The sequence below is a fragment of the Fibrobacter sp. UWB15 genome, from assembly GCF_900177705.1.
GTDB lineage: Bacteria > Fibrobacterota > Fibrobacteria > Fibrobacterales > Fibrobacteraceae > Fibrobacter.
In genome coordinates this window covers 230685-288237 of the sequence record NZ_FXBA01000003.1, presented here as the reverse complement: position 1 = coordinate 288237, position 57553 = coordinate 230685, and the positions used below count along the sequence as shown (strand labels likewise).

49 protein-coding genes and 1 tRNA gene (1 of these 50 running past the window's edge) are annotated in these 57553 nt (G+C 50.7%); 31 read left to right on the top strand and 19 right to left on the bottom strand.

The genetic code is table 11. From position 1 onward, the window contains the following. Positions 1 to 56 precede the first annotated feature (56 nt). The gene (locus B9Y58_RS07450; RefSeq protein WP_073054839.1) at positions 57 to 1550 is read left to right on the top strand and encodes a glycoside hydrolase; all 1494 of its coding nucleotides are present in this window, start codon (positions 57 to 59) and stop codon (positions 1548 to 1550) included. A 113-nt stretch (positions 1551 to 1663) separates the two neighbouring features. On the opposite strand, the gene B9Y58_RS07445 is transcribed toward B9Y58_RS07450, so the two are convergent. Beyond that, a complete protein-coding gene (locus B9Y58_RS07445; RefSeq protein ID WP_073054840.1) occupies positions 1664 to 2479 on the bottom strand; it encodes an Rpn family recombination-promoting nuclease/putative transposase in 816 nt (271 codons plus the stop codon). Between the two features lie 220 nt (positions 2480 to 2699). Here B9Y58_RS07445 and B9Y58_RS14760 point away from each other — a divergent pair, with 220 nt between their 5' ends. Together B9Y58_RS14760 and B9Y58_RS07435 are read left to right on the top strand one after the other, a co-directional pair. After that, complete coding sequence (locus B9Y58_RS14760; protein ID WP_199220962.1) at positions 2700 to 3107, top strand: hypothetical protein; 408 nt, start codon at positions 2700 to 2702, stop codon at positions 3105 to 3107. Positions 3108 to 3317: 210 nt separating this feature from the next. Continuing rightward, entirely contained in the window at positions 3318 to 4049 is a 732-nt protein-coding gene (locus B9Y58_RS07435) for a homing endonuclease associated repeat-containing protein (protein ID WP_199220959.1), read from the top strand. A 242-nt stretch (positions 4050 to 4291) separates the two neighbouring features. Here B9Y58_RS07435 and carB read toward each other — a convergent pair whose 3' ends face one another. The 6 genes from carB to groES all read right to left on the bottom strand — a co-directional run bounded on the left by carB (position 4292) and on the right by groES (position 13538). Continuing rightward, positions 4292 to 7555, bottom strand: a complete 3264-nt coding sequence (gene carB / locus B9Y58_RS07430) for a carbamoyl-phosphate synthase large subunit (protein ID WP_073054842.1) — start codon at positions 7553 to 7555, stop codon at positions 4292 to 4294. Next, positions 7548 to 9245 carry a CTP synthase gene (locus tag B9Y58_RS07425; protein ID WP_073054844.1) on the bottom strand — a complete coding sequence of 566 codons (1698 nt, stop codon included), beginning with the start codon at positions 9243 to 9245 and terminating at the stop codon, positions 7548 to 7550. Before B9Y58_RS07425 ends, carB begins: the two co-directional genes overlap by 8 nt. Further along, positions 9232 to 10410: a glutamine-hydrolyzing carbamoyl-phosphate synthase small subunit gene (carA, locus tag B9Y58_RS07420; RefSeq protein ID WP_073054846.1), complete on the bottom strand. Its 1179-nt coding sequence runs from the start codon at positions 10408 to 10410 to the stop codon at positions 9232 to 9234. Before carA ends, B9Y58_RS07425 begins: the two co-directional genes overlap by 14 nt. An 857-nt stretch (positions 10411 to 11267) precedes the next feature. Beyond that, positions 11268 to 11341 (bottom strand) — tRNA-Arg (locus B9Y58_RS07410). 143 nt (positions 11342 to 11484) lie between these two features. After that, positions 11485 to 13116, bottom strand: coding sequence for a chaperonin GroEL (gene groL / locus B9Y58_RS07405; protein ID WP_073054848.1), 1632 nt, complete (start codon positions 13114 to 13116; stop codon positions 11485 to 11487). Between the two features lie 140 nt (positions 13117 to 13256). Continuing rightward, on the bottom strand, positions 13257 to 13538 hold the full coding sequence (gene groES, locus B9Y58_RS07400) for a co-chaperone GroES (protein WP_072797286.1): 282 nt from the start codon (positions 13536 to 13538) through the stop codon (positions 13257 to 13259). 510 nt (positions 13539 to 14048) lie between these two features. Here groES and B9Y58_RS07395 point away from each other — a divergent pair. The 14 genes from B9Y58_RS07395 (at position 14049) to B9Y58_RS07330 (ending at position 31462) form a co-directional block, all read left to right on the top strand. Beyond that, positions 14049 to 16682, top strand: a complete 2634-nt coding sequence (locus B9Y58_RS07395) for a rhamnogalacturonan lyase family protein (protein ID WP_085534890.1) — start codon at positions 14049 to 14051, stop codon at positions 16680 to 16682. A 67-nt stretch (positions 16683 to 16749) separates the two neighbouring features. After that, complete coding sequence (locus B9Y58_RS07390) at positions 16750 to 18612, top strand: GDSL-type esterase/lipase family protein (protein WP_073054852.1); 1863 nt, start codon at positions 16750 to 16752, stop codon at positions 18610 to 18612. Between the two features lie 23 nt (positions 18613 to 18635). Next, positions 18636 to 20504 (top strand): GDSL-type esterase/lipase family protein, encoded by a 1869-nt coding sequence (locus B9Y58_RS07385; RefSeq protein WP_083532226.1) that lies wholly within the window; start codon positions 18636 to 18638, stop codon positions 20502 to 20504. 31 nt (positions 20505 to 20535) lie between these two features. Further along, on the top strand, positions 20536 to 21036 hold the full coding sequence (locus B9Y58_RS07380) for a hypothetical protein (RefSeq protein WP_085534889.1): 501 nt from the start codon (positions 20536 to 20538) through the stop codon (positions 21034 to 21036). 2 nt (positions 21037 to 21038) lie between these two features. Continuing rightward, a complete protein-coding gene (locus B9Y58_RS07375; RefSeq protein ID WP_073054856.1) occupies positions 21039 to 22082 on the top strand; it encodes an NAD-dependent epimerase/dehydratase family protein in 1044 nt (347 codons plus the stop codon). Then, positions 22072 to 22815, top strand: a complete 744-nt coding sequence (locus B9Y58_RS07370; protein ID WP_073054858.1) for a glycosyltransferase family 2 protein — start codon at positions 22072 to 22074, stop codon at positions 22813 to 22815. Before B9Y58_RS07375 ends, B9Y58_RS07370 begins: the two co-directional genes overlap by 11 nt. Positions 22816 to 22838: 23 nt before the next feature. Then, a complete protein-coding gene (locus B9Y58_RS07365; RefSeq protein ID WP_234989105.1) occupies positions 22839 to 23669 on the top strand; it encodes a deoxyribonuclease IV in 831 nt (276 codons plus the stop codon). Between the two features lie 65 nt (positions 23670 to 23734). Beyond that, the gene (locus B9Y58_RS07360; RefSeq protein WP_085534888.1) at positions 23735 to 24646 is read left to right on the top strand and encodes an AAA family ATPase; all 912 of its coding nucleotides are present in this window, start codon (positions 23735 to 23737) and stop codon (positions 24644 to 24646) included. A 140-nt stretch (positions 24647 to 24786) separates the two neighbouring features. Further along, positions 24787 to 25920 carry a DUF58 domain-containing protein gene (locus tag B9Y58_RS07355; RefSeq protein WP_159450068.1) on the top strand — a complete coding sequence of 378 codons (1134 nt, stop codon included), beginning with the start codon at positions 24787 to 24789 and terminating at the stop codon, positions 25918 to 25920. After that, positions 25917 to 27947 carry a transglutaminase-like domain-containing protein gene (locus tag B9Y58_RS07350; protein ID WP_234989104.1) on the top strand — a complete coding sequence of 677 codons (2031 nt, stop codon included), beginning with the start codon at positions 25917 to 25919 and terminating at the stop codon, positions 27945 to 27947. Before B9Y58_RS07355 ends, B9Y58_RS07350 begins: the two co-directional genes overlap by 4 nt. A 70-nt stretch (positions 27948 to 28017) precedes the next feature. Further along, entirely contained in the window at positions 28018 to 28848 is an 831-nt protein-coding gene (gene dapB / locus B9Y58_RS07345; RefSeq protein ID WP_085534885.1) for a dihydrodipicolinate reductase, read from the top strand. Between the two features lie 70 nt (positions 28849 to 28918). After that, positions 28919 to 29935 carry an ABC transporter permease subunit gene (locus tag B9Y58_RS07340; RefSeq protein ID WP_072797323.1) on the top strand — a complete coding sequence of 339 codons (1017 nt, stop codon included), beginning with the start codon at positions 28919 to 28921 and terminating at the stop codon, positions 29933 to 29935. Between the two features lie 84 nt (positions 29936 to 30019). Next, positions 30020 to 31033 (top strand): aminoglycoside phosphotransferase family protein, encoded by a 1014-nt coding sequence (locus B9Y58_RS07335; protein ID WP_073054874.1) that lies wholly within the window; start codon positions 30020 to 30022, stop codon positions 31031 to 31033. Further along, on the top strand, positions 31034 to 31462 hold the full coding sequence (locus tag B9Y58_RS07330) for a PTS sugar transporter subunit IIA (RefSeq protein ID WP_085534884.1): 429 nt from the start codon (positions 31034 to 31036) through the stop codon (positions 31460 to 31462). A 15-nt stretch (positions 31463 to 31477) separates the two neighbouring features. On the opposite strand, the gene B9Y58_RS07325 is transcribed toward B9Y58_RS07330, so the two are convergent. The 4 genes from B9Y58_RS07325 to B9Y58_RS07310 are packed head-to-tail and all read right to left on the bottom strand — an operon-like array spanning position 31478 to position 35938. Beyond that, the gene (locus tag B9Y58_RS07325) at positions 31478 to 32911 is read right to left on the bottom strand and encodes a capsule assembly Wzi family protein (RefSeq protein ID WP_073055193.1); all 1434 of its coding nucleotides are present in this window, start codon (positions 32909 to 32911) and stop codon (positions 31478 to 31480) included. A 5-nt stretch (positions 32912 to 32916) separates the two neighbouring features. Next, positions 32917 to 33882: a glycosyltransferase family 2 protein gene (locus tag B9Y58_RS07320; protein WP_073054878.1), complete on the bottom strand. Its 966-nt coding sequence runs from the start codon at positions 33880 to 33882 to the stop codon at positions 32917 to 32919. Next, positions 33879 to 34997: a glycosyltransferase family 4 protein gene (locus B9Y58_RS07315; RefSeq protein ID WP_085534883.1), complete on the bottom strand. Its 1119-nt coding sequence runs from the start codon at positions 34995 to 34997 to the stop codon at positions 33879 to 33881. Before B9Y58_RS07315 ends, B9Y58_RS07320 begins: the two co-directional genes overlap by 4 nt. Next, positions 34997 to 35938 carry a glycosyltransferase gene (locus B9Y58_RS07310; protein ID WP_085534882.1) on the bottom strand — a complete coding sequence of 314 codons (942 nt, stop codon included), beginning with the start codon at positions 35936 to 35938 and terminating at the stop codon, positions 34997 to 34999. Before B9Y58_RS07310 ends, B9Y58_RS07315 begins: the two co-directional genes overlap by 1 nt. A 423-nt stretch (positions 35939 to 36361) precedes the next feature. On the opposite strand from B9Y58_RS07310, the gene B9Y58_RS07305 reads away from it, so the two are divergent. The 6 genes from B9Y58_RS07305 (at position 36362) to B9Y58_RS07280 (ending at position 41715) form a co-directional block, all read left to right on the top strand. Then, positions 36362 to 37258 carry a hypothetical protein gene (locus B9Y58_RS07305; protein ID WP_073054883.1) on the top strand — a complete coding sequence of 299 codons (897 nt, stop codon included), beginning with the start codon at positions 36362 to 36364 and terminating at the stop codon, positions 37256 to 37258. 162 nt (positions 37259 to 37420) lie between these two features. After that, complete coding sequence (locus tag B9Y58_RS07300; RefSeq protein WP_073054885.1) at positions 37421 to 37648, top strand: hypothetical protein; 228 nt, start codon at positions 37421 to 37423, stop codon at positions 37646 to 37648. Positions 37649 to 37751: 103 nt separating this feature from the next. Further along, on the top strand, positions 37752 to 39194 hold the full coding sequence (locus B9Y58_RS07295) for an ATP-binding protein (protein ID WP_073054887.1): 1443 nt from the start codon (positions 37752 to 37754) through the stop codon (positions 39192 to 39194). A gap of 45 nt (positions 39195 to 39239) precedes the next feature. Then, the gene (locus B9Y58_RS07290) at positions 39240 to 39704 is read left to right on the top strand and encodes an RHS repeat-associated core domain-containing protein (RefSeq protein ID WP_083532228.1); all 465 of its coding nucleotides are present in this window, start codon (positions 39240 to 39242) and stop codon (positions 39702 to 39704) included. Positions 39705 to 39893: 189 nt separating this feature from the next. Then, entirely contained in the window at positions 39894 to 40271 is a 378-nt protein-coding gene (locus tag B9Y58_RS07285; protein WP_144066151.1) for a hypothetical protein, read from the top strand. Positions 40272 to 40572: 301 nt separating this feature from the next. After that, positions 40573 to 41715 carry a glycosyltransferase gene (locus tag B9Y58_RS07280; RefSeq protein WP_085534880.1) on the top strand — a complete coding sequence of 381 codons (1143 nt, stop codon included), beginning with the start codon at positions 40573 to 40575 and terminating at the stop codon, positions 41713 to 41715. Here the strand turns inward: B9Y58_RS07280 and B9Y58_RS07275 are convergent. The 4 genes from B9Y58_RS07275 to rpsD all read right to left on the bottom strand — a co-directional run bounded on the left by B9Y58_RS07275 (position 41693) and on the right by rpsD (position 44978). Further along, positions 41693 to 42379 carry a MauE/DoxX family redox-associated membrane protein gene (locus B9Y58_RS07275; RefSeq protein ID WP_085534879.1) on the bottom strand — a complete coding sequence of 229 codons (687 nt, stop codon included), beginning with the start codon at positions 42377 to 42379 and terminating at the stop codon, positions 41693 to 41695. The two genes, B9Y58_RS07280 and B9Y58_RS07275, sit on opposite strands and share 23 nt — an antisense overlap. Beyond that, positions 42379 to 42573, bottom strand: coding sequence for a hypothetical protein (locus B9Y58_RS07270; RefSeq protein ID WP_139261054.1), 195 nt, complete (start codon positions 42571 to 42573; stop codon positions 42379 to 42381). Before B9Y58_RS07270 ends, B9Y58_RS07275 begins: the two co-directional genes overlap by 1 nt. 26 nt (positions 42574 to 42599) lie before the next feature. After that, the gene (locus B9Y58_RS07265; protein ID WP_159450067.1) at positions 42600 to 44258 is read right to left on the bottom strand and encodes a two-component system response regulator; all 1659 of its coding nucleotides are present in this window, start codon (positions 44256 to 44258) and stop codon (positions 42600 to 42602) included. A 114-nt stretch (positions 44259 to 44372) separates the two neighbouring features. Further along, positions 44373 to 44978 (bottom strand): 30S ribosomal protein S4, encoded by a 606-nt coding sequence (rpsD, locus tag B9Y58_RS07260; protein WP_085534877.1) that lies wholly within the window; start codon positions 44976 to 44978, stop codon positions 44373 to 44375. Between the two features lie 172 nt (positions 44979 to 45150). On the opposite strand from rpsD, the gene B9Y58_RS07255 reads away from it, so the two are divergent. After that, entirely contained in the window at positions 45151 to 45576 is a 426-nt protein-coding gene (locus tag B9Y58_RS07255) for a sugar 3,4-ketoisomerase (RefSeq protein ID WP_085534876.1), read from the top strand. A gap of 7 nt (positions 45577 to 45583) precedes the next feature. Here the strand turns inward: B9Y58_RS07255 and B9Y58_RS07250 are convergent, their stop codons facing one another. Beyond that, positions 45584 to 46546 carry a GNAT family N-acetyltransferase gene (locus tag B9Y58_RS07250; RefSeq protein ID WP_085534875.1) on the bottom strand — a complete coding sequence of 321 codons (963 nt, stop codon included), beginning with the start codon at positions 46544 to 46546 and terminating at the stop codon, positions 45584 to 45586. Between the two features lie 86 nt (positions 46547 to 46632). Between B9Y58_RS07250 and B9Y58_RS07245 the strand changes: the two genes are divergently transcribed. Genes B9Y58_RS07245 through B9Y58_RS07235 form a run of 3 tightly spaced genes read left to right on the top strand, consistent with a single transcriptional unit; the run spans position 46633 to position 49979 of the window. Continuing rightward, positions 46633 to 47754, top strand: a complete 1122-nt coding sequence (locus B9Y58_RS07245; RefSeq protein ID WP_085534874.1) for a DegT/DnrJ/EryC1/StrS family aminotransferase — start codon at positions 46633 to 46635, stop codon at positions 47752 to 47754. Between the two features lie 6 nt (positions 47755 to 47760). After that, positions 47761 to 49029 (top strand): O-antigen translocase, encoded by a 1269-nt coding sequence (locus B9Y58_RS07240; protein WP_234989103.1) that lies wholly within the window; start codon positions 47761 to 47763, stop codon positions 49027 to 49029. Then, positions 49014 to 49979: a glycosyltransferase family 2 protein gene (locus tag B9Y58_RS07235; RefSeq protein WP_233247883.1), complete on the top strand. Its 966-nt coding sequence runs from the start codon at positions 49014 to 49016 to the stop codon at positions 49977 to 49979. Before B9Y58_RS07240 ends, B9Y58_RS07235 begins: the two co-directional genes overlap by 16 nt. Here B9Y58_RS07235 and B9Y58_RS07230 read toward each other — a convergent pair. From B9Y58_RS07230 to B9Y58_RS07220, 3 genes are read right to left on the bottom strand one after another with little or no spacing between them, the layout of a single operon-like run. Beyond that, complete coding sequence (locus B9Y58_RS07230) at positions 49969 to 50721, bottom strand: glycosyltransferase family 32 protein (protein ID WP_073054904.1); 753 nt, start codon at positions 50719 to 50721, stop codon at positions 49969 to 49971. The genes B9Y58_RS07235 and B9Y58_RS07230 overlap by 11 nt on opposite strands. Further along, positions 50718 to 51677 carry a glycosyltransferase family 2 protein gene (locus B9Y58_RS07225; protein ID WP_073054906.1) on the bottom strand — a complete coding sequence of 320 codons (960 nt, stop codon included), beginning with the start codon at positions 51675 to 51677 and terminating at the stop codon, positions 50718 to 50720. The genes B9Y58_RS07230 and B9Y58_RS07225 overlap by 4 nt, the downstream gene beginning before the upstream one ends. A 3-nt stretch (positions 51678 to 51680) precedes the next feature. Next, positions 51681 to 52187, bottom strand: coding sequence for a hypothetical protein (locus B9Y58_RS07220; RefSeq protein WP_073054908.1), 507 nt, complete (start codon positions 52185 to 52187; stop codon positions 51681 to 51683). A 124-nt stretch (positions 52188 to 52311) separates the two neighbouring features. Between B9Y58_RS07220 and B9Y58_RS07215 the strand changes: the two genes are divergently transcribed. The 4 genes from B9Y58_RS07215 to B9Y58_RS07200 all read left to right on the top strand — a co-directional run. Next, the gene (locus B9Y58_RS07215; RefSeq protein ID WP_073054910.1) at positions 52312 to 52869 is read left to right on the top strand and encodes a hypothetical protein; all 558 of its coding nucleotides are present in this window, start codon (positions 52312 to 52314) and stop codon (positions 52867 to 52869) included. Positions 52870 to 52881: 12 nt separating this feature from the next. Next, entirely contained in the window at positions 52882 to 53457 is a 576-nt protein-coding gene (locus B9Y58_RS07210) for a hypothetical protein (protein WP_073054912.1), read from the top strand. A gap of 149 nt (positions 53458 to 53606) precedes the next feature. After that, the gene (gene purL, locus B9Y58_RS07205) at positions 53607 to 57482 is read left to right on the top strand and encodes a phosphoribosylformylglycinamidine synthase (RefSeq protein WP_073054914.1); all 3876 of its coding nucleotides are present in this window, start codon (positions 53607 to 53609) and stop codon (positions 57480 to 57482) included. 54 nt (positions 57483 to 57536) lie between these two features. Further along, a protein-coding gene (locus B9Y58_RS07200) for a peptidyl-prolyl cis-trans isomerase (RefSeq protein WP_073054916.1) crosses the window boundary here: on the top strand, positions 57537 to 57553 show its beginning. Its footprint extends 2059 nt past the window's final position; only the first 17 of its 2076 coding nucleotides appear in the window; the start codon lies at positions 57537 to 57539; the stop codon falls past the right edge of the window.

Sequence of the window (57553 nt, the reverse complement as noted above, 5' to 3'; positions counted from 1 at the left end):
ATAAAGTGAATTTTTCAACATATTTTATAGTAAGTAAAGTTCAATTGGGAGGTTTTATGACGGTTTCAATAAAGGGATTTTCTCTTTTTGCGGGGTCCATCGCATTTTGGGGCACTCTTGCCAGTGCTGCAACGATAAACGTTGACATGGACAAAGAATACCAGCGCATCAGTGGCTTTGGAGCCGCTTCGGCATGGGCTGGCTCCATCACCGACAAGAACGCCGCCTTCCTTTGGGACTCTACCAGTGGCGCAGGGCTTACGCTGCACCGCATCCGCATCGCTCCGGACGGCACCACCTCCGAAACAAGTATCGCAAAAAAGGCAAGTGAATACGGCGTCAAAGTCTGGGCAGCCCCGTGGACTTCCAGATACACTGTAAATTACGACGGTGACAAAAAGCACCTGGATTTCAATCACGCTCAGGACTGGGCCAACACCATCTTGAAGTTTACGCAAGACATGCGGAAGGCTGGCGTTAATCTATATGCAATTTCGTCGCAAAACGAGCCCGACGGCACCGGTGACAACCACTACGAACCCGATGAATTGGCACGTTGGGTCGGCGACTACCTTGGCCCCACCCTCGATACCACGGGCATCAAAATCATTGGCACCGAAGCTATCAACTGGTACGGATTTCCCAATTACAAAAAAGCCTTCTTCAATAATTCCGCCGCCTTGAAATACACGGACATTTTTGGGACGCACGAATACGGCGGAGACCCGGCCGCTTACCCCGAAATTCACGAAGCCGGCAAGGAATTCTGGGAAACCGAAGTCTATGATCTTGGAAGTAACAAGGAAGACGTGGGCATGGGAAGTGCTCTCCGCGTTGCAGGTGTAATCCATGACGCCCTGACTATTGCGAACATGAACGCCTGGCATTTCTGGTGGATTTATTCCTGCAGCGAAGCCAGCTGCGGCAACGGAGCGCTTTGGCCGCAAGGACAAGGCAACCCCGACAACGTGGAGCCCACCAAGCGACTCTGGATTATGGGGAACTTCAGCCGTTTCGCTCGCCCCGGCTCCTGGAGAATCGACGCCACCAAGAATCCGGAAGCAAACGTAAAGGTCACCGCCTACCGCGACTCCCTCAAGACGAAAATTGCAGTCGTCATTCTCAATTCCAAGAATGAGAAATTCAAGGCGGACTTTGACTTCGGAAACACGAAAATTGGAAGTTTCAAGCCCTACGTTACCGACGACAACAATAACCTCAAGGAAGGTGACGAAGTTCAGGTTGACGATACAAAGTGCAGTTACAGCGTTCCGGCCCGCAGTGCAACGACAGTCGAATTCATTCTGTGGCAGGAACCAAAGGTGGAACCGCCCGCAGATTCTACAGAGGCTATCGCCTTCGGATTTTCTGCCCCCAAAAGCCTCCAAATCATATATAAGGTGTTTAGCCCGCTTGGAGCATTTGTCGGCGAATTCCAAGCCGGACATATCGGCGATCTCCGCAACGCCATGACAAGCGCAGGCCTAAGCCGCGGTGTGTATATGGTCAAATGCGGCAATGCCAAAACGCAATACATGGTTTTGAAATAGTTCGACTGTGCTGTTGTTAAATTCTTTATGTCAAAAACCGGTCCAAACAGACCGGTTTGCTCTATGCACATTCAATTTTTTTTTTTGACGATAAAAAGGCCGACTAGTAAGACTCAAAGAAGGCCGTGCTCCTTGAGAATTTTTTCATACTTTTCAGCACGGGATTCCGCTTCGTTGGCGCGGAATTCTGCTTTGTCGGCACGAGATTTCGCTTCGTCGGCACGGCGTTCTGCCGCATTGGCGCGCTCGCGTTCTACGTATACCGCATCATCTATTTCTTGTTGCCAAGTCATATAGCGCTTCCTTGTTTCGTTGTCCGACAGGTACCATTGTCGCTGGCGTTCAATGTCCTTTGTCTCTTGAGAGTTCGCCTTGTTGGTTGCGAAATACTCAAGATACTCCTTGACCGACTTTTCGGCGACATCCTTGTACTTATTGAATATATAAAAATTTTTGAAGCACAGGTCACCCAATTCATGTTCAGAATGACCTTTTTCTAGATTCATGAACTTATAAACCGCTCGCCCTTGCTTGAAAATGTCGTCTGGGCAAATGAATATGACGTACTGTTCCTTGAGGTTGCGATATGATTCGCCTTTGTTCAGGGCTTCGGAGTCACAGAGTGCCTGATAGTAACGGGCTCGTTTCGGCAGTTCGTGGGTGTCTTCTATCTGCATTTCGATGTCGAATGTGCGGAGAATTTCGCCCTTGGGTCCTTGTTCCTTTACAAATACGTCGTAACGGACGCCTTTGTTAAAGGGGCTGTTTTCGGTACTTTTCTCTGGCTCTGGTTCCTGCAAATCAAAAATTTTTATACCAAGAAGAGCCTCCAGGAAGGGCTTTGCAATATGCTTGTGGCTGAACACCAACGCGAACATGAAGCGGTTTGTGATGGTCAACTGTTCAAACGGAATATGGTTTGCTTCCATTTTACTCCTTTGGCCGGGCGATTTAATCCGAGCCGTTTTGGGTTAAATAAAAAAAGAGCCGTTCCTATGTCGATAAATAAATAACGATATAGAAAACGGCTCTTTTGTGAGATTGCCGACTTTACGTCGGCTTATTCACAATATAGCAAGTTAATTTGAAAAGGCTTGTCGGAATTGAAGTCTTGAAATCACAAAATGTGATTTCAAGTTGGGCTTGGGAATGATTTTCGTGGGAAAAATGAGTACTAGCCAAGTTAGACCAAAAAATGTTATATTGCCATTTAGCAATATGATGTACCCCTTCATGACATTAGATGATAATACTGAAATTGTCCATTCCGAAATGGGCAAGGATGGCCGTGTCAAGGTGTACATTGAAAAGCCCGATGCAAAAGATGGTTTTCATCGGGCAACATGCTATTTACCCACTTATACTTGGGAAGATATATTCGGTTTTTCAGATGAGGAAATCGATCGCTATAAGAAGGTGATTGAATCTACGGCTCATTTGATAATGGAATTCTCTCAGAAAGGTGGGTTTAGTAATGCCGCTCAGAAAGTTGAAAACGGCATGGATGCTCTATGGTTTCTGGTAAGTGGAACAATGAAAAGAATGAAGAAATACTAAAAGAGCATCTGCGAACGCCTTACAAGGGAAAGGTTCCCTGATTCGTGGGTTGCTGAATCACAAATTTCAGGAAATTGGCGTTCCCGCACATATATGTGCGGTTGGCTGAGAAAGCCTTGCTCCGCGAGTCTTGTCGCCAAGGGGCATTAGCCTTAACGTATAAAATATTTTTAAGTTCAAAAATGTATATTGAGAATAATCAAAGTGAGAATGGCTATGCCGCAAACTGATATCAATAAAGCATTTAATTTTGTTTTAGATGAGTATAAAAGAAATACTCCAGACAGCGAGTTGATTGATGATGTTAAAAATGTTGCTGCAAAACTGGACAAGAAATCGGTGACAATAGCGGAATATGAACAGAATGGAAAATTTCACCCTTGCACATTGCAACGCCGTTTTGGTTCTTGGTTTAAGGTTCTAGAAATTTGTGGCTTAGAGCCCAGTAGAAGTAAACTAAATATTTCTGAGGAAGAACTGTTTTCTAATTTAGAGAGAATTTGGATTAGTTTAGGAAGACAACCGAGATATAATGAAATCAAAAAGCCTTTTTCAAAATATTCTGCGGGAACATATGAAAATAAATTTGGCAGTTTTCATAAAGCTTTAGAGTCGTTTGTTGCTTATATGTCAAATGGGGCTGAAAGTGAACAAAATGATTCAAGAGCGGATAAGCCTCTTGTTGAAAATAAAATAGCTTCAACGATTACTCACAAAACAAAAAGAGAAATATCCGACAGACTTCGCTTCCAAATTTTAATGAGAGATGGCTTTACATGTAAAACTTGTGGACGCAGCCCAATTAATGAAAAAGGCGTAAAATTACATGTTGACCATATTGTTCCATGGTCCAAAGGCGGAGAAACAATTCCCGATAATTTGGAAACAAAATGTGAACAATGTAATCTTGGCAAAGGAAATGCTTTTATTGACAAGAAGTAGAAAAGGAATTCCGTATGGAATTCCTTTTCTAGTAGGAGATTCCGGCTCGGAGGCCGGAATGACATTTGTGAGCGGGTGTAAGCCGGGCGTTGCGGGCTGGCGATTGAAGCCCGCTAGAAGGGGTAGCGGAAGACCCGGCTGGGGAGGGTATAAAAAGGAGAAGCCCGCTTGGAGGCGGGCTTGACACTTTGGGCGGGGCCGGGGCTGAAGCGAGGGGAAGGCTTTCCCCTCTTCCAACCACCTTACTTCTTCACGTGCCTATGGTACTCTTGGAGGCTGCACACTTCGAATCTTCCGAAGTCGTGCTTGTCCATGAGGCCTTCCACGGTAGAGGTGAGGGCGGCGATGGTCGTGGTGATAGGAATGCCGGACACGACGGCCTTGGAGCGCATCTGGATTTCGTCCACCATGGCTTCGGCGCCGTTTTCGGTGGTGTTCACGATCCACTGCACTTCCTTGTCGTGAATGAGGTCCAACAGGTTCGGGCGGCCACGGGAGATGCGGAACACGGCGCGGGTCTTGATGCCTTCGTTGTAAAGCATCGTCGAGGTGCCGCGGGTGGCGTAAATCTGGTAGCCCATGTCTACGAGGCGCTTGATGAGCGGAACGGCCTTCTGCTTGTCTTCGTCCTTGAGCGAGACGAAAATGTTGCCTTCGCTCGGCACCTTGTTGCCTGCAGCGAGCTGGCTCTTGAGGTAGGCAAGGCCGCGGTCGCGATCGAGGCTCATGACTTCGCCGGTGGACTTCATTTCCGGAGAAAGCGTGATATCCACGCCCGGGAACTTGACGAACGGGAACACGGCTTCCTTGACGCTCACGTAAGGCACGCGGACTTCTTCGGTAAAGCCGATTTGTTCGAGGGATTCGCCGAGCATGCAGCGGCTGGCGTAGCTTGCAAGCGGAACGCCGATGGACTTGGACACGAACGGAACGGTGCGGGATGCGCGCGGGTTCACTTCGATCATGTAGAGTTCGCCGTCCTTCACAGCGAGCTGCATGTTCATGAGGCCGACCACGTGGAGTTCCCTTGCAAAGTCCTTCGCATATTGGCGAACCTTGTCCTGGATTTCCTTGGAAAGCGTCATAGGCGGGATGACGCTTGCGGAGTCGCCGGAGTGAATGCCTGCGGGTTCCACGTGTTCCATGATGGCGCCCACCACGGTGTGCTTGCCGTCGCTGATGCAGTCCACGTCGAGTTCGGTGGCGTCTTCCAAGAAGCGGTCGATGAGAATCGGCTTGCCTTCGCCAATGGCGGCAGCTTCTTCTACGAACTTGCGGAGGTATTTTTCCTTATAGACAATCACCATGCCGCGGCCGCCGAGAACGAAACTCGGGCGCACAAGCACGGGGTAGCCAATGCGGTCGACAATGGCCAAGGCTTCTTCCACGTTGTGGGCGATGCCGGATGCGGCCTGCTTGATACCGACCTTGTCGACCAGCTGCTTGAAGAAGTCGCGGTCTTCGGCGAGGTCAATGTCTTCGGGACTTGTACCTACGACGTTTGCGCCGGCCTTCTTGAGACGCATGGCGAGGTTCAGCGGAGTCTGGCCACCGAATTGCACAATCACGCCCGCGCAGTTTTCGCGTTCGTAAATGCCCATCACGTCTTCGAGCGTGAGCGGTTCAAAGTAAAGCTTGTCGGAGGTATCGTAGTCGGTGGAAACCGTTTCGGGGTTCGAGTTCACCATGATGACTTCGTAGCCTTCGCGACGCAGCGTAAAGGCGGCGTGGCAGCAGCAGTAGTCAAATTCGATACCCTGGCCGATTCGGTTCGGACCGCCGCCGAGCACCATGATGCGCTTCTTGCCGCGGTTGCCGATAATCGTGCGGACCGGTTCGGAATTTTCGGCCCAGCAACTGTAATAATACGGCGTAATGGCTTCGAATTCGCCGGCGCAAGTGTCTACGGAGTAGTAGCTCGGCTTGAGGCCAATCTGCTTACGCACTTCCATGACGTCTTCGGGGCGCTTGTGGAACATGTAGGCAATCTGGATATCGCTAAAGCCGAATTCCTTGGCCTGGCGGAACAGCGGAATGTTCTTAGCGAGGCCGGCGAGAGACTTGGCGGCCTTGATTTCGTCTTCAAAGTAGGCGAGTTCTTCCAAGTGACGCAAGAAGTAGCGGTCAATCTTGGTGAGTTCGTAAAGCTTTTCAATGCTCCAGCCGCGACGGAATGCTTCGTACAGCACGAAGATGCGTTCGGCGCTCGGACGGGCGACTTCCTTGGTGAGCGTTTCGTCGTCGTATTCCTTGAACTTTTCGCACTTGGCGCAGCAACCGAATCCACCGTAACCTGTTTCGAGCGAGCGGAGTGCCTTCTGCATGGCCTGCTTGAAGTTGGTGCCGATGGCCATGGCTTCGCCCACAGATTTCATCTGGGTGCCGAGCGTGGAATCGGCCTTCGGGAACTTTTCGAAGGTGAAGCGCGGAACCTTCACCACCACGTAGTCAAGGGCCGGTTCAAAGCAGCTCGGGGTCGTTTGCGTAATGTCATTGCGGAGTTCGTCGAGCGTGTAGCCCACGGCAAGGAGCGCTGCAATCTTTGCGATGGGGAAGCCCGTCGCCTTGGAGGCAAGAGCAGAAGAACGGCTTACGCGGGGGTTCATTTCGATGATGATGCGGCGACCGGTCTTGGGTTCGATGGCCCACTGAACGTTGGATCCGCCGGTTTCCACGCCGATGGCTTCCATGACCTTCAGGGAGTCGTCACGCATGGCCTGGTAGGCGCGGTCATCAAGGCTCTGGATCGGAGCAACCGTGATGGAGTCGCCGGTGTGCACGCCCATGGGGTCCAGGTTTTCGATGGAGCACACGATAACGGCGTTGCCCTTCTTGTCGCGCATGACTTCCATCTCGAATTCTTTCCAGCCGAGGAGCGATTCTTCGATAAGCACTTCGTTGTTCAGCGAGGCGTCGAGACCACGGTTCACGATGGTCTCGAATTCTTCTTCGTTGTGGGCGATACCGCCGCCCGTGCCGCCAAGGGTAAAGCCCGGACGGATGATGAGCGGCCAGCTTCCGATGGTGTGGGCGATTGCGGTAGCTTCGCTCATGGAGTGTGCGGAACCGGAGCGGGGAAGGTCAAGACCGATCTTGAGCATGGCTTCCTTGAACAAGTGACGGTCTTCGGCGCGCTGGATGGATTCGGCCTTTGCACCGATAAGTTCCACCTGGTAGCGGTCGAGAATGCCACGTTCATTGAGTTCCATCGCGAGGTTCAAAGCAGTCTGACCACCGAGAGTAGGAAGCAAGGCGTCCGGGCGTTCGCGGCGGATGATTTCGTGCAAAATATCGACGCTCAGCGGTTCGATGTAGGTGCGGTCGGCCATTTCGGGGTCGGTCATGATGGTGGCCGGGTTGGAGTTCACCAGCACCACTTCGTAGCCTTCACGGCGGAGCACCTTACAGGCCTGCACGCCGGAGTAGTCGAATTCGCAGCCCTGGCCAATCACAATCGGGCCGGAGCCAATGAGCATAATCTTCTTGATGTCTGTACGCTTAGGCATTCTTCTTGCCTCCATTCAAATTCTTCTGCGCGGCTTTTGCGGTCGCGGTTTTTGTTTTGCTGTTCTTCTGCGCGAGGGCGGCTTTTACGAGCCCGCTGAACAGCGGGTGCGGTGCCGTAGGACGGCTCTTGAATTCCGGATGGAACTGGCAGGCTTCAAAGTAGGGGTGGTTCTTGATTTCCACCATTTCTACGAGCTTGCCGTCGGGCGATGTGCCGGCGATTTTCAGGCCCGCCTTTTCCAAGGCGACGCGGAATTCGCTGTTGTAGTTGAATTCGTAGCGGTGACGATGGCGTTCGCTAATCTTTTCGCTCTTGTAGAGCTTGGCAGCGTTGGAATCCTTCATGAGCTTGCACGGGTAAGCGCCGAGGCGCATGGTGCCGCCCTTTTCGGTGACGTTCTTCTGTTCGTCCATCAGGTCGATGACCGGGTGGGCTGTCTTTTCGTCGAATTCCGTGGAGTTGGCGTCCTTCCAGCCGAGTACGTTGCGTGCAAATTCAATCACGCAGCACTGCATACCGAGACAAATGCCCAGCAGCGGGACCTTGTGTTCGCGGGCGTAGCGAATGGCTTCGCACTTGCCGTTCACGCCGCGGCTACCGAATCCACCCGGAATCAGAATGCCGTCCGCATTCTTGATGAGGCTCGGATTCTTTTCAAGCTCTTCGGCCTCGATGCATTCCACTTTCACCTTGGCGTTGTGTTCCATGCCGGCATGCTGCAAGGCTTCGTGCACGGACTTGTAAGCGTCGCGGATGGCGATGTACTTGCCCACCAGCGCGATGGTGCATTCGTACTTGGGCTGGGTGGCCTTCTTGACGAGCTTGTCCCATTCGGAGTGGATAATCGGGTGCACGCTCAGGCGGAGCTGTTCCAACACGCGGAGGTCAAGTTCCTGCTTGGAAAGTTCGCGGGGCACGGCGTACACAGAATCCGTCACATCCTTTTCTTCGATGACGCATTCGGGCTTCACGTTGCAGAAGAGCGCGAGCTTGTCCAAGTGATCTTGCGGGATCGTCATTTCGGTACGGCACACGAGAATGTCCGGGAAGATACCGATGTTGCGGAGCTCGGCAACCGAGTGCTGCGAAGGCTTTGTCTTGAGTTCGCCAGCTGCCTTGAGGTAAGGCACCAAAACCAGGTGGATAAAGCAGGTGTTTTCCACGCCGACTTCAAAACGGAACTGTCTTGCGGCTTCGAGGAATGGGAGCGATTCAATGTCGCCTGCGACACCGCCGATTTCGCAGAGCACGATGTCTGCGCCGCTTTCGGCTGCAGAGCGGAAGGCGTCCTTGATTTCGTTGGTAATGTGCGGAATCACCTGCACGGTGCCGCCAAGGTACTTGCCCGCGCGTTCCTTCGCGAGTACGGAGGAATAGATGCGGCCCGAAGTGTAGCTCGAAGCCTTGGAACACTGCACGCCGGCAAAACGTTCGTAGTGGCCTAGGTCAAGGTCGGTTTCGTAACCGTCATCGGTCACGAAGACTTCACCGTGCTGGTAGGGGCTCATGGTGCCCGGGTCCACGTTCAGATACGGGTCCAGCTTCTGCATGAACACCTTGTAGCCGCGGCTCTTGAGAAGCAGCGCCAGCGAGGCCGAGGTGATTCCCTTACCGAGCGAACTGACCACGCCGCCGGTAATGAAAATGTACTTGGTCTGTTTTTTTGCGGCAGCTTTAGAGGAGGACATTTTTTACCTCTTTGGGGACTTCAGCGGGCTTGGGGGTGCTGACTTGTTTTGCTTTGAATTCTTCGATCATTTGTCTGAATTCACTAAACAAGTAGAGAGAATCGTTCGGGCCCGGAGCAGATTCCGGGTGGTACTGCACGCTGAATGCCGGCAATTGCGTGTGGCGAATGCCTTCGACCGTGTTGTCGTTCAGGTTGATGTGAGTGACTTCGACTTCTTCGGGGAGCGTAATAGCATCGATCGCATAGTTGTGGTTCTGGCTCGTGATTTCCACTGCGCCGGTCTTCAGGTTCTTAACCGGATGGTTGCAGCCGTGGTGGCCGAACTTGAGTTTGGAAACATTTGCGCCTAAGGCGAGGCCCAGGAGCTGGTTGCCGAGGCAGATGCCCATTAGAGGAACCTTGCCCAGAAGTTGCTTGACGACTGCGACCACTTGCGGGAGGCTGTTCGGGTCGGCAGGGCCGTTCGAAAGGAATACTCCGTCAGGGTTTTTAGCCATGATCTGTTCGTAGGAGGCAGAAATGGGGAGCACCGTCACCTTCATGCCCTGGCTTACCAGGTTTCTCAGAATGTTGATCTTGATACCGAAATCCAGCGCCACGATATTCAAGTCGCCTTCGGTAGAAAGTTCGTAACCGTTGGGGTCGCTGACCTTACTGGCGTAGTCCTGGCCGTCGAGACCTTCCCATTCCTGAGCTTTCTTGATGGCGTCTTCTTCGCTCATTTCTTCGTCAGAAACATGGAGGTAGGCTTTCTGGGCGCCATGTTCGCGAAGGTAAAGCGTGAGGGCTCGGGTGTCTACACCGGCGATACCCGGCTTGCCCTGCGCCAGCATGTAGTCGTGCAGGCTTTCTTCTTTAAGTTCCGGAGAAACCCAGTCCAAGGAATTCACTACGATACCGTTCAGGAACACTTGGCGAGATTCGTTCTTTTCGATATTGGCCGCATAGGCGCCTACTTCGGCAGTGGTAAAGACTACGAACTGGCCCGCATACGACGGGTCGGTGATAATTTGCTTGTAACCTGCCATGCCGGTGTTGAAAACGGCTTCGCCGACGGTGTCGGTCTTGGCGCCAAAGGCGTATCCTCTAAAGACGGCGCCATCTGCCAGTGCCAGAAACGCCTTCTTTTCGCGTTTCGCTTTCCATTGGAACTTGTCTGTCATACGATTCTCATTGCTTTAGTGTTAAAAACTCTATAAAAATAAAGGCAAAAGCCAGAAGCTTTTGCCAAACGATAAAGACGATAAAAAACAGAGAAAAGAAAAATTTTGTGAAATCCAGAGAGTGTGGATTGGTTCCGTTGCGAGATGCTCTCAACGGCTGCGCTCATGTGTGCCTCGATGGATTCCGATATTTTCATCGGGCTCTCAATGTAGTAAAAAAGGGGGTGGACCACAAGGTTTTGTGCGGAATTTGTCTAACATTTTTTAGCGGTTTTCCATAATATGTAAACCGAAATCCCCTAAAACAATAAAACGTAAAAAAGAGACGGAATAAAGCAGCAAAATAGGGAAATTTGGCCAACTTCTATGTGAAGGAATGTATCTTTATAATGGAGGGTTGAAGATGTTTCGCACGTCAGCTCCAGTAACTACTGATGCGGCTTCTAGAGCGCGAGAACCTGCCGATTCTAGCAATTCTTCTAGCTCGGGTCTGTCTTCAAGTTCGATTTTATTGTCTAGCTCTGGTGATTTGTTTTGGGGGATTGGTCGAAAACATGGTGAATCGGGGGGGGCCGTAGAAGAGGCTAAGGCTACGGCAATGCCATAAGTACCTTGTTCTTGGTGGATAATGGCGATTCTGCGGCGGCCTTGAAAACTGCGATGAGTCGAATAGAGGTGAGTTGAAAAAATACGATTGCGGCTACCAAAATAGGGAATATATCTGTTACGAAGGAAAGTGGTTTAGTTCGCAAAGTATCAAGTGCGATTACGGTTGATCCGTACGGATGGGATGAAACTTCTGGATATGGTCCGTCTATAAATAAATCGCTCGGGCACCTAGGTGTCCGAGCGATTTATACTCACGGCGGGATTCGAACCCACGACCCACTGCTTAGAAGGCAGTTGCTCTATCCAACTGAGCTACGCGAGCGTTTGTGGAAAGCAAATATAGCAAAAAGCCAAGGTTTTCGTCAAACAAACGTGTTTGCTCGATGTGTTTTATTCAAAAAAAACGCCCGGATCGAATTCTCGAACCGGACGTTCCATAAGGAGTAGAATCTAGCGGCTAGCCGATTACATCATGCCGCCCATGCCCATGGACGGATCCATGGCAGGAGCTGCCGGCTTCGGTTCCTTCTTTTCTGCAATCACGCAGTCAGTGGTAAGAATCATCGAAGCGATGGAGGATGCATTCTTGAGGGCCGTACGGGTCACCTTGGCCGGGTCAATCACGCCAGCCTTGATGAGGTCTTCGTAGGTGTCAGTCTTGGCATTGTAACCGAAGCTGTCCTTGCCTTCCTTCACCTTGTTCACCACGACAGAGCCTTCGAGGCCAGCGTTGGTGACGATCTGACGGAGCGGTTCTTCGATAGCGCGGCGGATGATGGCTGCACCAGTCTTCTGGTCGGCGTTGTCGAACTTGAGGGCGTCAATAGCCTTTTCGGCACGGATGAGGGCAACGCCACCACCCGGAACGATACCTTCTTCGACAGCGGCGCGGGTTGCGTGCATAGCGTCGTCGACGCGGTCCTTCTTTTCCTTCATTTCGACTTCGGTAGCAGCACCGACCTTGATCACGGCAACGCCGCCAGCGAGCTTGGCCAGGCGTTCCTGGAGCTTTTCGCGGTCGTAATCGCTGGTGGTTGCTTCGATCTGCTTCTTGATCTGGGCGATACGGCCCTTGATAGAAGCGGCGTCACCGGCACCTTCGACGATCGTGGTGTTGTCCTTCGTGATGGTGATGGACTTGGCCTGGCCGAGCACGGTCACCGGAGCGTCTTCGAGCTTGGCACCCGTGTCTTCGGAAACCAGCATACCGCCAGTGAGGATAGCGATGTCTTCGAGCATGGCCTTACGACGGTCACCGAAGCCCGGAGCCTTGACGGCAGCAACCTTCAGGGTGCCGCGCATCTTGTTCACGACGAGCGTTGCGAGAGCTTCGCCATCGACGTCTTCGGCGATGATGAGGAGAGACTTGCCCTGCTTTGCCACGTGTTCGAGCATCGGCAGCAAATCCTTCATGGTAGAAATCTTCTTGTCGTACAGCAAGATGTACGGATTTTCGAGGGCCACTTCCATGCTGTCGGTGTTAGTGACAAAGTACGGAGAGAGGTAGCCGCGGTCGAACTGCATACCTTCGACAACGTCGAGAACGGTTTCAGCGGTCTTGGATTCTTCGATGGTGATGACGCCATCGTTACCGACCTTTTCCATGGCGTTGGCGAGGAGTTCGCCAATTTCGGGGTCGTTGTTTGCAGAAATCGTTGCGACCTGGGCAATGTGTTCCTTGCCGTTGATCTTCACGGCCATCTTGCCGATTTCGGTAATGACGGCGTCAACGGCGGCGTCCATACCGCGCTTGATGTCCATCGGATTTGCGCCGGCGGCCACGTTCTTGAGGCCTTCGCGAGTGATAGCCTGGGCGAGCACGGTAGCGGTGGTGGTACCGTCACCAGCAGCGTCGCTCGTCTTGTTGGCGACTTCCTTGGCCATCTGGGCGCCGAGGTTTTCGTAGGCGTCTTCCAGTTCCACTTCCTTAGCGACAGACACGCCGTCCTTGGTGACGTTCGGGGCGCCGAAGGCCTTTGCGATCATCACGTTGCGGCCCTTAGGACCGAGGGTAACCTTGACTGCGTTGGCGAGTTTGTCGACACCCTTCATCAGGGATTCGCGAGCTGCTACATCAAACTTAAGTTGCTTTGCCATTGTTGTTTTCCTTTTTTATTTAAAACTTTTTGTTGAAAGAGTAGGAAGTAGGCAGTAGACGGTAGACAGTTTAATAGCTAGGCGGCGAAGCCGCGATTGTAAATACTTTCTACTTCTAACTTCCTACTGTCTACTAACCACTACAGAGTAGCGATGACGTCCGATTCCTTCACGATCAGGTAGTTTTCGCCATCGACGGAGACTTCCGTTCCGCTGTACTTGCCGTAAAGCACCACGTCGCCGACCTTGACTTCCATGGCAACGAGTTCGCCCTTGTCGTTCTTGCGACCCGGGCCTACGGCCACAACCTTACCCTGCATCGGCTTTTCCTTGGCGTTGTCCGGGATAAAGAGACCCGAGGAGGTCTTCTGTTCGGCTTCTGCCGGCTTGACGACGATTCGATCTGCAAGAGGCTTAATCATTTTCACTTTTCCTTTTTTGCGGGCTTTTGCGCCCTGATTGAACTTTTTAGTCCAAGTTGGACTATTTTTTTTGTTTCGCCCTAAAATAAGCAATTTCTGTGCCAAGTTCTATTGGTGGGCGATTTGTGTCTATTTTGGTGTTTTTAGGCGTCTTACAGTATCGTTTTGAAACGTTTTTGGCGGCTTTTAAGACTTTAAGGAGGTTGTGTTTTATTTTGAAACAAGGCGTTTTGCTTGTGACGGGCTTGCGGGCGATTCCGTAGTTGTCCACACTTGACGGCATTAATGAAGAAATGTAGACTTTTTATTTTTATTACAATTTTTAAAAATGCCAAATTGTCTATAAAATTTTTAAAATAATGTGGACTTTTTATAGATTTTTTGATTATATTTAGAAAAGGAATTGCTGTAGAGTCTTGTTGTCTAAAGACTACAAATAAGAATAATTTGCGTTCTGTTTTGAACTTTTAGAAATAGATTAGCAGTAAGGCCATTGAAAATGGAGTTTATATGGGTATTGGTTTAAAAACATCGACAATTTTTGCAGGAGTCGTGCTAGCGTTTGGGCTTGCTTCTCCGGCATTTTCGGCTAACCGCCAAATGGAAAATCTTTCGCGCGGTCTTGCTGTCACGAACACGGGCAAGGGTATGCTCGTGAGTTGGCGTCTTTTGGGTACCGACGCTCCGGACGTGGAGTTCAATCTCTACCGCGATGGTGAGAAAATTGCTTCCGTTGGTAAGACGGGTGGCACGAACTACCTGGACGCCGCCGGCAAGACAACTTCCAAATATACGGTCGCGGCAGTAGTTGGCGGCAAGGAAGGGGCCAAGCAGGGTGTTTCCGTGGTGCTCGACAAGACAGTCTCCAACAGCGGAAAGTCTTTCCCGTATAAGACTATTAAACTGGAAGTCCCCGCGGCACAGACGATGCCTGACGGCGAAAAGTGTACGTACACTCCCAATGACGTGAGTACGGCCGACCTCGACGGCGACGGCGAATACGAACTGATTTTGAAGTGGGATCCGAGCAATGCCCACGACAACTCCCAGACGGGCTATACGGGTACGGTATTCATCGATGCCTACAAGCTCGACGGTACGCGCCTTTGGCGTATTGACCTTGGTAAGAATATTCGCGCGGGCGCTCACTACACGCAGTTCCAGGTGTTTGACTACGATGGCGACGGCAAGGCCGAGATGATCGTGAAGACTGCCGACGGCACGATTGACGGTACGGGCAAGGCGATTGGCGACAAGTCGAAGGATTACCGCAGCTCTGCGGGAACCATCCTCGATGGTCCCGAATACCTGACAGTCTTTCGCGGTGTTGACGGTGCGGCGATTTCGACTGTTACGTACGAACCGAGCCGCAATATCTTGAGCCATTCTTCGCCCCAGGCTAAGGGCAAGTGGGGGGACAATTACGGCAACCGCTGCGAACGCTACCTGGCGGCGACGGGCTACCTGGATGGCGTACATCCGAGTGCTATTTTCGTTCGCGGCTATTATAGCTCTGCCTACGTGGCTGCCTACGATTTCGATGGAAAGGACTTGAAGCTGCGTTGGCTCCACAAGTCCGAAGACCCGGACAAGGGGCTTTACGGCGAAGGAAACCACAGCCTCCAGGCGGCTGACCTCGATGGCGATGGTTACGATGAAGTGTTCTTCGGTGCTGCGGCCCTGAACCACGACGGCACGCTGCGTTACCGCACGGGACTTGGCCATGGCGACGCCCACCACATCGGTGATTTGGATCCGGATCTTCCGGGGCTTGAATCCTGGGATGTGCACGAACACAAGAATGCCCAGTACACCGAAGAAATGCGCGCTAATGATGGCAAGATTATTTGGGGCACTCCGCAGCCATCTGCCGAAGGTGTCGATAATGGTCGTGGCATGGCTGCAGACGTTGATTCTGAACATCGTGGCTATGAAATGTGGTCTGCAAAGGGCGGTGGAATGAAGACTGCTAAGGGCAAACTCATTGGAACGCCTGCAGTGTCTCAGAACTTCCGCATTTATTTTGACGGCGATGAGTATGACGAACTCATGGACGGCGCTTTTGTGACCAAGTTCAATTCTACGTCGAAAAAATCTGAAACTTATTTCGATGGTCCATCTGCCCTCGGTGTTACCGGTTGCAATGGCACCAAGAATACGCCGAGCCTTGTGGCCGACCTCTTTGGCGACTGGCGCGAAGAAATGGTAGTGCGTAGCGAAAAGGATCCGACGTTGCTGTACATCGTTTCGACTCCGGTGACAAGCGAACACCGTGTTTATACCTTGATGCACGATGCCACCTACCGCACGGCGGTTGCGTCTCAAAATACGGCCTATAACCAGCCGCCGCACTTGGGTTACTACCTACCTGACATGGTCAAGTCGCTCAAGCAGCCGAGCATCTTCGTGGTGGGCGAGGACCCGGCACCTGCCGACACGACTCCGGTGGTGAACAACGGCAAGTCCGAACTGGATGCCTCTACCCCGAAGGATGGCAAGGGTGTGACGGAAACGACCAACGAAGGCTTCCTCAAGAACGGCTATTATAACTTTGACAATGCGCTTTCGAGCTACGGCACTTGGGAAATCTTCTCGAAGACCGAGGCGAAGACGACGCTTACGGTGCGCTTCACGAACGGTGGCACGACTTCCCGCAACATGGCGGTGAACGTGAACGGCGCTTCTGCCGGCACGCTCAGTTTCGCCTCGACTGGCGATTGGACGAAGTATTCCGAAGCGAAGGTAGATGTGAAGCTGGTCGCGGGCGTGAATACGATTACGTTTACCTCGATGACGAGTGACGGCGGTCCGAACGTCGATATGTTCACCTTCGGTATCGACGGTGTAGAACTCTATGATGGTACACAGAAGATTGATAATCCGACTGCACTTGCGGTAATTCCGTTCAAGAATGGAGTCTCCTTCAATCCTTCTACGGGTGTGCTCTTTACGCCCAAGGCTGGCTTTGCCGAAGTGTACTTCTACGATATGTCCGGTGCTATGCGCATGGGTGTTTCCCGGAATGTAAATTCTGGCTTAACGACTCTGTCGCTTGACCGTGAAATGCTTCCGAAGGGAACTTATCTCGTTAAGGTAATGCTTGACGGAAAGGCTGTTTCGACGAAGAAATTCTCGAAGCTATAAACACCTCACTGCCTAGCCTTGGTCTTTCGAGTGTTGGACCGGGGCTAGGCGATTTTTGGTTTTGGTTATGAAGATGTTTAATAAAATCTGGCAATCTGCCGTAATCGCATCGATGGTCGTCGCTCCGCTCACATGGTCGGCGGTGACCATCTATATGTGTGGCGACTCCACCATGCAGGACTGGGCCGAGGGTTATTACCCCAAGCAGGGGCAGGGTCAGGATTTCCATTTTTGGTTTGATCCGACCAAGGCTACGGTCGTGAATCGCGGCCAGGGTGGCATGTCGCTCGGTGGCGGCGGTCTTGACAAGAAGGGTAATACCGCTGTCGGCTATTACGACATGTTCTTCAAGAAAGGTTGCTCCAATGGCAACTGCATCGCTGAAAAGCTCAAGGCGGGCGACTACGTCGTGATCCAGTTCGGTATTAACGACGTGAACTACAGTACCGAAGAATTCTTTGCTTCGAACATGAAGAAGATGGTGAGCGATGTCCGCGCGAAGGGCGCTTACCCGATTATCATGAGCCCGATTCGTCGTAAGTATTACGATTCCCCGACGCAGATTCACAATAGTTACCGCGGCTACCCGGCACTGAACAAGAGCCTCGCCGAAGAACTCAACGTGCCGTTTATCGATATGAGCGAAATGGTTGCGAACTACATGATTTCTGTGGGTGAACGCTATGCGGAACAGTATGTCTTCAACTATGCGACCAAGTCTGAATACAGCAACTTGGGAAGCGACCAGACAGACGCCGTGCATTTGCAGATGAACGGTGCGAATGCTTTCGGGCGCATTATTACCGAACAGATGCGTGCACATACGGACCCGATTGTGAAAAAGCTCGGTGACTACATGGCGCCCATGTACCAGGTCGAAGTCAAGGTGAGCCCCGAAGGTGCTGCCGAAGCGACTTCGATTAACGCCTATTACCCGAAGGGCATGACCGTGATGCTCAAGACTATTCCGAAGAGCGGCAAGAAGTTCTTGGGCTGGTACGACGGTAACGGCAACAAGGTGGGTGCCCCGAGCCGTTCGAACGTGAAGTCTCCTTACATTCATACGTTCGTGATGGGGAGTGCCTCGACGCAGTTCACGGCGGTTTACGAGGGCGGAACGGCGCAGAAATATACCGGCGATGGTGCTGCGTTAACCGCATTCCCGACCACGACCCCGAAGAGCCTTGACGATGTGACCTTTGTTCCGTTTACCCCGATTGAAGGCAGCACGCAGGATACGGTGAAAATTGACAAGGATATCAAGAAATTCTTTGATGCAAGCACTCCGGATACGGCTGGAATCGGCTGGACTCAGAACGAATGGACTGGCTTTACGGGCGAAGGCTATTACAATCTGGATAATACGAATGCCTCGTTTGCCGCATATAAGGTCAAGTTCCCAGGCGCAGGCTATGTGACGCTTGCGGTGCGCTATGCAAACGGCGGATCGTCGGATCGTATGTTCAATGCTTATTTGGACCATGATTACCTTGTGAGTGCACCGCCGACGGGTGGCTGGGACAAGTGGGATACAGCCTACGTGGTGATGGATGCCCCGCAAGGTGAAGCCGAGCTCAAGATTATGTCGCTTACAAGCGATGGCGCTCCGAATCTAGATGCCTTTGGTTTCAGTATCGACGGCGTTTGCCGCGTAAGCGAAGGCTGCACCGAAGATACGTCGACGACTATTTTGAATAAGGTTCGCGATGTGACTGGCTTTGCCTTGCGTGGCGAAATGCTGCGCCTTGTTGGTACGGAACGTGCTCATGTGAATGTGTTCGATATGAGTGGTCGTCTGGTGGCAAATCGAATTGTCGAAAACGCATCAGAAGTTTCGCTTGCAACGATGGTGAAGTCTGCCGGACTCTACCGCGTTGTGGTTCGCCAGGGCAGTGCCAAGTTTATCGCTAATTATGCGAAGGTAAAATAGAAGTGTGTAATGTGGGATTGATTATGAAAAAAATTGCCAAATTCCTTCTTGCTGCAGCGGTGTTCACGGGGGTTGCCGTAAGTGATTCCACCAGTTTCGCAATTTACGTGGTTGGCGATTCTACAGTTTGTACGTACAAGGATAACGCTTATCCGCAAACGGGTTGGGGTCAGGTACTTGGTTATTTCTTTGACGCATCTCGCGTGAAGGTGAATAACTATGCCATCGGTGGCCGCAGTTCTAGAACCTTTATTGAAGAAGGCCGTTTGGACGAAGTCAAGGGCAAGCTCCAGAAGGGTGATTACCTGTTCGTGCAGTTTGGCCATAACGACCGCGACTACAGCAAGGCGGCCCGCTATGTGGAACCCTCCCAGTTTTCGGGCTATATCCAGAAATATGTGGATGCTGCCAAGGCGAAGGGGGCTAATGCCATTTTGATTTCGCCGATGAACTTGAACGGTAGCCGCAACGTGTTCTCTACCGGCGACAAAAATTACGATGCCCGCGGCATGATGCAGACGGTGGCGAAGAACAACAAGGTCCCGTTTGTGGATTTGAACATGAAGTCGTACAATACCTACAATACGACTTACAAGAACATGCCGGATTACGTGACACGTTATCTGTACAAGAAACTGGAGAAGGGCGAATATCCGAATTACCCGGATGGCGTGAACGATGGAACGACACATTTCCAGGAGATGGGCTCGATGGGCCATGCCCAGATGATTTGCGAAGAACTTGAAGAAAATCTCAAGAGCAATTCGAATCTTTCTGCCGACGCAAAGGCGGCGCTCACCACGCTTGTTTCTACTATCAAGAAACGTTACACCATCAAGGTGCAGACTAACCTTTCGAATTACAACGGTCTCATCACGCAGACGCAGTATTTCCCGGCGGGTTCCCCGATGACGCTCCGCGTGACTCCGAACGGTCAGACCTTCGAAAAGTGGGTGGACGACGACTGTAACGAAATCTCGAAGAACATGATTTATTACGGTTTCAAGACCAAGGCCCGCAATATCACTTATACGGCGATGTTCAAGGGCGGTTCCGAATGCAAGAAAATTGCTCACGATAGCGAAGAATCCGGCAACGAAAATCCCACGTCCTCTAGCTCCGAGGGGCCGGAATCTTCGAGTTCCATTGATCCGAAACTTTGCTTCGAAGGTACAGCCGACGCGGCATGGCCTTCTCCGATCGATATGGCAAGTCCCGAAATTGCAGATGGCTTGACTGAAACGAACCACGAAGGTTATACGGGCCAGGGCTTCTTCAATATTGAAAACAGCGCCTACAGCACTGCTACTTACAAGTTGACGTCCGACCAGTCTGCATCGAATGCCCGCGTCATGATTCGCTATTCGTTCCAGGGGAATACCAATCGCGACATGAAAATCACGATTGACAACGGAACGTATGATGTGGCATTCCCCTCGACAGGTAGCTGGGACAAGTGGGATACCGCCTACATCGAAGACGTCTGGGTAGACGCTCTCGATTTCAAGATGAAGATTGCTTCGACGACAAGTGATGGCGGCCCGAATATCGACATGATTGCCTTCGACATGAAGGGCGTGTACCGCACCGGTTGCAAACCCGCAAAGGTTGAAAACGATATTGAATCGTCTTCGAGCGGCACGACGATAGTCAGTGTACGTCCGGCTTTGGGCTTACGTTTTGATGCCCATAACAAGACGATTACGACTCCGGGAGGCCTGATGGATGTCCAGCTGATGGATGCCATGGGCAAAACCTTAAAGCGAGAAGTCCGAAATGTTCCGGCGGGTGCGGTTCCCATGCTGTCAAACGACGTTAAACTCTCTAAAGGTCACTATTTCGTACAGGTTCGCCTGAACGGAAAGCAGTCACTTTTTGTATATTATCCATAAAAACCGTGGTATACGCGAAAAAGGAGTCTTTATGAATTTCTTTAAGTTTGCAGTTTCTTCTTGTGCATTCCTCGCCGCTGTAGCATTTACTGCTTGCGACGATTCTTCGTCTGCCTCTAGTGACGAAAAGACTTCGTCCAGCTCTGAAAAGACCACAAATAGTTCCGATTCCAAGACTCCTGCTTCTGAAAGCAGTTCTTACGATTGCTCTGTCAAGGACGGTGTGAAGGTGGTTTACCCCAAGGGTGGCGAAAGCTTCAAGATGGGCGACAAGATTAAGGTGGTTTATGGCTCCGACGTGAAGGGTTCTGGCTACCGTTTCGTGTTTAAGACCTCTGAAGAAGATGCTGGTCTCGACATGCTCGAAGAATCTGCCGGTCCTGAAAGCCCGGACGGAAAGACTTGTTACGAACAGGAAGTCGTTTTGTCTGACGACTTTGCCGAAGCTTCCGAAACGGCAATCATTCGCGTGATTCCTTACGAAAAGACAGCCAAGGCTGCAAATTCTGGCACCTTCAAGGTGACTGAATAGTCTTGAACGCCTCGTTAAAATTTGATGATAATTCGATCACCGTAGCCGTTGTGGGTTGCGGTGGTTTTATTGGTAGTCACTTGCTGCAGGCAATTTTTGAACGCACCCGTTGGCGTGTTTTTGGTGTTGATTTGGAATCTTATCGCATCCAGGAACATTTGGCGAATCCGCGTTTTGAATTCCTGTGTGCAGACCTTGCCGATTCGGCGGTGGTCGAGCGGATTGCGCAGTACCCTGTGGTGGTGAACTTGGCGGCGATTTGCACGCCTGGACGCTATATGGCCGAAGCGTCCGAAGTCATTCGCAGTAATTACGACCATCCGCGGGCACTTGCAGATGCTTGCGCCAAGAGCGGCAGTTGGTTGATTCATTTTTCGACGTCTGAAATTTACGGCAAGACGGCCGCTGATTCGGGGGTGCTTCTCGAAGACGAGTCCGAAATTGTGCTGGGGCCTGTTACGGCTAGCCGCTGGAGCTATGCGACGGCAAAACTCTTGACGGAACGCTATATGGCGGGACTTGCCGACTTGAATTGGACTGTGGTTCGCCCCTTCAATTTCGTTGGCCCCTTTATGGACTTTATGCCGGGTGTCGACGGCGACGGTATTCCGCGCGTGCTTGCGAATTTTTCAACAGCGCTTGTCCGTGGCGAAACCTTTAAGCTTGTGAATGGCGGTTTGGCCAAACGCTGTTTTACTTCGGTGCACGATGCCATCGATTTTATTTTCTGCTTGTTTGCCCATGCAGATGCTGGTGTTGGCCAGGCATTTAATGTCGGTAATGCGGATAACGAAGTGTCCATTGCTGAATTAGCCTGCCTGATGCGATCAATTTTTGCGTCGATTAAGGATGTGCCTGAAAGCGATGTCCCCGGTGTCGAAGTTGTTTCTGGCGAAGATTATTACGGCAAGGGCTACGACGATTCCTTGCGCCGGCTACCATCGGTGGCAAAGGCCGAAAGCCTGTTGGGCTTCAAGGCGAAAATCCCGCTCCAAGCAGCCCTCAAAGAATCCCTGAGCTGGTTTGTTGGACACTATGCCCTCTGATTATTTCGTTTTTGTTCCCGCTTATAATGTCGCAAAAACCCTCGCTTCGGTGTTGCAAAAAATCCCCGAAAGCGTGTGGATGCGGTCTATTGTCCTTGTGATTGATGATGGTTCTGCCGATGACACTCGCGGAGCCTTTGAATCATTTGTCGATAGCCTGAATAGTGATTCGGCCGCTATTGAAAAGAAAAGTCGTCTGCGCTACATGCGCTTTGAACATAACAGGGGCTATGGCTCGGTTGTCAAGAAGGGAATTGCCGAAGGGCTTAAATCGGGGGCGTCGTCGATTGCCTGCTTGCATGGCGATGGACAGTATCCGGCTGAAAAACTGCAGGAATTTTTTGATTACTTGCAGACTCGTGAAGCGGCCTTGGTGCAAGGCTCTCGCCATTTGACTCGCGGTGGAGCGAAAGCTGGAAATATGCCCTTGTACAAGCGCATGGGTGGAAAGTTCTTGACCACGATTGAGAATCGCGCTTTCAAGCAGAAACTCACGGATCGTCACAGCGGTTTTATTGTCTATTCTGCTAAATTCTTGAAAAATATCCATCTTGAAAAGTTGAGCCCTTCTTTTGATATCGATTTGGAACTTATTTCCATTGCCGATGCTCGCGGCTTGAAACTGGCGGAACTTCCGATTCCGACGCGTTATGCCGATGAAAAATCGAACTTGAATGTGGTTACGTATGGCTTGAGAGTTTTAAGGCAAGTATTGCGCCGCCTCGGTGTTTAATTCCATATTTATATATTTAAAACATGATGCATATCGGTTGTCATTTATCTTCTTCGGCGGGCTTTTGGGCCATGGGGCAGACGGCGCTTTCGATTGGCGCTGATACTTTTCAGTTTTTTACGCGGAATCCTCGCGGCGGGTCGGCAAAGCCCTTTGACGCGGCCGATGCAAATGCGCTTGTCAAGTTGCTGATTGACAACCATTTTGCTCCGATTCTGGCGCATGCTCCTTATACGCTGAATGCTTGCGCAGCTGACGAAGGCTTGCGGCAGTATGCGGTTGACGTGATGATCGATGACATCTGGCGTATGGATCACTTTCCGAGGGCGATGTACAATTTTCACCCTGGAAGCCATGTGAAGCAAGGTGTCGAAGTGGGCGTGGACTTGATTTCTCGCGCGCTGAACCAGATTTTAAAGCCGGAACAAAAGACGCTTGTGCTGCTTGAAACGATGGCGGGCAAGGGCTCCGAGGTGGGCCGTACTTTTGAGGAACTGCGTGCCATTATTGACCGTGTAGAGCTGGACGATAAACTGGGAGTTTGCCTGGATACTTGCCATGTGTTCGATGGCGGTTATGATATTATTGACGACTTGGACGGCGTCCTTGAACAATTTGACAAGGTGATTGGCTTAAAACGTTTGAAAGCGATTCACCTGAACGACAGCAAGAACCCCATGGGTAGCCACAAGGACCGTCATGAGGTTTTAGGGGCGGGGTATATCGGCTTGGATGCGCTGACGCGGGTGGTGAACCATGCGGCGCTAAAAAATTTGCCGTTTTACCTGGAAACGCCGAACGAATTGCCCGGCTACGCAAAAGAAATTGCCTTGATGCGCGAAAGGGCGAAGTAAATAGCCTTAGGCCACACGGATTTGGAATCACTAACGTGATTCCTTTTTTATTATATATTTAGAATATGGTAAAAGAGCTGATAGATTCTTTAAATGGGGTTCTGCTGGGTAAATCGGACACGGTGGAACTTTTGGTGATGGCGCTATTGGCCGATGGCCATGTGCTGGTGGAAGATGTTCCCGGCACGGGCAAGACGACGCTTTCGAAGGCGCTTGCCGCGGCGATTGGCGCGGACTTTGCGCGAATCCAGTTTACGCCGGATTTGTTGCCTGCCGATGTGACTGGTGGTGCAGTATTCAAGGCGAATACGGGTGAATTTGAAATCAAGAAGGGTCCTGTGTTTACGCAGGTGCTTTTGGCCGACGAAATCAACCGAGCCTCGCCGCGTACGCAGAGTGCGCTCTTGGAAGCGATGGAAGAGCGCCAGGTGTCGCTGGAAGGCGAACGGTACAAGTTGCCGGAACTTTTTATGGTGCTTGCGACAGAGAACCCGGTGGAATTCCACGGTGTGTTCCCGCTGCCCGAAGCGCAGATGGACCGCTTTATGGTGCGTATTTCTGTAGGCTATCCGACCGCAGAAACGGAACTTGAAATTTTGCGGGCGCATCGTACAAGTCGCCCGATAGATACTTTGAAGGCGGTGACGAGTCCCGAAGAAATTTTGAAGGCTCGTGCCACGGTGCGCGGTATTCATATTGATGAATCTCTGGAGCGCTATGTGATTTCACTGGTGCAGGCGACGCGTAACGACGGCGGCGTGCGTCTGGCGGCTAGCCCGCGTGCCGGATTGAATCTGGTGCGTATGGCGCAGGCGTGTGCGTATGTGAATGACCGCGACTTTGTGAATCCCGATGACATTCAGCGCGTGTTTTTCCCGGTGATGGAGCACCGCGTGTTCGCCAAGGACAGTGGCGACCCTGACGCCAGCAAGAAGATTTTGCAGGGAATTCTGAAACAGGTTGCGGTGCCGAAATGAAAAGAGTAGACAGTAGGAAGTAGACGGTAGACAGTATGCCGTAACTATTTCCTACTTCCTACTTCCTACTTCCTACAATGTCTTTCTTCCACTGGTTTATTCGTTCTATTCCGCGGGCCCCGAAAAAATCGGGGATTTTGATGGCTGTTTACTTTTGGTGGCTAGATTACTTTACTCCGGCAGGTCGCGCCTTTGCCTCGCTTTTTTTGCTCGCGATGTTTGCAGGCGCAGTGCCTGGATTCTGGGCGGCGTGGATTTTTGCAGGGATTGATTTTCTGCTGTTTTTGGGACTTGTCTTTAGCCTGTTCGTGACAGCGAAACGGAGCAAGATTTGGGTTGAAAGCGTTTCGGTGAATCGCGTGCGCGAAGGCGAAACGGCTACGGTAACGGCTTTTGTGGCGGTGCGCTCGACGATTGATTGTGTGACTTTGGGAGCGAACCGTTTGCCGCCCTCGCTTACAGGTTTTGAATCGGACCGCGCAAAGATTAAGAAGGGCGAGCCGTCGCGCAAGATGGAATGCCATGTGCGTACGACGCGCCGCGGCTCCTTTATGCTGAATAAGGTCTCGGCGAATGTGCCCGAAATCATGGGACTTTTGCGCTGGCCTTATGGCTTTAACGGCTCGGTGGAATTGCTGGTGTACCCGCGTGCGCTCAAGGTGCAAGAATTCCCGTTCCTCACTCAAGGCGCTTCGGGCATGGCGTTTGCGCCGTTTTTGATGCCGAGTCTTACCCGCGGCATGAATTTTATAGGCGTGCGGCCTTATCGCGAAGGCGATTCCCTGCGGGATTTGCACCATAAGGCTTTTGCCCGCTACGGAAAGCCTTTCACGAAAGAATTCGAGGTGGAACGCGGCGCGGGCGTGATTCTGCTGTTGGATACGGCGACACCGAATTTCAAGTCGCGGCAATACTTGGAGCAGGCGATTCGCATGACGGCGGCGGTGGGCGAGTGGCTTTTGGATCGCGAAATTCTCGGGCGATTCTTTATTGACAGCGAAGAAATTGCGCTGGATGGCGGTAGCGAAAGCCGCAAGAATTTGCTGGATGCCTTGGTGAGAATTCCGCCTGCATCGCTTGCGCATGCAAAACTGCCGGTACCTTGGGCACCTGCGGCGCGCCCGATGGACCCGGTGCTTCGCATAGGACTTTACGAAAACGAAGAACCGCTTGTAAACAAGCATATCGTGGTCGGAACGCAGTCTGCTTCGACGGATGATAAATTGCTGGTGGTATCGCCAGAAGATTTGGACAGCGAGAGGGTTACGCTATGATGTCAAGCGAAAAAGTAGACATCCGCTACGCCTTCAAGGTGCTATTCCTTTGCCTTGCCTCGGTGAATCTGGGGCATACGTTTGACTTCTTGTGGCTTGGACTTTTATTTGCCATCTACTTTGTGGTTGTCGGTGTGCTGAATGCGACGCGCCGCCGCGAATTTGCGAAGCGCCCGCGTTACAACAAGATTTTGGCTTACGGCGCGATTGTACCGCTAGCGCTTTTCTGGGTGATGACTCCGTCCGTTGAAAACGGCGTGTCGCCTTATCTGATTTTCTTGCCGGGAATTTACTTGCTGTATTTGGCGGCGTTGCAGGAACGGAGCCGCGGAAATGGCGGCTTTGAGGTTTTTGTCGCCTTCGATGGCGTGGGCGCGTTACTCTTTGGAATGTACATGGTGCCGCACGGCTGGGGCTTTGTGGGCCTTGTAGGATTCTTGCTTGCGCTCTGTGCTTATAGCCGCCGCGGTACAGCGCCTTACAAGTACGGGCTCTTTTTGCTCGTGATAGCGGCCCTTGGCGCCATCTCCTACGGTGGTTGGCAATACTGGAAAACGCAGCGTTACCGCTACGGCGCGCAGATGGCCGAAAACTATTACCAGCGCGAACGCATGATGGGTTTTGATCCGGTCGCGGCATTGGGTAGCTTTGGGAGCAATTATAGTTCTCGCTACAATAGCCAGGTGGTATTGCGCGTGTGGGATAAACAGCCGTCGCGTTACTTTAAGGCGGCCAGCTACGAAAAGTACGTGGCGGGCATTTGGAAGTTGCCGACAAAATTTGCGAAGAGGCTTTATCCTGCCTACTATCAGGTGGACTATGCGGTATTTGAAACCGCGGATTCGCTGACGAAGGCCGATTCCCTGCGCGAGGTGGAACAGATTTGGGTGCAGTCGACGCTCAATAATTTTGGATTTGTGTTTGCGCCGTACGGTGTCGTGGGTTTTGCGGCGAAAGATGTAGATTCTTTGACCTATTATGCCGGCGGCATGGTGCAGGGGTTGGACGGAAACGGAAAACGTTCTGACTGGCATTATTTCAAGTGCAAGCCGGTTTCGGTGGAAACATCGCCGGAGGCATGCTCGTTGCCGGATTCTCTGATGGCTCCGAGTGAAGGCGATTTGCTGGTGGGCGAGCGGTACTTGCCGCTGATTGATACCGTGATTGCGGCGATGGGATTGCGCGACTCTGCGGCGGTGGATTCTGCTGTTGCGGATTCTCTGGTGTTGCAGAAAATGTTGGCATATTACCTCGCAAATTTCACCTACTCGCTTTCGGTGCCGGGAATGACGCGCTGGAATGGAGCGAAGAATGAACCGTTGGCTGTTTTCTGGCGTGAAAAGCAGGGCTTCTGCGAATACTATGCGACGCTTTCGGCGCTGGTGCTTCGACGCCTGGGAATTCCCTCGCGGTATGTGACGGGCTTTGCAAATCCCGAGGTGGTCGAGGGGCTGCCTTATAGCATTTTCCGCCGCAAGCATTCGCATGCATGGGTCGAAGCGTATGTGGATAATCGTTGGGTAATCTTCGACCCGACGCCTCCCATTTTGCCGCAGTTTGCGGAATCGCCCAGCTGGTGGAGCGTCAAATGGGAGGGCGTGCGCGGGCGTCTTGCCCGCGTGATGCATGCCCTCAAGGAAGGCGAATGGCGTCGCGTCGTCGATAGCTGGCAGAATCAATCGACCGCTCTCTTGGAAAGTCCGATTCTGTATGCGGTTTTGGTGATTCTTGTTGTGGGCTTTGCTGGCCGCAAGATTTACATTGCGTATAAATTAAATTCAAAGAATCACGCCTTTGTTTCGGCGCGGTCTCTGGAATGGACGAAAAAACTTGACCGCGCTGAGCGGGATTTGACCCGCGTGGGACTTCGCCGTGAAGCCGGCGAAACTGTCGGCAAATTTGCAGAACGCTGCCGGATTGCGCTTTCACGCCTCGCCGAGAACCAAACCAATCTCAAAAAAATCCAGAAGGCGCGTCAGGCCTTGCACACCCTCGATGAGTACGAGGAACAGCGCTGGAAACATTAATTACTGTCTACTGTCTACTTCCTACTTCCTACTGTTTTTCTATCTTTCCTCCCAAAAACTAGGAGTTATTATGTCTGTACAAGTGATGGTAAATGGTATTCCGGGCAACATGGGTCGCATTGTGGCCGAAACCTGCGTGGCCCGCGGCCTCGAACTCGTCCCGTATTCTTTGACGGGTGAAATTATCGTTGAAAACGAAGCCGAAGTCGCCGGCAAGACCATCCAGCTTTTGAAGCCGAGCAATCGTGAAGCTCGCATCGCAGAAGTTCTTGAAAAGTACCCGAACCTCATTTGCATCGATTACACGCACCCGACGGCCGTGAACGACAACGCCGCTTTCTATGTAAAGCACAAGATTCCGTTCGTGATGGGCACCACCGGTGGCGACCGCGAAGCGCTTGCCAAGCTCGTTGCCGATGCCAATCACCCGAGCGTGATTGCCCCGAACATGGCAAAGCAGATTGTCGCTTTCCAGATGATGATCGAATTCCTGGCCAAGGAATTCCCGACGGCATTCAACGGCTACAAACTTTCCGTGGTAGAAAGCCACCAGAAGACCAAGGCCGATACGAGCGGTACCGCGAAGGCCGTGGTGGGCGACTTCCAGAAGATGGGCTTTGATTTCACCGTCGACGATATTGAAAAGGTCCGCGACGAGAAGGAACAGATGGAACGTATGCACGTACCCGAAGAATACCTCGGCGGTCACGCCTTCCACACCTACAGCCTCGACAGCGCCGATGGTACGGTTCACTTTGAATTCCAGCACAATGTGTGCGGCCGCAAGATTTACGCCGAAGGCACAGTAGACGCCGTGAACTTCCTCGCATGCCACATTGCAAACGGAACGGCCAAACCCTTCAACATGATGGACGTGCTCCGCTCTGGCAAGATGCGTTAAAAAGTAGACAGTAGACGGTAGGAAGTAGACAGTTACTTCCTACTTCCTACTTCCTACTTCCTACTACACCATGCGTTCCTATATCCTCCGCCGCTTACTTTTGATGATTCCGACTTTAATCGGGATTTCATTGGTATGCTTTATTCTTATCCAGCTGCTGCCAGGCGGCCCGGTGGAGGAAATGATTTCACGAGCGCAGCAGGCCGCTGCGATGAAGGGCGGGGTAGATGCCTCCAAGGCGCTCTCGCCCGACCAGATTGCGCAAATCCAGGCGTACTTCGGTTTTGATCAACCCGCCTGGAAGCGTTACCTGACTTGGCTCTGGAACGTTCTGCACCTGGACTTGGGCTCCAGTTACACCTACGGGCTCCCCGTGTGGGATGTGATTACGAGCCGTTTCCCGATTTCGCTGTTCTTTGGAATCACCTCGTTCTTCCTGAGTTACCTTGTCTGTATTCCGCTAGGCCTTTGGAAGGCGGTTCATCACGGGAGCAAACTCGATTCGCTTTCTTCGGGTGTGATTTTCTCGGGCTACGTGATGCCGGGCTACGCTCTCGGAATCCTCCTGATTATATTCCTCGCGGGCGGCTCGTACCTCGACATTTTCCCGCTAGGCGGCCTCACAAGCGATGACTTCGAAGACTTTACCTTCTTCGAAAAGATTGTGGATCTCGGGCACCATTTGATTTTGCCGATTTTCTGCTACATGATCAGCGAATTCGCGTTCCTGACTTTTTTGATGAAGAATTCGGCGCTCGAAGAACTGGGCAAGGACTATATGCGCACGGCGCTTGCGAAGGGCATGAGCTTTAACCAGGCGCTCGTTCGCCACGCGCTCCGTAACGCCCTGATTCCCATTGCGACTCGTCTTTCTGAAATCTGCACCTTGATGTTTGCGGGCGCGCTCCTTATCGAAAAGGTCTTCGATATCGACGGCATGGGTCTGCTTTATTACAACTCCATGGTCAACCGCGACTACAACGTGGTTATGGGCGTCATCTTCCTGAGCAGCTTGATGGCGATGATTGGCCGCTTGTTCAGCGATATCCTCTACACCCTCGTAGACCCGCGCATCAAATTCTCGTAGTTAGTCCTGTTTGTGGACCACCAACCACTGTCAACTTCCTACTTCCTATCGTCTACTTCCTACTAAATAACTATATTACAAACCATGAGTAACGAAATTGTTTCGCCTGTTATTGAAAAGTATTTGAAGTCCCGCGGCTATGCCGATTATGAACTCACCTCTATCGCCGGTGCCGGTTCGGGCCGTAAGTATTACCGAATTGCCTCGGGTAAGCAGAGCGCCGTTTTGCAGGTTTCTGCCTCGGTAGATGAAGATTTTAAGCGTTTTGTGGACTATGCCGAAGCTTTCGGTTCTTTCGGACTTCCGGTTCCTAAGATTTATTGCGTAGACGAAGCCTCTTGCTCCGTGCTTCAAGAAGACTTGGGTGCCCACAACTTGCTTGACAACATTGTTTCGCCGGGTTCCGAAAAGAAGACGGGCAACGTTCGCATTCTTTACCCCGAAGTCATTGATTCTTTGATCAAGTGGCAGAACATTTCCCGCTCGCTTTTCAGTTCTCGCTCTGACCTTTGGCTTCGTCGCTTCGACTTTGCCGCCCTCAAGTGGGAAACCGACTACTTTACCGAAAACTACTTGAAGAATTTCAAGGGCATTGCTGAAATCCCCGAATACGTGCGTCAGTTCTATTCCCTGATTGCGGTTTCTGTGGAAGCCCAGCACAAGGTGCTGATGCATCGCGATTTCCAGAGCCAGAACATCATGGTGAAGCCAAATTCCGAAATCGCCTTCGTAGATTTCCAGGGCGCACGCCGCGGAGCCATGTTCTATGACTTGGCTTCTCTCTTGTGGGACCCGTATGTAGAACTTTCGCTGACCGAAATCAAGGACTTCTTTGAATATTGGCGCGTTTCTTATCGCGAAACCAAGACCTACACCAAGGAAGACGCTTGGGAAGCCTTTATTCACGCTAGCTTGCAGCGCGTGATGCAGGCCATGGGCGCTTACTGCTTCTTGAGCAAGGTGAAGGGAATCCAGAAGTTTGAACAGTACATTGAACCGGGTAAGCGTCAGTTGCGTGTTGTCTTTGATGAATTCAAGAAGATTGCCAAGGCTACATCTCCGAAGACCTTCGACTTCATGGACAACGCACTGGTATAAATGCAGCCTATTTACGTAAAACATTATGCAGAACCCGAATCCTTCGCTAGGGCTTTGGGTTTTGCTTACGATGCCCTGGTGCATGGTCCGGTCAAGTTCGACCCCATGGCGACATGGAAGTCTTTGTCGGAACGCGTGTCTCAGGGAATCTACATGGGCGAGGGCCTCTTGTTGCCGCATACGCGTGTGCCTGGCCTCCCGCAGCCGCTGTTTGCTTTTGCTGTTTGCCCCAAGGGTTTTACCGACATCGCTGTAAAGCAAGGGCAAGTGCCGCAATACATTTGCTTGCTGCTTTCGCCGGCAGAGTCTGCCACATGCCATACACAGTTTATCGCAAATATTGCACGTAAACTGCTGAACCCGGAGTGGCGTGCAAAGGCGTTGGCGGCAACAACTCCCGAACAGCTGAATGCACTATTCGAGGAATAAAAAACTTTCTCTTAGTTAGTATTGGAAACTTCCGCCGACCATGGCGCGGAATCCTTCGTAATCACCGAAGTAACGGTCATAGCCCGCGCGGAATGTCATCCATTCCCACGGCTTGATTTCGATTTTACCGCCGACTTCCACGTAGTGCAAGGTGGTATTTTCGTTCAAGAATTTTTTGTCGGTGGCGCTTTCGGGTGTGTGCATGTCGGTGATGTTTCCGCCGAAGGCCGTGTCTTTTGCGACGGCGCTTGCATGCAGCGTTCCTTTGAACAAGGCGTCTTTCAAGAGCCCTCTTTCGACCTTGTAGAGCCCGCTGACTTCGCTGTAGATTTCGCGGCTGTTCGGACCGAGATCGGAGCCGAGGCTCTGGGAATAGCTGCGGTAAGTGTAGCCGCCGCCCTTGTGGTGCGTGTAGACCCACGGTTCTACGCGGGTGTATTCCAGGTACCAGTTCCAAAGCGTGCTGCCGAGTTTAAGGCTATCGCGGGCAATGCCGACCGAGGTTGCCCACTTGTTGCCCCACCAGCCGTCATCGAACATACTCGTAGGCGATTTCATGTCGTCCCACAAGAGTTCTCCGTAGAATTCCCAATGCGGTATCGTTTTAACGCTCAAATCGAACGCGAGTGAAATGTTGTCCTGGTCGCCCTGCAGGTGTTCCTGGAAAACGTAAGGAATGAATGGAATCACGTAAGCCCATTCGAATTCGCGGCCGGTGCTGTCGGCGTCTTCGTTCGGGTTCGGGAATTCCTCGGTGGTGCTTCCGTAGAGCGCCGTTTCAGAAAGGCCGAATGTAATGTTCTTGGGCAAGTTCAAATCCAAGCGGTGTACGTGCATGTACTTGCCGAAGTTCTTTTTCTCGAAAAGCTTCATGGCGTACTGCGAGTAAACGATTGGGCCCAATTCAAACTGGTAGCCGAAATAAGGTGTGGGGGCGGGTTCGAAAATGCGGCTCGTAGAATCTTGCCACGGGCGGTAATTGCTTTGTTCGCCGCGCAAAATCACGTGGTTTCTGCGGGCGGGTCCCATGCTCAAATAATCGAATCCAGCGAGCAGGCGAACGGCATCCAAGTCGTAGCTGGCGTTAGCTGCGAAAATATCCCAAGTGCGCTTGTTGTCGCTTTGCTTGTTATAGGGGATTCCTTCGCTCGGGTTGTAAAAGTTGTCGTAAATGTCTTTATTCGTGTGGTCCGTGCTTACCTTGACGCGGGCGTTGAACAAGAAACGCTCGGTAAAGTGTCCGTTCAAAAACAGGCGTACCGAAGCCGAATTGTCGTAATGCGTCGGGGCGTTCGTCAGGTTCGTAATCGCAAGGGAATCCACCAGCTGCGCACCAATACTCACCTCGTGGTGGCGTGCAGAATCAGCGAAAGTAATATGAGGATTAGCCCATGCAACAGAAATCGTTGCAAGGAATGCTAATGCGGTTGTTTTAAGAGAACTCTTCATAATCCTTACCATAAAGCGGCTTTCAGCAAAGCCATGTGGTGCACAAGGTACTTTCTTTTTTCGCTAGAACCGATGCGCGGAATAGCCGTCGCAATTCGTACAGAACTTCGCAAAATACGGAATCCCTTGGAAAGCAGAAGCCCTTTAATGCCGAAGTGCTTTTTGAATACGTATTGTTGTGCACGGTCGTGTTGCAAGGCGCGGCTCGTGTTGCTTTGGGCTGAACCCCCGCCCAAGTGCGTTAAAGTAATGTCATTTGCGATAAAGAACCGGGCGCCAATTTTGCGGGCGCGCAAAGCGAGGTCCGCATCTTCGTAATACATGAAAATTTTTTCGTCAAAGAAAGAGCCTTCGGTTGTTAAGGATTCGTAAAGTTCTTTCCCGAACATCCAGCATACGCCGCTGAGCCAATTCGTTTCCAAAAGGTTTTCTTGTGCCGTCTTGCTCGGTTTTCCTTGCAAAATTTCGGCGGCGCCTTCTTCGTTGCGGAGCGCGTTCGTGAAGAACTTTAGACTTCCGATTCCTTCGGGGCCAAGGCCCGCAAAATAATTCGGCTGATCACTGCCGTCTTTGTTCTTGGTGCTCGGCGCTATAACGGCGTAGGCATTTCCACTTTCGCGAGCGAATGCTTCTGCCTTTTCCCACGCTTTTTGCAAGCGGGGGAGCGTGTCTGCGTTCAATCGCGTATCGTTGTTCAGCAGGCAAATCGAATCGAACGATTCTCCGTCGCTTAGCAATCTCTTGATGGCTAAGTTGTTGGCGGCTCCGAATCCAAGATTCTTGTCGCTCGGGTAAACGTGAACCGTCGGAAATTCCTTGCGGATGTTTTTGACAGTGTCGTCGGAACTGGCGTTGTCGGCAATCGCGACTGCAAAATGCTCGCTGTCGGCGAGTTGCGCAGCCATGTCGTTTAAGCAGTTGCGGGTCATTTCCCAACCGTTAAAGGTCACAAGGATTATCGCGGTTCTCATGCGGCACCTCCGCGAGAACGGCCCAGTCGTTCAAAAATTTCCACTAACTGCTTCGCCGAATTTTTCCACTGGTATTTTTCGAGAATGGCTTTACGCTTGTCTTCTTTGTCGCTCAAGAAATCTTGCGGCCCGTTTAAAAAGGCTTCAATCGTTTGTGCAATCGATTCCGGACTGTTGGCGTCAAAATAAATTCCGCAATCTCCCGCGATTTCTTCCATCACGGAGCCCTTGGTGGTTAACACCGGCGTCTTGTAGTTCAGCGCTTCCAAGACGGGAAGCCCGAAACCCTCGTACACAGAAGGGAAGATGACTGCGGCACTGCTTGCGTATAAGTTCTGCAATTCACTATCGCTCACGAACCCTAAATGCTGAATGTTCTTTGCTACCGGCGAATTTTGCAACAGGCTGTTCTCGGAACTGTTTTTCCACCCCTTGGGGCCCGTCATGGTGAGCGTTACTTGAATCCCTTTTTTGTCCAAAATCTCAAGAGCCTTCACCAGGTTTGCGAAATTTTTTCGCGGTTCCAAGCTCCCGACAAAGAGCAATCCTTTTCTTTGTGGGTTCGCACACAGAGGCGTGACAGCGCAATTGATCCCACAAGGGACGACTGCGATCTTGCCGTGCGCGATGCTCGGATGAAAATGCAAAAGCTCGGCTTTAGTAAAATCAGAATTGACTGCGACAACGTCGGCTTCTAGAATCGATTTCTCGCCAATGTGGTTGTTAATCCAGCGGACCGATTTGCGCATGGTTTCAGGAAAGCGCTTGTATACGAAATCATGAACCGTCAGAACCTTCTTGCAGTCGGATTTGCCCAAGGGCAGCGTTTGCTCCGGTCCCCAGAAAACATCGATCTGGTATTGCTTGAACAGGCGCGGGAGCGTCAGTTGCTGCCAGAGAATGCCCGGAATTTTCTTTTGAAATGCGAATTTTCCGGAATAGGGGCAAAGTTTGAAATTCTTGTTTGTAATCGGGTAATCAATTGCGTGCGGCGAAAACAAGAAATATTCGTTTTCGTTGTCGATTTGCTGGAGTGCATTTAACAGGCTAATCAGGTAGCGACCGATGCCGCTATTGTTGTAACGCAAACACTTGATGTCGATTCCGATATGCATTAGCTTTTTTTCCAAATCTTGCGTGCAAGCGGCAGGCCGACAGCGGTAAACAGAATGCGCTTCAGGGTAACAGCGGCGGAATCTTTCAAGAATAGTTCTTTGCGGTGCTTGGCAATCCACAGCACTCGGAGGGGCAAAACGGCGCGTGAAAGCCGAGCCTTGGTAAGGCCTAAAAGCTTTTGGGCAAAGCGAATTTCTTTTTTAGTGAGCAAGAGTTTGCCCGCGTTATCAAGAATCGTTTGAATCCATTGAATCTGGGTTTCAAGCGTCTTGCTCATCGAAGGCGCTGCCACACCGCCTACGGCGTTGTTGCCATGAATACGGTATTGCACAACGGGCGTGTCGATGGCGGCAATTCCGCCTTGCCTGTCGGCAATCATCGCAATCCAGCGGTCATGAACAGTCACGCCCTCGGGAATCGGGAGAATCGTCTTCAGCAATGCGGCACGGAAAAGCGAAAGGCAACCTGTTACATTGTTGATGCCTGCAATCTGCTGCTCCATCGAAATTTTCTTTTCAATCTTCGAATAGCTGCGCCAAGAATCGGCCATGATTTTTCCGTCGGCATCAACCACTTGGGCATCACCGAAAACAAGAGCCTTGTCCAGGATTTCTTTTTCGAGTAATTCCAGCTTTTGCGGGAGCCAAATGTCGTCTTGGTCGGCAAGCGCTATCAAATCGCTGTCGCTTAATTGCGGCTGCGCGAGTTCCAATGCCTTCGAAAAGGCGGCGCGATGCCCGGAATTCTTTTCGAGAATCGTCACTTGCAGCGGCAAGCGGTTCTCATAGCTTTTTAAAATCGCGGGCGTATTGTCTTTTGAACCGTCATCGACGGCGACAATAAAGTCGGCAGGCCTAGTTTGCACCACAAGCGAATCGAGCATCTGTGCCAGATACTTTTCGCCATTGTAGGTCGCAAGGACTATGCCGATTTTCGCCATACCCTGAATATAGTAAATATCCCTGTTTTAATAGCTGTATTTAATCAATAATTGTGCTAAAGCCAACTAAGGAATGCGTAGCAGAGTCAAGATGACCTTGGAAATAGATAATATATCGTTTCGCATCAATAGGTTTGCATTGTAATGGTTTAAAAGGAAGATTCTCATTTAGAATTTCGGCTGAATCACCTTTAAATGAAAAATGCAATCCTTCCGCAAATTCTTGTTTTTCGCATGAGCCGGGGTGGTTTCGCAACATTTGTATTGTTTTGCTTTTTTTGACATTGTAGTCGAAAAAAATATCGTGTTTATTTTTGTCCTTTAAAAATGAACGATATAAATAATTGGATTGATGACTTAAAGCGAATTTAGTTATTATTAGTTAATGAATTTTTTGAAATCAAGAAGAATTTGAGTAATGTTATGAATAATTCATTTGAAAATGGCGATAGCAAAGTCCATCAGAATAAAAGAAAGTTGCTTTTATTTTCTCCATTGATTTTTATTCTTTTAGTTTTAGGTCTATTCATTTTGATCTATATGACAGACCTTCCTTTTGATGCGTCCGTTGTCATATTTCTTCTTTGTTCCTTTGTTTTATTTATGGTTTTGCTGAGCCCATTTTTTTCAGAACCTCTTAAAATTGAGGAAAATGAAGATTTCTTGATATGCTATCTTTTTTATGGGAAAAAGGTTGTTTCTCTTACAGGAAATTGCACTTATAATATTCAGTTTTATACTGATGGTGGGTGGGTGATTTCTTTTAGTACAGGCATATTACCAGTAAGATTTTCAAATGATGCGTTTGCGGATCTTTCGAAAATAGTTGATAAATTAAAGGATTGTCCGAACAATCAAAAGAGGAATGCCTTTATCATTACTATGAATGCTATAATTGGTATTGTAGCTATGATTGGTGGTGGGATAATGTTTGTGTCGGGAAGTAAGGGTGGAATTTTTTGTGTTATAGGTGGTCTGGCGTCTATATTTGAAATTGCAAATGAAATGTTTGGAGGCAAGAAACAACCTAAACCGTCCGTAAAACCTGTTCTTCCTACATTTATGGAAGGGGTGGTGGGAATATTGACTCTTTTTCCTCTGCTGTTTGCTTTCATGATTTTTGCAAATGAGGGGATTTCTGTAATGCCTGCGTTTGCATTGATTGCAGGCGAGGCTTGTATTTGCTTCTATCTTCTAAACTACCAGAAAAAAGTAAAAAAGGGAATGGGAATATTGTACTCATTCCTAGATTCTGCAAAATATTTAATCCTTTTCTTTCTTGCTTTGGGATATCTTGTTTATCACTTTGTAGTCTCGTAGTTTACAGGAATCCAACAGAAAACTTGGCTACTTGTTGCCTTAGTGGCTATGTTTTTCTTTGTAACAATAAATTAATTTTTTTTGCGAAAGTTCTTTTGAGAAAAAGAGAATTTTTTTGCAAGTGTTTTTTTTACAGAAATTTTTCTTTCTAAATTTGTCTACATGAAATTTATAAACAAACTTAGGTTTGCTTTTCTAGTTGTATTTGTAATTGGTCCCTTAGTGTGGGCGCAACAAACAACTCTTCCTCCGCTCCCGATTCCCGATTCGGTTGTCGTAAAAAATTTGAATGTCAAGAATACCGAAATTCGTGACTTGCTTCAAGGACTTGCCGTTCAGTATGGACTGAATCTTTTTTTGGCTTCTGGCGAACATTTTTCTGATTTTTAACGAAAATTGGCTGATTTTTGGCGAAAAATTATAAAATTTAACGAATATTTTTAATTTTTAGCGAATTTTTAGTTAAATTTGACGAAAACAGGATTCATCAAAAATGCTTCAAAAGAAACTTGACTTCGTAATCAGTGAGGTTCTCGAGCAAAAGAGCGAGAACAACCATCTAGAAATTAAGAAGGCCGAGGGCGGCTGCCCCAAGCTTTTTGATACGCTATCTTCGTTTTCGAACCAAAAAGACGGCGGCATTATTCTTTTTGGCATTGACGAAAAAAATGATTTTGATGTCTGCGGTGTCTATGACGCGGCCGATTTGATAAAGAAAATTTCGGAACAGTGCTTGCAGATGGAACCAGCTGTTAAAGCCCTCTGTACAACGACCGTTTTTAACGGGAAGACGGTCGTAAGTGCGGAAATCCCCGAAATAGATGATTTTCAAAAGCCCTGTTTTTACAAGGGAGCCGGCAGATTGCGTGGTTCCTATGTTCGTGTTGGAGAAAGCGACCGCCAGATGACCGAATACGAGGTCTATACCTACGAGGCGTTCAAGAAAAAAATCGAGGACGAGTTGCGGGTCGTGGAACGCGCCGGCGAAAAGGAACTGAGAACGGACGCCCTGAAAAAATATATGCTGGAGCTGCGGGAAAAGAAGCCCGCCATCGCCTCGCTCCCCATGGAACGCTGCCTGAGTTTGCAGGGATTCGTAGCTAACGGCCACCCGACTGTTACGGGACTCCTTATGTTCGGGGCTTATCCGCAGGGATTCTTCCCCGGGCTCTGCATCACGGCAGTTTCCGTCGCGGGGACGGAAATCGGCACCGTCGGAGAATCCGGAGCCAGGTTCATTGACAACAAACGTATCGAAGGATCGATTCGTCAAATGCGTGACGAGGCCGTGGCGTTCGTCATGCGCAACATGAAGACCTGCACCACGATTGATGAACGGACGGGAAACCGCGTGGACAGGCCGGAATATCCGGTTGTCGCCATCCGCGAAATCATCATCAACGCGCTTGTCCACAGGGACTACAGCATCCATACGGACAATTGCCCGGTCACTATCAGGATGTTTTCTGACAGGATCGAGGTGGAAAACCCCGGAGGGCTTTATGGACGGAACCGCATCGAGACGCTGGGAGAGTTCGGCGCGGATACGCGAAACCCATACCTGGCAAATGCCCTCGAAGTCATAGGGCAGACGGAAAACCGCTATAGCGGTATTCCCACAATAAAGCGTGCCATGGAGGAGGCCGGCCTGCAGCCACCCAAGTTCGAAAGCACCTACGGAGTGTTCCGCGTTACGTTGTACAACACTATCGCGAAAAAAGAAGAACCCTTGACTCCGTTCCAGCAGAGTATCCTTGATTTTTGCACAAGGCCAAGGACACGCGGCGAACTGGAAGAACGCTTCAAGGATGATATCACCATTGCCTACCTCATGACAAGGCACATTTTCCCGATGGTAGAGCGGGGCTTGTTGAAGTTGTCCATACCGGACAAGCCCAAGAGCAAGAAACAGCAATTCGTGACGGTGAAGCCCTGATGCTGGCGTGTTGACTGCCTGAAAATTTCTTATGATTGGAGAGGTATGCCTATCGAGTTCACACAGACGCAGCAACCTACGGAAATATCCGGTGATACTTTGTACGAAATGGCGATGGCATATGATGGCTCTGGCAGGAGGATTTCCAAGACCCGCTGGGTGAAGGCGCGGGGCGATGCGGGCTGGCAGCGCAGGCACGTGACTCACTATACTGGCATCGGCACGGAGGTGCGCGAGAATTTCACCGGCAAATCCATGCAAGGCGAGTGCAGTGAAAATGCACTTGTGTATTTTCATTGCCGAGCCGCAGGGGATTGCGCTTTGCGCAACGAACTCGACGACGAGACGCAGCTGAACTACTTTGGTGCCCGCTATTTTGACCCGTTCTTTGGCCTTTGGATGTCTCCTAATCCGGCGGGTCAGTTCGCGAACCCGTACAGCTACGGCGGCGATCCGGTAAACTTTGTTGATCCAAATGGTGAGTATAGAACCATTAACAGAAAAGGCTAGGAAGGGGGGGTATCGTAGAATGTTAAAATATTATGAAGATTTGGGGTATTAATGAAGTTCTTGCTATACTTAATAATCGCGTGCTTTCTTTGTGGCTGTGCCACAGGTGAATGCAGAACGAACGCATGCCTCACATACAAGAGAACGGAGGCTTTCTGTAACGAAATCCGAGCAGAGGGAGCCTTTTGTTTGGAATACGATTATTTTAACTACTGTATCAGGGAAGGTCTGAACAATCAAAAGATTGCAACGATGTGCATAGATACCCTGATTTATAAGGAAATCCTTGAGGTCTTTGACGGAAAATGGGCTAAAGGTACTGTTGGCAATAGCCAGCCAACTGAAGATTCTACGGGTGCAGGCCCTTATTGGATTGATCGAATAGAATACAGTTATAGTTCCTTTACGCGGGATGTAATTCAAGATACAGTAATTTACCATCATTATTGTAAGTCAAAAGACAATAAGAACTGTGACATGTTTTTTTTGATTCACACAAATAGGGGCCCAATGTACCAATATGATTACAAAACGAAAGAAATAAAAACCAAGGGTTGGCCTATGTAATTTCCCCAAATGCATACGGGTATTAGAATCATGTCGAAATATTTTTTATGTTTCTTCTTTTCATTTCGTTCTAAAATCAATTATTTTTTTTAATTATCAGGTAAAATGAATTTGTATAACAAAGGAACAATCATGAAAATAAAAATTTTACTTGCAGCATCTATTCTTTTAGCTGCATGCGGAGATGATGATGAAATCGGCGAATTTGAAATAAAGTGACTCATTTGTTATATTAACGACATGGTGCTAAAGATATTCCCCATCGGCGAAAGGAAAATCGCAGACGGAACGGTTTAAACTGATGCAAAAGATCCTTTTTGTTTGCGATAAAAACGAGTGTACCAGTTTCGGGCGATTGACGCTGAATCTGGTCAAGGCGGTGTCGGGAAAATTCGATGCCCATGTGCTTTGGCTCAAGACTCCCAAGTTCTTTGGTGAAGCCGATAAGAATGCGACGACTTCGCAAGATTCTAACTATGAATCTCACGAAGTGTGGGCGAAATCGCTCTATACGGGATATTTGAGTTTCCGTTCTCCGCTTAAAAAACTGGTCAAGAAAATCCAGCCCGAAATCGTCTTTTTTATTCGGCCGGAACTCGGTTTCTTGGTGCCGGTGGTGAAGGGCCGCGCAAAGACGGTCATGTTCGTGCATGATACCTTTGCCGAAACTTTGTACCCGAACAGCACGAAGTTCAAGTTGTTGAACTTGTTCTACATTCGCCCGACTGTTAAGGCGGACTTTTTCGTGTACAATTCCAACTGGACTCGCGGCCAAGCGGCGGACCATTTTGGCATAGAAATGTCGTCAAAGCCGGGAGCCGTCATCGGTTGCCCCATCGATAGCGCCTTGTTTAACAAGCCCGAAACGAAACCGACGTTTGAAGAAAAGAAAGTTTTTCTGCGCAAGTACGGCATCAAGAATTTTGATGGCATGTGCCTGAACGTAAGCCTCGACGAACCCCGCAAGAATATCGAGACTTTCTTTGAAATGGCAAGCCTCAGGCCGCATGTGGCCTTTGTTCGCGTGGGCAAGTTCTCGGATCGCCTGCGCGCTATCGTGAACGAAAAGAAACTTTATAACGTCTATCATTTTAGCGAGTTTAAAGCGCATGAACTGCGCGACTTTTACCGCCATGCTGACCTCATGGTGTATCCGTCGCTTTTAGAAGGCTTCGGCCTTCCGCCTATCGAAGCGATTGCTTGCGGAACGCCTGCGCTCTGCGCCGCCACCTCGGCTGTCAAGGAAAACCTTGACGGAGTTTGCCCGCTGATCAATCCGCCGACGGATGCCGAGGCATACGCCCGCGTGATCGATCGCGTGCTCGCCGGCGAAAATGTAATCGATGAATCTAATGCAAAAAAACTCCTGGAACATTGTTCCATGGAGTCTTTCAGCAAACGAGTTGCAGATTTTTTTAATTCTATTTCCGGCGCCACACCTTAATCAGGCTGTGGTTCTTTCTGGTTGCAAGCCAAAGCGTCGGCCAAATCAGAATCAAGTCGCGAATCAGGCTTGTCCAGGCTTCGGCCTTGTCGTGGGCGTCGCCGTCTTCAAGCTCAAAGCAACCGCAAGTGATTCCGAGGTCATTGCCCAAGGCCCAAGCGAGAGCAATGATAAAGCTTACGAACATCCAGAAAATGGCGAAGGCCGATTCACGTACGAACGGCGTTACAATCATGGCAAGTCCAAACCAGAATTCAAACTGCGGGTAAACCAGCGCAAAGAAGTTGTTCACGCTTTCCAAGTGCAAAGCGGGGAAGAACTGGTACTGCGCCACAAGGACTGCGAACTGGTGCGGGTCCTGAATCTTGTAGATGCTTGCGAAAATGAACATGCCGCCAATGCCCACACGGAACAAGGTTTCGAGCGCACGGATGGCAAAGTCCTTTTGCAGGCGGTAAGCCGGAACGCAAATGCCCGTGGCGATAATGATGGCGGCAAGGCCCACATGAATATTGTAGCGGTATGCCTTCGGCCAAATGTCAATCAGCCAATCCTGGTCGGTAAAAGTCAAGAACGATTCCGGGAACGAAATTTCGGCAACACCGATAGCTACCAGAATCGAGGCTACAACGAGCAGTACTGCAGAGATAATCGTCTTCTTCATTACAGCACCTCGTCCGGCTTGGCAAGTATTTCCTGGCTGCCGATCCAGTCGACCGACTTGGAATCTTCAACGCGAATGTTGTTGATTACGGCAAGCGCAATGCAGAATGCGGCAATCCCCAAAAGGACAATCCAGTTCAGGGATTTTAAATAACTTTTGAGATAATCGAATACTTTAAGAGCAATTGATTTCATATCCATAAGATACAAAATCTTCGGTCTTATTTAGTCCACAGGCTTTTTTCTTTTTCAATAAACTTGGCGAAATCTTCAGGCGCCACCGGCTTCGAAAAGAAATAGCCCTGAATTACGTCGCAACCCATTCTTCTGAGTGCGCGCAGCTGAGATTCAGTTTCGACACCTTCGGCAACGCAAGGAACCTTCAAGAATTTGGCGATATCGATAATCAGTTCCACCATCCTCTTGTTCTTTTCGTGTTTTTCCATGCTGCGGACAAAAGACATGTCGATTTTTAGAATGTCGATCGGAATTTCGGTCAGCATGCCGAGCGAAGAATAACCGGTACCAAAGTCGTCCATTTCGATTTTAAACCCTTTCTTGCGCATGCTGTCGAGCACTTCGATTAAGCCCTGTGCGTTTTCGGCGTAGGCACTTTCGGTAATTTCGATCATGTACTCGCTGGGCGAGAGATTGTTCTCTTTCAAAATGTTGCAGAATTTGTTCTCAAGATCCGGATCGTAAATGTCAATACGCGAAACGTTTACCGACACGGGAACGGTAAAGTCATATTCGTCCTTCCAGCGGCGGATTTGGGCGGCGGCTTCTTTCCACACGTAGTAGTCAACCATCTGAATCAGGCCGTTCGATTCGAACAAAGGAATGAAGTCTCCCGGATTGATAAAGCCGAGAGTCGGGTGAATCCAGCGGATAAGCGCCTCGGCACTGCGCAGGTGCGGCTTGTCGCCTTGAATAGCATACTTGGGCTGGTAGTACACCCTCAAGTCCTTGCGTTCGATCGCTTCGTAAACGTCCCTAATCAAGCGTTCTTCGCGAAGATGCTTACTGTGTAGTCCACTGTTGTATGTGGATACAGAAATCGTAAAGTTTCCGCTAATGCGGTCGCAAGCGCTCTTGGCACGGTCAAACCATGTTTCGGGGTCAATCATTCCCCGTTCTACGTAATGCCATACGCCCACACGGACTCGGATATTGCTTACTTTGATATAATGGGTAAGAATAGTCTGAAGCGCTGTCTGAAGCTCTTGGTAGTCATCTTGGTGAATGCAGTATACGTAGAAAACGTCTGCGCTGGCGCGGCAGGCAATCGCATTCAAGGTTGTAAGCACTTGTTGCAGGTAGACCCCGATTTCTGCCAGAACCAGGTCGCCGGTACCGCGTCCGTAAATTTCGTTAATCAAACGGAAATGTTCGATGTCAATGACAACGGCATCGCGGTCAGAACCCATGTCCAGCGGGAGTATCTGCTTCAGGTATTCAAAGAAATAGTCAATGGTATAAAGTCCCGAGAGCTTGTCCCTTTCGGTCTGTTGCACCAGGTTCTTGCTTTCGTATAAAGCTATGGTGCGTTCGCAGCGGGCCAGAATAATGTCGGGGGAACTCAGAGGCTTGCGTATGAATTCGTCTGCACCCAGTTTGTAACATCCGCTTTCATCGTTTTCTCCTGTAATGACGATGACGGGAATGTTCTGCAAAAAGCTTTGGGCGTTTCGTTGCTTTAAAAATTCGATACAGGTGTCGTCGGGTAGGTCTTGTTCCAGTAAAATAAGGGAATAGGTTGTGGGGGCGTCCATCAATAAAAGCAAAGCTTCTTGCGTGTTGCCGACAACAGTGATGTTGTAAGACTCTTCCAGGACATTTTGAAAAGTTTCCTGGCAATCTGGATTGTCTTCGATCACCATTATATTTTGTCTAGACTTGTACGACGACATTATTTTCTCACTTCCTCGTAAAGAATATAAAAAAAAGACGCTCGACGAATGCCGAGCGTCCCAAACTCTTGGTTTGAGTGGTTACTACCTGGAGTAGTATTCCACGACGAGCTGTTCTTCGAGCTTGACGGGGATCTGGTCGCGGAGCGGGAGCTTCACGAGAGAGCCTTCCATCTTGCCGGCGTCGACAGTCACGTATTCAGGGGTTGCCGGAGCGTTAGCAATGGCTTCCTTGATCTGAACGTGTTCCTTAGAGCCTTCGCGAACTGCAATCACGTCACCGGCCTTGATCTGGCGGGACGGAGAGTAGCTGCGGACACCGTTCACGGTGAAGTGACCGTGAGCGACATACTGGCGAGCTGCGAAAATCGTGCGAGCAAAGCCCATGCGGTAGACGAGGGCGTCCAGACGGGTTTCGAGCAAGATCATCAGGTTGTCACCAGCAGAACCGGCGCGACGGTTGGCTTCGTCATAAGCCTTGGCCAACTGAGCTTCGGAAATGTTGTAGGTGAAACGCAGACGCTGCTTTTCAACGAGCTGCTGCTTGTACACGGAAGAAGACTTCTTGCGGGTCTGACCATGCTGGCCGGGTGCAAAGTTACGGCGATCGAGAGCCTTCTGAGTCTTCTGAGAGACGGCGAGTCCGAGAGAACGGGCTACCTTACCTTTTGGTCCACGGAAAGAGGACATTTTTACCTCGTTAAAGGAAGCTCTTTGGTTAACATGCATGTTGGCAGAGCTTGGCGCGACATGCACTCATTGGTGTGACATATATAGAAATAATTTGGCCGTTTTTCAACGGAATCTCCCCAAAAACACCCTGAACCACCCCCGTAGGTCGTCACTTTATTATATTAGGGGCATGGAATGGAACGAAAATCAGCTGAAAGAACCGCAATTAATCGATATCCCTATTGCCCATGACCAACGTGGTAACCTGAGCGTCGTGGAAGGGGGCGAACTGGTGCCTTTCGATATCAAGCGAGTGTATTACCTGTACGACGTTCCCGGTGGCACCACCCGTGGCGGACATGCCCATAGGAATCTCCGCCAGCTGATTATTGCTGCAAGCGGCAGTTTCGACGTCATCTTAGATGATGGTAAAAAGCGAACCAAGTATTCCTTGAACCGTTCCTATCACGGACTCTATATTCCCACTATGCATTGGCGCGAAATCGAGAACTTCTCGTCGGGTGCGGTGTGCATGGTCTTGGCGTCCGAACATTACGATGAATCGGACTACATCTACGATTACGATGCTTTTGTAAAAGAGTCTGCAGAAAAATGACATCGCGTCATTTTTCGTAAGTAACGTTCACGCAAGCCTTGGCGCCAAAAGATTCCTTGAATCGGAGTAGGCTTTCGTTCAAGACTTCTCCGCCGTTTTCGGTAGAAATGCCCCAAGAAATTTTCTGGTAGCCGTCGAGGGCGGCTTCTCGCATCACGCGTACATATAGGGCGCAACCGGTCTGGAACTTTGTGTAATCCGGATTGGGCGCGATGTACTGGGCGTGAATGGTTTTTGTCTTTTCGAACAAGAAGAGCATCATGACTGCAACCAGGGTGTCTCCGTCCCACATGCCGCGGAAGCGGATGTGTTCGGGAATACGGTTGTCCTTCAGGTCGTAGAGCTCCTGCAAGGAATGGACCGGATGCACGTGGTGCTTGGATTTCGAAATTTCCAGGAAACGGTAGAAGGTCTCAAAGTCTTCCGCTTTTTCCAAGTTTCCGAATCGGATGCCTTCAATTTCGGATTTCTTGAAAATGCGGCGACAATCCTTGTCGCAGTTTTCGAGCGGGTCTACGTCGGATTGCAACGTACAATACGAACTCAGTTCCGTGTGGCGCGTGTATCCCAAGTGTTCCAGCATATATTCCAGAAGGTCTGGACTTTCTTCGGCGAAAATGGCAGGAGTAATCTTGAATCGAATGTTTTTGAATCGGCCGGTAAGGTACTGGTCTGCTTCCTTCAAAATTTCAAGGAGCCTTGAACCGCTGTAGAACTGCTTTGCGACAATAGGGCCGCCAAAAGTGGTCCCCGCATGGGAAATAAAGGTTTGTTCCTTTACCACGCCCGGGAAATAGGCCGCAAGAATCCCGCTTTTTTCAAGCGCGAAACTGGCGTCGGTAAAGCGCCCTGCGGGGTGGTAGTTCAAGAACCGTCTGGTTTGCAAGAACGTCCCGTTGACAGATTCGCATTCCACAAAGTGATCCAGTCGCTTGTCTAGTTCGGGGCTGTAGGGCAAAATTTCGTACATATTTCCTAAAATAGTAAATTCCTAACCACTAATCACTGTCTACTTTCTACATTCTACTTCCTACTAATTTGCTATTTTCATGAATAATGATGAATGTCCCGTTTTATTCGCTGGATTATGTGAATCGCGCTTTAGGTGATGCCCTGCGCGAATCTTTTTCTGATGTTCTTGATTCAAAGTGGTTTATTCGCGGTTCGCGTTGCGCTGCGTTCGAAGAATCCTTTGCGGCCTATTGTGGCAAAAAAGCTTGCGTCGGAGTAGGAAACGGCTTAGATGCGCTGACCTTAATGTTGAAAGCATCTATTCTCCTTGGACGAATGGCAGAAGGCGATGAGGTGATTGTTCCTGCCAACACTTTTGTGGCTACGGTTTTGGCGGTGCGAGCCGCTGGCCTTGTTCCGGTGCTTGTGGAACCGAATCCTGAAACCTGCGTGTTGGATGCGTCTCGGTTAACTGATGCTTGCTCTGCAAGGACCCGTGCCGTTTTGGTGGTGCACTTGTACGGTCGCCTGGCGGATATGCCCGCGATTTGTGAATTTGCAAAGGCGCATAACCTGCTGGTGTTCGAAGATGCTGCTCAAGCACACGGCGCTGTTTTAGATGAGAATAAACTCTCGTCTAATGCAGCGGCCTACAGTTTTTACCCCACTAAAAATCTTGGCGCCATGGGCGACGGGGGAGCGGTGGTGACCGACAATCAGGAACTTGCTCAAGTGGTAAGGTCTCTTGGCAATTACGGCTCTTACGAAAAATATGTGAATAAATATGTGGGTGTAAATTCACGTCTTGACGAAGTCCAGGCGGCTGTACTGCTTGCAAAACTTCCGCATTTGGATTCTTGGAACAGACGCCGTCAAGAAATTGCGGCTCGGTATTGCTCCGAAATCAAGAACCCGCTGGTGCGTGTAACGCCTGTTCCCGCGAATCCGAAATCCCATGTGTGGCATGTGTTCCCGGTATTCTGCGAGCGTCGCGACGATTTGCATAAGTTCCTTAAGGAACGCGGAATAGAAACCTTGATTCATTACCCGATTCCGCCACACCTGCAAGAAGCCTTTGACGGGGCTCTTTCTCGCGGTGAACTTCGCTACGGCCCGCTTCCGATTGCCGAAGAACTGGCCCGTACGGAACTCAGCATCCCGATGGGCCCTGGTATGACCGATGAGCAGGTCGCGTATGTTGTCGAATCCATTAACGCTTTTGCTTGATTTACGATGCCCTCAGATTTGAAATTTGCGAAACTTTTTGCCGGCTCCGGTGCGGTCACGTTGTTCAATGCGCTTCGCGCCTTTGCCATAAATAAGTTGTTGGCTGTTTTTCTGCCGCCTGCCGCCTTTGCGTGTGTGGGGCAGTTCCTGAATTTAATGAATATTGGCCAGGCCACGTCTTCGTTGGCTTTGCAGAATGGTTGGACTGCCTTGACAGCCCAGAATAAGGACAAGCGCGAAAAGCTTCTTGGCATTTGGCGTGGTGGGCTACGCCTTACAACTTTTGCGAGCTTGTTCACTTTTGTGGTGGCTCTCCTATTCTGCTTTATGGCGCCGCTTGAGGTGTTATTGCCCGGAGTCCCTGTGCGTCTTGCCCAGGCAGCCATCCTGTTTGCTTTGCCCGGAATTCTTGCGACAAATATCATCACCATAACGGCGGCCGTCATGAATGGCCTTGGTGAAAATCGCAAGTGGGCGACTATTAACATGGTGGCTTCGATATGGCAAGTGTTGTGGGTCGCTTTCTTCCTTTATACGGGGCGCCTTTCGGTTCTTTCTATTATTGCGACCCAGTCGGTGGTGGCGGCCATATTTGCTATTCAGGTGGCCAGTCGTGCCGGCTTTAGCGTTAAGCATATTTGGAAGACGGCTCTTGATACAAGGGGCCCATGGTTGTCCTATGCACTGATGGGCCTTATCCCGATGGTGCTAGCGCCTGTGGTACTTACCTTTATTCGAACGATAGTGGGCATGCGTTTTGGCGGTGATGCTGCAGGTATCTGGCAGAGTGTGTGGAAGGTCTCTGATTTTCTCTTTATGGCCATGTCCGCCATTTTGACAGTGATTCTTCTGCCGCGAGTTTCGCCTCAGATGACTCGTCAAGATTTTTTCGCAATGTTCCATCCGTTGTTACTTCGCATTATGGGAATTTCATTGGCGATGGTTTCAGCCCTGTACTTTGGCCGAAGCATATTAGTGCAGGTGCTTTTTTCGCAGGCGTACATGGGAGCTGTCGATTATTTGCCGATCCAGTTGGTGGGCGATTTCTTTCGGTCGGGAGGCTTTGCGCTTGCCTTGGTGCTGATTGCCCGGGCCGAAACCAAAAAATTCCTGGTGGTAGAAATAGCGTCAGAACTGCTGCTTGCTGTCGGTACTTACGTGGGAATTCGCATGTTTGGATTTAATGGTCCTATGATGGCGTACGCTTTTGAGAATTTCGTGTATATAGTTGCTCTTTACATCGTTGTGCGGAGGCTCAAGTGGAATACTCCATAACGAATATGTTTGCCGAAAAAATGACGGAAAATGTTTACGTGAAGGCTTTTGCTCAAGGCGTAGAAACCGAGCAACGTGAACTTCCTCCGCTTGTGTCGGTGTTGATGGCTAGCTACAATCACGAGAACTTTGTGGAGGCGGCTGTTAGGTCTATAATGGCGCAGAGGGGCGTTGCCTTCGAGTTGATTGTCGTTGATGACGGCAGCAAGGATTCTTCTCCGCAAATCTTGGAAAAGCTGCAGGCGGAACTCGGCTTTACCTATGTACATCGCGAAAATAAGGGCTTGATGCCTACGATGCATGAATTGTTGTCGATGGCTCGCGGAAAATATTTCTGCTCCTTTGCCTCCGATGACATCATGCCTAAAGGCAGGCTAGAAGCCCAGGCAAAATATCTGGAATCGCACCCCGAAGACCCGATGTGTTTTGGGCAGATTATTGTGATGGATGCCGAAGGTCATCACGGAAGTGACCCCGATCCCCGCTACACGCGCTCTATTCCTCGAGTGACCTTTGAACAGTTCTTCCTCGGACAGCGAGAAATTCACGGCTGCACCGAAATGATTCGCTTGGATGTTTTCCGCGAAATGGGCGGCTACGATTCCGAGTATCCCTTCGAAGATTTCCCGCAGTGGCTCAAGTTTCTGCATAAGTATGGCTCTTTACCGGTACTGCCGGCGTTGTGCTGCTACTATCGTGTTCACGGCAACAACATGTCATCGAATCGTGCATTGATGTATGGCACATTCTTGAAGGTGCTTGAACGCTACAAAGACCACCCTCTTTATCCGAAGGTGGTCAAGATTTGGAAATCGCACTGGTTTTCGGCATTGTGCTATTCAGACAAGAAAGAAGCGCTTCGCAAGCTGCCGGAGCTCTGGTCGCTTTCGCTTCCGTTCCTTAAACGCCTCCCAAAACTTTTTATTCCGCGTTTCTTGCTTAAGCAGTAAATTTCCGGATGATTTTGTTGATGCATCCTGCAAAGCCAAGGGTCTGCAGGTTTGTCCATAATGATAACGGCACAGACAGTGCCTTGGCAATGGGACGGGGGTACTTGGCGAACAGCGCCTGCCTGCGCTCAATTCCCTTGCGGACAGAATCCGGTCGCCAGGCGCTACTGAAATGGTGAATGCTGTAGGTCGCTACGGTGGTACGGATTATCCCGTCGATAAAACTCTTTGGCGAAAAAACATCTTCGCTCATGATGGTCAGATCGAACTTCTTGAACGTTTCCTGAAGAATGTTCGGAAGCACCATCTGGTCGACTTCATCTTCGTCGTAGCTGAAATTCTGTTCCTTGTAATAATCGAGAAGTGTTTGCAGGGGTACAAAGCCTGCTTCGCATCCCATCGTCGCTGCTTCAATTCGCTGAGAGCCGTTTTCGTATCCGAAAAAGTAAGGCTTCTCGAGAAGTTCGTCGAATGGTTTCAAGACTTCCACGTCGGTGTCAAGATAAATTCCGCCTTCTGTGTACAGCGCGTAAACCCTTACGGCGTCGGCGGCAAAGGCCCAACGTTTTTCAGCGAGAGCTTCTTTGACCCAAAGCAGATTTGTCGAAAGAGCTTTTTCGGCGTCCCACTTGACCCATTCAAAGTCGGGCAAGAACTTGTGCCAACTGTCAATGCAGCGCTGGATGCTTTCGGGGAAGGGTTCGCCAGAAAACCAACAATAGTGAAGTTTTTTAGGAATCATCCGAACCTCCGGAGCGCAAACTCGAAAACAGCTTTCCCGCCAAAAGAAATCAGGGCGGCTGCCTTGTTGCGTGTGCGACTGCTGGTGTTAAACAGTGTCTCTTGGCGGTATTCCTTGATGTGCATCCAGGCCCGAGTCCTGAAATCCTTGAATTCATCGGTGTCGGGGGTGCGCATCAGGATGCTACAACTTGCGCTAAAAAGATTGCTGTGGGCTGCCCGCTGGAGTTCTGGGCTTTTACCTTCTACAAGAGTGCAGATTTTTTCGGCGATGTCCAACAGTTCCGCTTTCTTGTAGTTGTAGGCGGTTGCAAGAATGCTCGTGTTGTGTCGGCGGTTCAGGTAAAGCGGCTCGGGAACGAATGCGACTTTTTTTGCCTCCAAAAGCACTTGCGGAATGCAGTCCATGTCTTCGAAATAGATTCCTGGAGTGAACCTGCGGCTTTGCCAGATTTGGGCGTCGTAGAGTTTGCTCCAGGCAGAATAATCGGGGCCTTCTTTTTGGTAGAGAGCTCGTTCCAAAGCTTTTTCAGGGGAAAGTGCAATCGCTTGTGTCGTTGCCGTTTCTCCGTTGGCAATTTCAGAGTCCTTCCAGAAAAGTTGCTTGTCGCTGCAGGCGATACTTGCGTTATTCTGCTTTGCGGCGTCCAGAAGTTTTTGTAGAAAACGGGGGGCCAGCATGTCGTCGCTATCGACGAAGGTTATCCAGTTTCCGCAGGCGGCTTTAATCCCCGTGTTACGCGCTTCGGAAAGTCCCTTGTTTTCTTGATGGATGATGACGATACGGTTGTCTTTGGCTGCAAATTGTTCTACGATGGCAGCGCTGTTGTCTGTAGAACCGTCATCGACGGCGATGATTTCGAAATCAGAGAATGTCTGCGCTAACACACTGTTCAAGCAATCCTCAAGGAACAGTTCTGTGTTATAGACTGGTATGATGACGCTGACTTCTGGCACTATCTACTTATTCAAATTTTGAACGACTTCGCCCCAACCCATTTGCACAATGGCACCGGCGCGAACCAAGTTGCCTTGTGCGTCTTCGTATTCCTTTAGAATCCGGCTCCATTCCGATACGTCGCGGCGGAACTTGACATCTTTATGAATGCGTTTCATGAGCATGTCCTGTTTCCATTGAGCTGCGGCAGAAAGTTTTTGACAAGAAACATCGAGCGCGTCCAAGTAGGCGGGAATGGCGTCAAGGAAAGTCTTTTCGAAAGGCTTTGCCTTGGACTTTGCCTGTAGGACCAAGTTTTTTTGGTTAATGGCGTTCTTGCGGATTTCGCTCATGAGTCGAACAATTCGCTCAAAATCCACTTGCGGCCAGAACAGGTTGAATGGCCACATCTTTTTCCAGTGAAATTTGAACATGGATTCGTGGGCCGTGTTTTTAGCCCTGATAAGTTCTTTGAGGTTTTCGAAAATGACCTGGGAGGGGAGCATTTCTTTGTTTTCTTGTTCGCTCATGGCCTGCAATATACTAAAAAAGGGGGTGTTTTCTGTAAAAAAGCCTTAAATTTCGGAAAGTTTGCTTGTTTTTTTTTATTTTGGAAGTAAATTCTATATGCAAAAAACTTGCAAAAGGATACTTATGGACAAAAAGAAATTCAAAATTTTGATGATTGTCGATATTGTGCTCATTATCGGCTTGTTTGCCTTGATGATGGTTCTGAAGGGCCAGTACAACGACCAGGCCCAGAAGACGGTGAAAGAACAGGTGGATGCCTACCTCGAACTTTCCAATGGTGCCGTTCAGGAACAGTGGAAGGCTGTCGACCAGTACGGTATGGCTTGGCGCCTTGTCTATGCGACTCTGACCACTGCAAAGACCGAAGCCGCTTTCGATGCCGCCGTCAAGGCAATCGAAGGCGACAAGGATGCCCGTTTCAAGCAGCTTTCTTACATGTACGAAGCTGCAGGCATTCCTCCCCAGGCCCAGAATTCCATTTACGAAAAGGCCGGCCTTGCCGACAAGTTCCTCTTGAAGAACGAAGGCGGCGTCAAGGAAGTGGCTTGCGGTAAGAACTGCGTCATTTCGTTCACGTTTGCAAAGGGCAAGCTGAAGTCCAGCGACTACAGTGCTCTTGCCAACTACAACATGGCCGATCAATTTAAGCTCGAAGCCCCTGCGGCCTACCATTTTGAATAAGGAGTTGTGAAAATGAACGTAAAGAATATTTCGATTGCACTCACCGTTCTGGTTATCGCTCTCCTTGCGACACTTTTGATGCAGAAGGGTAGCTACGTGTCCCAGGCTACGGAACACTACACCAAGACCACCACCAATTCCTACAAGGGTGCCTCCAAGATCATCGAATACGTGAACAACTCTATCGATGTGAACAAGGGCGTGTGGTCCCTGGCTTGCGAAACCGTGCAGTCTGTAAAGACTTCTCAGGACCAGGCTCGTCTGGAATCCAAGTATTTCCCGTCTACCAAGGGCTCCATGAGCATTGCGAACATGACTCGCCGCTTTGAAGCCACGGGTGCCTACTACATCATCTCCAAGTTCTCGAAAGTCGAAGTCGACAAGAAAACCGAAGTCAAATCTCTGGCTGGCCTCGTCTCTGTGAACGTGAACGCTCTCGTCGGTAATCCGGGCGAAGAAATTGAGGAAGCTGAGGAAGGCGAAGATGGCGCCGAAGAAGCTGTTGAAGAAGCTCCGGCCCCGAAGAAGGCTGCAAAGCCCGCCAAGGCCGCCAAGGGCAAAAAAGGCAAGAAGGGCAAAAAGCGCTAATCGCTTGACACTCAACGAGTTATAAAATTGTAAGAAACGACCCGCTCTGCGGGCCGTTTCTTGTTGTGATTATTTCAGCCTACTTCCTACTTCCTACTGTCTACTAATTTCTAAATTTCCCCTCGTAAAAAATCAAACCGAGGTTTATAATGCTCATTTTACGTGGTACGCCGGCTCTGTCGGATTTCCGTCTCCAGAAACTTTCTTCCGATTTCAAGAGCGCAGGCCTTTCTGTCGCTTCCGTTTACGCTGAATTCCTGCACGTAGTGGACCTGTCCGAGGGCCTATCCGATGCGGAAACCGAAACTTTGAAGAAGGTGCTGCACTACGGTCCGGCCCGCGAACCCAAGGCTCTCGAAGGCGAACTCTTCGTGGTGTGCCCGCGTCCGGGTACCATCAGCCCGTGGAGTTCCAAGGCTACCGATATTGCCCACATTTGCGGCCTCCCGGCCATCAAGCGCATCGAACGCGCTATTGCCTACTATGTAAAGTTTGAAGGTGCTGCACCGGCTGGCGCCCGTGAGAAAATCTCCGCCAAGATTCACGATCGCATGACCCAGGCCGTGTTTGCCGATACCGCCTCCTTGGAAGTTCTCTTCAGCAAGGAAGAACCGCGTCCGCTGAACGTGATTCCGGTGCTTACCGAAGGCCGCGACGCCCTCGTAAAAGCAGATAAAGAAATGGGCCTCGCTCTGAGCTCCGACGAAATCGATTACTTGGTAAAGAACTTCACCGAACTCAAGCGCAACCCCACCGACGTGGAACTCTACATGTTCGCGCAGGCCAACTCGGAGCACTGCCGCCACAAGGTGTTCGGTGCCGAATGGACCATCGACGGCGTCAAGCAGGACAAGTCCCTGTTCCAGATGATCAAGAACACCTACCAGCTCCACAACTCCAACATCTTTAGCGCCTACAAGGACAACGCCGCCGTGATGAAGGGCGCTGTCGCAGGCCGCTACTACGCTGACCCGCGCAACAACAAGTACGACTTCCACCACGAAGAAGTCGACATCTTGATGAAGGTTGAAACCCATAACCACCCGACGGCTATTTCTCCGTTCCCGGGTGCCGCTACTGGTAGTGGTGGCGAAATCCGTGATGAAGGTGCCACGGGTAAGGGCAGTAAGCCGAAGGCCGGCCTCACGGGCTTTAGCGTTTCGAACTTGAAACTGCCGGGTGCAGTCCAACCTTGGGAAAAGGACTTCGGAAGCCCGTCCCGTATTGCGTCTGCCCTCGACATCATGATCGAAGGCCCGCTCGGTGGCGCTGCGTTCAACAACGAATACGGCCGTCCGAACATTCTCGGTTACTTCCGTACTTTCGAACAGGAAGTCGATGCCCAGAACGGCAAGGAAGTCCGCGGTTACCACAAGCCGATTATGTTGGCCGGTGGTCTCGGTAACATCAAGCATGAACATATCGAAAAGGGCCACATCGACCCGGGTGACCACCTGATTGTGCTCGGCGGTCCGGCGATGCTCATCGGTCTCGGTGGTGGTGCCGCAAGTTCTGTGGCTAACGGTGCCGGTAATGAATCTCTCGACTTTGCCTCGGTGCAGCGTGAAAACCCCGAAATGGAACGCCGCTGCCAGGAAGTCATCGACCGCTGCTGGGCGATGGACGAAGAAAACCCGATTACCTTTATTCACGACGTGGGTGCAGGTGGACTTTCTAACGCCTTCCCGGAACTCGTGAACGATGGCGGTCTCGGCGGTAAGTTTGAATTGCGTAACGTCCCCAACGACGAACCGGGTATGAGCCCGTTCGAAATCTGGAGTAACGAATCCCAGGAACGCTATGTGATTGCAATCGCTGGCGACAAGCTGGATGTGTTCGACGCAATCTGTAAGCGTGAACGCTGCCCGTATGCTGTGGTGGGCGAGGCTATCCCTGAAAAGCACCTGACCCTGACCGATAAGCACTTCGGTACGACTCCGATTGACATGCCGCTCGGCGTGCTCCTCGGCAAGCCGCCCCGCATGATTCGTAACGAAAAGAGCCAGAAGCGTCCGCTCAATTCCACGGTGGTTCCGGCCGATGCCTCCATTAAGGATGTGGCGCACCGCGTGCTTGCAAACCCGACCGTCGCTGACAAGACGTTCCTCATTTCTATTGGTGACCGTTCTGTGACGGGTATGATTTGCCGCGACCAGATGGTTGGCCCGTGGCAGGTGCCGGTCGCCGACTGCGCCGTGACAAGCGCAACGCTTGATACTTACGAAGGTGAAGTCATGAGCATGGGTGAACGCGCCCCGGTTGCCTTGATTTCTCCGGCGGCCGCTGCCCGCATGACGGTGGCAGAATCCCTCACGAACATGGCTGCCGCTTGCGTGCCTGATATGGGCCGCGTGAACTTGTCTGCAAACTGGATGGCTACGCCGAACTACGAAGGCGACGGTGCCGACCTTTACGAAGCCGTGAAGTCTATCGGTATGGAACTCTGCCCGGATCTCGGCATTACGATTCCGGTGGGCAAGGACTCCATGAGCATGAGCACCGTGTGGCAGGATGACAAGGGTAGCCACCGCGTGACCGCTCCGATTTCTCTCGTGATCAGCGCCTTTGCACCTTGCGCCGATGTACGCAAGACACTTACCCCGCAGCTGTTGCAGGACAAGGATTCTACGCTCGTTCTCGTGGACCTTGCTCGCGGCAAGAACCGCATGGGCGCCTCCATTGCCGCTCAGGTTTACTGCAACCTCGGTGACAAGGCTCCGGATGTTGATTCCGCTAAGGAACTCCGCGCCTTCTTCGAAACAATCCAGAAGCTCAATGCGGCTGGCAAGATTATGGCCTACCACGACAAGAGCGATGGCGGCCTCTACACGACGCTTGCCGAAATGGCATTCGCAGGCCACGTGGGCGTGACGGTGAAGGCCGACGCCCTCAAGGGTAACCTCATCGACGCCCTCTTCAACGAAGAACTCGGTGCCGTGCTCCAGGTGAAGAATGCCGACCTCGCTGCTGTTAAGGCCGCTTTCGAAGCCGTCGGCCTCGGCGATACGGTTTCTGAAATTGCAACGCTTAACGATTCTTACAACTTGGTCATCGGCGACTACGCCGAAGGCCTCTCGGATCTCCGCGCCATCTGGAGCGACACGACCCGCCGCATCGCGGCCCTCCGCGATAACCCGGATTGCGCCGAAAGCGAATACAAGCTCAAGCTGGAACAGGACAATCCGGGTATCACGCCGAAGGTCACCTTCGACGTGGCGGCGTCTGCCAAGATTATCAAGGATTACGCAAGCCGCCCGAAGATGGCAATCCTCCGTGAACAGGGCGTCAACGGCGAACTCGAAATGGCCGCCGCCTTCCAGAAGGCCGGCTTCGAATCTATCGACGTTCACATGACCGACATTCTCGAAGGTCGCGTAAGCCTCAAGGACTTCAACGGTCTCGTGGCTTGCGGTGGCTTCAGCTACGGTGACGTTCTCGGTGCCGGCGAAGGCTGGGCCAAGAGCATCCTCTTCAACCCGAAGGCCCGTGCCGAATTCGAGGCTTACTTCAACCGCAAGGACACCTTCACGCTGGGCGTCTGCAACGGCTGCCAGATGGTCTCTAACCTCAAGGACCTGATTCCGGGTGCCAAGCACTGGCCGCGCTTTGTGCAGAACCTCTCCGAACGCTTCGAGGCCCGCTTCTGCACGCTCAAGGTCGAAGACACTCCGGCAGTGCTCCTCAAGGGCATGGCAGGCTCCGTGCTCCCCATTGCGGTCGCACACGGCGAAGGCCGCGCGGAATTCGCTAGCCGCGAAGCCGCCGAAGCCTGCCTGAAGACCGGTCTCGTGGCGCTCCGCTATGTGGACGGCAAGCACGAATACACTGAACGCTACCCGCTGAACCCTAACGGTTCCCCGTTCGGCATCAACGGCCTCTGCTCCGAAGACGGTCGCGCCCTCGTGATGATGCCGCACCCCGAACGCGTGTTCCGTACCTGCCAGTACTCCTGGCACCCGGCAGAATGGGGCGAAGACGGTCCGTGGATGCAGTTGTTCCGCAACGGACGTATCTTCGTGGGTTAATTTTTGTAGCTTAGTGTCAAAAATTGCTGTCTTGAAATCTTAACCAGAGGAATTATGAAGGCAAAACTCCT

What these genes read in the sequence shown, in the direction of transcription:
- B9Y58_RS07450 (WP_073054839.1), top strand. Translation starts at nt 57, where the DNA reads ATGACGGTTTCAATAAAGGGATTTTCTCTTTTTGCGGGGTCCATCGCA.
- B9Y58_RS07445 (WP_073054840.1), bottom strand. Translation starts at nt 2,479, where the DNA reads ATGGAAGCAAACCATATTCCGTTTGAACAGTTGACCATCACAAACCGC.
- B9Y58_RS14760 (WP_199220962.1), top strand. Translation starts at nt 2,700, where the DNA reads ATGATTTTCGTGGGAAAAATGAGTACTAGCCAAGTTAGACCAAAAAAT.
- B9Y58_RS07435 (WP_199220959.1), top strand. Translation starts at nt 3,318, where the DNA reads ATGGCTATGCCGCAAACTGATATCAATAAAGCATTTAATTTTGTTTTA.
- carB (WP_073054842.1), bottom strand. Translation starts at nt 7,555, where the DNA reads ATGCCTAAGCGTACAGACATCAAGAAGATTATGCTCATTGGCTCCGGC.
- B9Y58_RS07425 (WP_073054844.1), bottom strand. Translation starts at nt 9,245, where the DNA reads ATGTCCTCCTCTAAAGCTGCCGCAAAAAAACAGACCAAGTACATTTTC.
- carA (WP_073054846.1), bottom strand. Translation starts at nt 10,410, where the DNA reads ATGACAGACAAGTTCCAATGGAAAGCGAAACGCGAAAAGAAGGCGTTT.
- groL (WP_073054848.1), bottom strand. Translation starts at nt 13,116, where the DNA reads ATGGCAAAGCAACTTAAGTTTGATGTAGCAGCTCGCGAATCCCTGATG.
- groES (WP_072797286.1), bottom strand. Translation starts at nt 13,538, where the DNA reads ATGATTAAGCCTCTTGCAGATCGAATCGTCGTCAAGCCGGCAGAAGCC.
- B9Y58_RS07395 (WP_085534890.1), top strand. Translation starts at nt 14,049, where the DNA reads ATGGGTATTGGTTTAAAAACATCGACAATTTTTGCAGGAGTCGTGCTA.
- B9Y58_RS07390 (WP_073054852.1), top strand. Translation starts at nt 16,750, where the DNA reads ATGAAGATGTTTAATAAAATCTGGCAATCTGCCGTAATCGCATCGATG.
- B9Y58_RS07385 (WP_083532226.1), top strand. Translation starts at nt 18,636, where the DNA reads ATGAAAAAAATTGCCAAATTCCTTCTTGCTGCAGCGGTGTTCACGGGG.
- B9Y58_RS07380 (WP_085534889.1), top strand. Translation starts at nt 20,536, where the DNA reads ATGAATTTCTTTAAGTTTGCAGTTTCTTCTTGTGCATTCCTCGCCGCT.
- B9Y58_RS07370 (WP_073054858.1), top strand. Translation starts at nt 22,072, where the DNA reads ATGCCCTCTGATTATTTCGTTTTTGTTCCCGCTTATAATGTCGCAAAA.
- B9Y58_RS07365 (WP_234989105.1), top strand. Translation starts at nt 22,839, where the DNA reads ATGATGCATATCGGTTGTCATTTATCTTCTTCGGCGGGCTTTTGGGCC.
- B9Y58_RS07360 (WP_085534888.1), top strand. Translation starts at nt 23,735, where the DNA reads ATGGTAAAAGAGCTGATAGATTCTTTAAATGGGGTTCTGCTGGGTAAA.
- B9Y58_RS07355 (WP_159450068.1), top strand. Translation starts at nt 24,787, where the DNA reads ATGGCTGTTTACTTTTGGTGGCTAGATTACTTTACTCCGGCAGGTCGC.
- B9Y58_RS07350 (WP_234989104.1), top strand. Translation starts at nt 25,917, where the DNA reads ATGATGTCAAGCGAAAAAGTAGACATCCGCTACGCCTTCAAGGTGCTA.
- dapB (WP_085534885.1), top strand. Translation starts at nt 28,018, where the DNA reads ATGTCTGTACAAGTGATGGTAAATGGTATTCCGGGCAACATGGGTCGC.
- B9Y58_RS07340 (WP_072797323.1), top strand. Translation starts at nt 28,919, where the DNA reads ATGCGTTCCTATATCCTCCGCCGCTTACTTTTGATGATTCCGACTTTA.
- B9Y58_RS07335 (WP_073054874.1), top strand. Translation starts at nt 30,020, where the DNA reads ATGAGTAACGAAATTGTTTCGCCTGTTATTGAAAAGTATTTGAAGTCC.
- B9Y58_RS07330 (WP_085534884.1), top strand. Translation starts at nt 31,034, where the DNA reads ATGCAGCCTATTTACGTAAAACATTATGCAGAACCCGAATCCTTCGCT.
- B9Y58_RS07325 (WP_073055193.1), bottom strand. Translation starts at nt 32,911, where the DNA reads ATGAAGAGTTCTCTTAAAACAACCGCATTAGCATTCCTTGCAACGATT.
- B9Y58_RS07320 (WP_073054878.1), bottom strand. Translation starts at nt 33,882, where the DNA reads ATGAGAACCGCGATAATCCTTGTGACCTTTAACGGTTGGGAAATGACC.
- B9Y58_RS07315 (WP_085534883.1), bottom strand. Translation starts at nt 34,997, where the DNA reads ATGCATATCGGAATCGACATCAAGTGTTTGCGTTACAACAATAGCGGC.
- B9Y58_RS07310 (WP_085534882.1), bottom strand. Translation starts at nt 35,938, where the DNA reads ATGGCGAAAATCGGCATAGTCCTTGCGACCTACAATGGCGAAAAGTAT.
- B9Y58_RS07305 (WP_073054883.1), top strand. Translation starts at nt 36,362, where the DNA reads ATGAATAATTCATTTGAAAATGGCGATAGCAAAGTCCATCAGAATAAA.
- B9Y58_RS07300 (WP_073054885.1), top strand. Translation starts at nt 37,421, where the DNA reads ATGAAATTTATAAACAAACTTAGGTTTGCTTTTCTAGTTGTATTTGTA.
- B9Y58_RS07295 (WP_073054887.1), top strand. Translation starts at nt 37,752, where the DNA reads ATGCTTCAAAAGAAACTTGACTTCGTAATCAGTGAGGTTCTCGAGCAA.
- B9Y58_RS07290 (WP_083532228.1), top strand. Translation starts at nt 39,240, where the DNA reads ATGCCTATCGAGTTCACACAGACGCAGCAACCTACGGAAATATCCGGT.
- B9Y58_RS07280 (WP_085534880.1), top strand. Translation starts at nt 40,573, where the DNA reads ATGCAAAAGATCCTTTTTGTTTGCGATAAAAACGAGTGTACCAGTTTC.
- B9Y58_RS07275 (WP_085534879.1), bottom strand. Translation starts at nt 42,379, where the DNA reads ATGAAGAAGACGATTATCTCTGCAGTACTGCTCGTTGTAGCCTCGATT.
- B9Y58_RS07270 (WP_139261054.1), bottom strand. Translation starts at nt 42,573, where the DNA reads ATGAAATCAATTGCTCTTAAAGTATTCGATTATCTCAAAAGTTATTTA.
- B9Y58_RS07265 (WP_159450067.1), bottom strand. Translation starts at nt 44,258, where the DNA reads ATGGTGATCGAAGACAATCCAGATTGCCAGGAAACTTTTCAAAATGTC.
- rpsD (WP_085534877.1), bottom strand. Translation starts at nt 44,978, where the DNA reads ATGTCCTCTTTCCGTGGACCAAAAGGTAAGGTAGCCCGTTCTCTCGGA.
- B9Y58_RS07255 (WP_085534876.1), top strand. Translation starts at nt 45,151, where the DNA reads ATGGAATGGAACGAAAATCAGCTGAAAGAACCGCAATTAATCGATATC.
- B9Y58_RS07250 (WP_085534875.1), bottom strand. Translation starts at nt 46,546, where the DNA reads ATGTACGAAATTTTGCCCTACAGCCCCGAACTAGACAAGCGACTGGAT.
- B9Y58_RS07245 (WP_085534874.1), top strand. Translation starts at nt 46,633, where the DNA reads ATGATGAATGTCCCGTTTTATTCGCTGGATTATGTGAATCGCGCTTTA.
- B9Y58_RS07240 (WP_234989103.1), top strand. Translation starts at nt 47,761, where the DNA reads ATGCCCTCAGATTTGAAATTTGCGAAACTTTTTGCCGGCTCCGGTGCG.
- B9Y58_RS07230 (WP_073054904.1), bottom strand. Translation starts at nt 50,721, where the DNA reads ATGATTCCTAAAAAACTTCACTATTGTTGGTTTTCTGGCGAACCCTTC.
- B9Y58_RS07220 (WP_073054908.1), bottom strand. Translation starts at nt 52,187, where the DNA reads ATGAGCGAACAAGAAAACAAAGAAATGCTCCCCTCCCAGGTCATTTTC.
- B9Y58_RS07215 (WP_073054910.1), top strand. Translation starts at nt 52,312, where the DNA reads ATGGACAAAAAGAAATTCAAAATTTTGATGATTGTCGATATTGTGCTC.
- B9Y58_RS07210 (WP_073054912.1), top strand. Translation starts at nt 52,882, where the DNA reads ATGAACGTAAAGAATATTTCGATTGCACTCACCGTTCTGGTTATCGCT.
- purL (WP_073054914.1), top strand. Translation starts at nt 53,607, where the DNA reads ATGCTCATTTTACGTGGTACGCCGGCTCTGTCGGATTTCCGTCTCCAG.